46 protein-coding genes (2 of these 46 running past the window's edge) are annotated in these 57,671 nt (G+C 46.5%); 17 read left to right on the forward strand and 29 right to left on the reverse strand.

Going from position 1 to position 57,671, the window contains the following annotated elements; all coding sequences use genetic code 11:
* The 5 genes from nuoK to RIG61_03535 form a co-directional block, all read right to left on the reverse strand.
* On the reverse strand, positions 1–252 hold the 5' portion of the coding sequence (nuoK, locus tag RIG61_03515; protein MEQ9618225.1) for an NADH-quinone oxidoreductase subunit NuoK. Its footprint begins 54 nt before the window's first position; the window shows 252 of its 306 coding nt (coding positions 1–252); it begins with the start codon at positions 250–252; the stop codon falls past the left edge of the window.
* Position 253: 1 nt separating this feature from the next.
* Positions 254–763 carry an NADH-quinone oxidoreductase subunit J gene (locus RIG61_03520; GenBank protein ID MEQ9618226.1) on the reverse strand — a complete coding sequence of 170 codons (510 nt, stop codon included), beginning with the start codon at positions 761–763 and terminating at the stop codon, positions 254–256.
* Between the two features lie 124 nt (positions 764–887).
* The gene (nth, locus tag RIG61_03525) at positions 888–1,544 is read right to left on the reverse strand and encodes an endonuclease III (protein ID MEQ9618227.1); all 657 of its coding nucleotides are present in this window, start codon (positions 1,542–1,544) and stop codon (positions 888–890) included.
* A 181-nt stretch (positions 1,545–1,725) separates the two neighbouring features.
* Entirely contained in the window at positions 1,726–2,958 is a 1,233-nt protein-coding gene (locus RIG61_03530) for an RNA polymerase sigma factor RpoD/SigA (GenBank protein ID MEQ9618228.1), read from the reverse strand.
* Between the two features lie 370 nt (positions 2,959–3,328).
* Positions 3,329–4,084: a hypothetical protein gene (locus tag RIG61_03535; GenBank protein MEQ9618229.1), complete on the reverse strand. Its 756-nt coding sequence runs from the start codon at positions 4,082–4,084 to the stop codon at positions 3,329–3,331.
* A 202-nt stretch (positions 4,085–4,286) separates the two neighbouring features.
* On the opposite strand from RIG61_03535, the gene RIG61_03540 reads away from it, so the two are divergent.
* A complete protein-coding gene (locus RIG61_03540; GenBank protein MEQ9618230.1) occupies positions 4,287–5,003 on the forward strand; it encodes a hypothetical protein in 717 nt (238 codons plus the stop codon).
* A gap of 31 nt (positions 5,004–5,034) precedes the next feature.
* Here the strand turns inward: RIG61_03540 and RIG61_03545 are convergent, their stop codons facing one another.
* From RIG61_03545 to argC, 3 genes are read right to left on the reverse strand one after another with little or no spacing between them, the layout of a single operon-like run.
* Positions 5,035–5,292, reverse strand: coding sequence for a phosphopantetheine-binding protein (locus RIG61_03545; GenBank protein ID MEQ9618231.1), 258 nt, complete (start codon positions 5,290–5,292; stop codon positions 5,035–5,037).
* Between the two features lie 21 nt (positions 5,293–5,313).
* Positions 5,314–6,786 carry a class I adenylate-forming enzyme family protein gene (locus RIG61_03550; protein ID MEQ9618232.1) on the reverse strand — a complete coding sequence of 491 codons (1,473 nt, stop codon included), beginning with the start codon at positions 6,784–6,786 and terminating at the stop codon, positions 5,314–5,316.
* A 16-nt stretch (positions 6,787–6,802) separates the two neighbouring features.
* Positions 6,803–7,840 (reverse strand): N-acetyl-gamma-glutamyl-phosphate reductase, encoded by a 1,038-nt coding sequence (argC, locus tag RIG61_03555; GenBank protein ID MEQ9618233.1) that lies wholly within the window; start codon positions 7,838–7,840, stop codon positions 6,803–6,805.
* A 655-nt stretch (positions 7,841–8,495) separates the two neighbouring features.
* On the opposite strand from argC, the gene RIG61_03560 reads away from it, so the two are divergent.
* Complete coding sequence (locus RIG61_03560) at positions 8,496–9,581, forward strand: transporter (GenBank protein ID MEQ9618234.1); 1,086 nt, start codon at positions 8,496–8,498, stop codon at positions 9,579–9,581.
* Between the two features lie 153 nt (positions 9,582–9,734).
* A complete protein-coding gene (locus tag RIG61_03565) occupies positions 9,735–10,601 on the forward strand; it encodes a hypothetical protein (protein ID MEQ9618235.1) in 867 nt (288 codons plus the stop codon).
* A 61-nt stretch (positions 10,602–10,662) separates the two neighbouring features.
* Here the strand turns inward: RIG61_03565 and polA are convergent, their stop codons facing one another.
* On the reverse strand, positions 10,663–13,365 hold the full coding sequence (gene polA, locus RIG61_03570) for a DNA polymerase I (GenBank protein ID MEQ9618236.1): 2,703 nt from the start codon (positions 13,363–13,365) through the stop codon (positions 10,663–10,665).
* Between the two features lie 450 nt (positions 13,366–13,815).
* Here polA and RIG61_03575 point away from each other — a divergent pair, with 450 nt between their 5' ends.
* Positions 13,816–14,157 (forward strand): phage holin family protein, encoded by a 342-nt coding sequence (locus RIG61_03575; GenBank protein ID MEQ9618237.1) that lies wholly within the window; start codon positions 13,816–13,818, stop codon positions 14,155–14,157.
* Between the two features lie 7 nt (positions 14,158–14,164).
* Here RIG61_03575 and RIG61_03580 read toward each other — a convergent pair whose 3' ends face one another.
* Positions 14,165–15,223, reverse strand: coding sequence for a zinc-dependent dehydrogenase (locus RIG61_03580; protein MEQ9618238.1), 1,059 nt, complete (start codon positions 15,221–15,223; stop codon positions 14,165–14,167).
* A gap of 25 nt (positions 15,224–15,248) precedes the next feature.
* Positions 15,249–16,082 carry a 3-hydroxy-5-phosphonooxypentane-2,4-dione thiolase gene (lsrF, locus tag RIG61_03585; GenBank protein ID MEQ9618239.1) on the reverse strand — a complete coding sequence of 278 codons (834 nt, stop codon included), beginning with the start codon at positions 16,080–16,082 and terminating at the stop codon, positions 15,249–15,251.
* Between the two features lie 357 nt (positions 16,083–16,439).
* On the opposite strand from lsrF, the gene RIG61_03590 reads away from it, so the two are divergent.
* Together RIG61_03590 and RIG61_03595 are read left to right on the forward strand one after the other, a co-directional pair.
* Positions 16,440–16,910, forward strand: a complete 471-nt coding sequence (locus RIG61_03590; protein ID MEQ9618240.1) for a carboxymuconolactone decarboxylase family protein — start codon at positions 16,440–16,442, stop codon at positions 16,908–16,910.
* The gene (locus RIG61_03595) at positions 16,888–17,868 is read left to right on the forward strand and encodes an alpha/beta hydrolase (GenBank protein ID MEQ9618241.1); all 981 of its coding nucleotides are present in this window, start codon (positions 16,888–16,890) and stop codon (positions 17,866–17,868) included. Before RIG61_03590 ends, RIG61_03595 begins: the two co-directional genes overlap by 23 nt.
* On the opposite strand, the gene bioF is transcribed toward RIG61_03595, so the two are convergent.
* The 3 genes from bioF to bioB form a co-directional block, all read right to left on the reverse strand.
* Positions 17,865–19,052, reverse strand: a complete 1,188-nt coding sequence (gene bioF, locus RIG61_03600) for an 8-amino-7-oxononanoate synthase (GenBank protein MEQ9618242.1) — start codon at positions 19,050–19,052, stop codon at positions 17,865–17,867. The two genes, RIG61_03595 and bioF, sit on opposite strands and share 4 nt — an antisense overlap.
* A gap of 56 nt (positions 19,053–19,108) precedes the next feature.
* Positions 19,109–20,467: an adenosylmethionine--8-amino-7-oxononanoate transaminase gene (bioA, locus tag RIG61_03605; protein MEQ9618243.1), complete on the reverse strand. Its 1,359-nt coding sequence runs from the start codon at positions 20,465–20,467 to the stop codon at positions 19,109–19,111.
* Positions 20,468–20,534: 67 nt separating this feature from the next.
* Complete coding sequence (bioB, locus tag RIG61_03610) at positions 20,535–21,503, reverse strand: biotin synthase BioB (GenBank protein MEQ9618244.1); 969 nt, start codon at positions 21,501–21,503, stop codon at positions 20,535–20,537.
* 359 nt (positions 21,504–21,862) lie between these two features.
* Here bioB and RIG61_03615 point away from each other — a divergent pair, with 359 nt between their 5' ends.
* A complete protein-coding gene (locus RIG61_03615; protein ID MEQ9618245.1) occupies positions 21,863–22,420 on the forward strand; it encodes a response regulator in 558 nt (185 codons plus the stop codon).
* A 475-nt stretch (positions 22,421–22,895) separates the two neighbouring features.
* Positions 22,896–24,371 carry an aldehyde dehydrogenase family protein gene (locus RIG61_03620; GenBank protein MEQ9618246.1) on the forward strand — a complete coding sequence of 492 codons (1,476 nt, stop codon included), beginning with the start codon at positions 22,896–22,898 and terminating at the stop codon, positions 24,369–24,371.
* A 57-nt stretch (positions 24,372–24,428) separates the two neighbouring features.
* On the opposite strand, the gene RIG61_03625 is transcribed toward RIG61_03620, so the two are convergent.
* The 5 genes from RIG61_03625 to RIG61_03645 all read right to left on the reverse strand — a co-directional run bounded on the left by RIG61_03625 (position 24,429) and on the right by RIG61_03645 (position 34,541).
* Entirely contained in the window at positions 24,429–25,913 is a 1,485-nt protein-coding gene (locus RIG61_03625) for a glutamate synthase subunit beta (protein MEQ9618247.1), read from the reverse strand.
* 73 nt (positions 25,914–25,986) lie between these two features.
* Positions 25,987–30,591 carry a glutamate synthase large subunit gene (gene gltB, locus RIG61_03630; GenBank protein ID MEQ9618248.1) on the reverse strand — a complete coding sequence of 1,535 codons (4,605 nt, stop codon included), beginning with the start codon at positions 30,589–30,591 and terminating at the stop codon, positions 25,987–25,989.
* Positions 30,592–30,791: 200 nt separating this feature from the next.
* Entirely contained in the window at positions 30,792–32,531 is a 1,740-nt protein-coding gene (locus tag RIG61_03635; protein ID MEQ9618249.1) for an NAD+ synthase, read from the reverse strand.
* A 137-nt stretch (positions 32,532–32,668) separates the two neighbouring features.
* Entirely contained in the window at positions 32,669–33,280 is a 612-nt protein-coding gene (locus RIG61_03640) for a CPBP family intramembrane glutamic endopeptidase (protein MEQ9618250.1), read from the reverse strand.
* A gap of 67 nt (positions 33,281–33,347) precedes the next feature.
* The gene (locus RIG61_03645; GenBank protein MEQ9618251.1) at positions 33,348–34,541 is read right to left on the reverse strand and encodes a hypothetical protein; all 1,194 of its coding nucleotides are present in this window, start codon (positions 34,539–34,541) and stop codon (positions 33,348–33,350) included.
* A 160-nt stretch (positions 34,542–34,701) separates the two neighbouring features.
* On the opposite strand from RIG61_03645, the gene RIG61_03650 reads away from it, so the two are divergent.
* The 4 genes from RIG61_03650 (at position 34,702) to RIG61_03665 (ending at position 39,072) form a co-directional block, all read left to right on the forward strand.
* Positions 34,702–35,805 (forward strand): glycosyltransferase family 39 protein, encoded by a 1,104-nt coding sequence (locus tag RIG61_03650; GenBank protein ID MEQ9618252.1) that lies wholly within the window; start codon positions 34,702–34,704, stop codon positions 35,803–35,805.
* Positions 35,806–35,881: 76 nt separating this feature from the next.
* Positions 35,882–36,574, forward strand: coding sequence for a polyprenol monophosphomannose synthase (locus RIG61_03655; GenBank protein ID MEQ9618253.1), 693 nt, complete (start codon positions 35,882–35,884; stop codon positions 36,572–36,574).
* Positions 36,575–36,587: 13 nt separating this feature from the next.
* Entirely contained in the window at positions 36,588–37,814 is a 1,227-nt protein-coding gene (locus tag RIG61_03660) for a hypothetical protein (protein MEQ9618254.1), read from the forward strand.
* Positions 37,815–37,857: 43 nt separating this feature from the next.
* Positions 37,858–39,072: a hypothetical protein gene (locus tag RIG61_03665; GenBank protein ID MEQ9618255.1), complete on the forward strand. Its 1,215-nt coding sequence runs from the start codon at positions 37,858–37,860 to the stop codon at positions 39,070–39,072.
* Position 39,073: 1 nt separating this feature from the next.
* Here the strand turns inward: RIG61_03665 and RIG61_03670 are convergent, their stop codons facing one another.
* The 6 genes from RIG61_03670 to RIG61_03695 form a co-directional block, all read right to left on the reverse strand.
* A complete protein-coding gene (locus RIG61_03670; GenBank protein MEQ9618256.1) occupies positions 39,074–39,691 on the reverse strand; it encodes a GtrA family protein in 618 nt (205 codons plus the stop codon).
* Positions 39,692–39,773: 82 nt separating this feature from the next.
* Positions 39,774–41,084, reverse strand: a complete 1,311-nt coding sequence (locus RIG61_03675; GenBank protein MEQ9618257.1) for a phospholipid carrier-dependent glycosyltransferase — start codon at positions 41,082–41,084, stop codon at positions 39,774–39,776.
* 15 nt (positions 41,085–41,099) lie between these two features.
* Positions 41,100–42,431, reverse strand: a complete 1,332-nt coding sequence (locus RIG61_03680; protein ID MEQ9618258.1) for a hypothetical protein — start codon at positions 42,429–42,431, stop codon at positions 41,100–41,102.
* Positions 42,412–43,116, reverse strand: a complete 705-nt coding sequence (locus RIG61_03685) for a glycosyltransferase family 2 protein (GenBank protein MEQ9618259.1) — start codon at positions 43,114–43,116, stop codon at positions 42,412–42,414. The genes RIG61_03680 and RIG61_03685 overlap by 20 nt, the downstream gene beginning before the upstream one ends.
* A 47-nt stretch (positions 43,117–43,163) precedes the next feature.
* Entirely contained in the window at positions 43,164–44,717 is a 1,554-nt protein-coding gene (locus tag RIG61_03690; GenBank protein MEQ9618260.1) for a CRTAC1 family protein, read from the reverse strand.
* A 10-nt stretch (positions 44,718–44,727) separates the two neighbouring features.
* The gene (locus RIG61_03695) at positions 44,728–46,287 is read right to left on the reverse strand and encodes a GMC family oxidoreductase (protein ID MEQ9618261.1); all 1,560 of its coding nucleotides are present in this window, start codon (positions 46,285–46,287) and stop codon (positions 44,728–44,730) included.
* Between the two features lie 190 nt (positions 46,288–46,477).
* On the opposite strand from RIG61_03695, the gene RIG61_03700 reads away from it, so the two are divergent.
* A complete protein-coding gene (locus tag RIG61_03700; GenBank protein MEQ9618262.1) occupies positions 46,478–47,335 on the forward strand; it encodes a hypothetical protein in 858 nt (285 codons plus the stop codon).
* Positions 47,336–47,344: 9 nt separating this feature from the next.
* On the forward strand, positions 47,345–47,881 hold the full coding sequence (locus RIG61_03705; GenBank protein ID MEQ9618263.1) for a twin-arginine translocation signal domain-containing protein: 537 nt from the start codon (positions 47,345–47,347) through the stop codon (positions 47,879–47,881).
* Positions 47,882–47,919: 38 nt separating this feature from the next.
* Here RIG61_03705 and thiI read toward each other — a convergent pair whose 3' ends face one another.
* The 4 genes from thiI to RIG61_03725 form a co-directional block, all read right to left on the reverse strand.
* Positions 47,920–49,053, reverse strand: coding sequence for a tRNA uracil 4-sulfurtransferase ThiI (gene thiI, locus RIG61_03710; protein ID MEQ9618264.1), 1,134 nt, complete (start codon positions 49,051–49,053; stop codon positions 47,920–47,922).
* A gap of 265 nt (positions 49,054–49,318) precedes the next feature.
* The gene (locus tag RIG61_03715) at positions 49,319–51,322 is read right to left on the reverse strand and encodes a hypothetical protein (protein MEQ9618265.1); all 2,004 of its coding nucleotides are present in this window, start codon (positions 51,320–51,322) and stop codon (positions 49,319–49,321) included.
* A 57-nt stretch (positions 51,323–51,379) separates the two neighbouring features.
* Positions 51,380–52,342: a hypothetical protein gene (locus tag RIG61_03720; protein MEQ9618266.1), complete on the reverse strand. Its 963-nt coding sequence runs from the start codon at positions 52,340–52,342 to the stop codon at positions 51,380–51,382.
* 428 nt (positions 52,343–52,770) lie between these two features.
* Positions 52,771–53,238, reverse strand: a complete 468-nt coding sequence (locus RIG61_03725; GenBank protein MEQ9618267.1) for a glycine zipper 2TM domain-containing protein — start codon at positions 53,236–53,238, stop codon at positions 52,771–52,773.
* 394 nt (positions 53,239–53,632) lie between these two features.
* Here RIG61_03725 and RIG61_03730 point away from each other — a divergent pair, with 394 nt between their 5' ends.
* The 3 genes in view from RIG61_03730 to truA are tightly spaced (at most 14 nt apart) and all read left to right on the forward strand, a layout consistent with a single transcriptional unit that may run on beyond the window.
* Positions 53,633–56,566 carry an MXAN_5808 family serine peptidase gene (locus tag RIG61_03730; GenBank protein MEQ9618268.1) on the forward strand — a complete coding sequence of 978 codons (2,934 nt, stop codon included), beginning with the start codon at positions 53,633–53,635 and terminating at the stop codon, positions 56,564–56,566.
* A 14-nt stretch (positions 56,567–56,580) separates the two neighbouring features.
* Positions 56,581–57,513, forward strand: a complete 933-nt coding sequence (locus RIG61_03735) for an ABC transporter permease (protein ID MEQ9618269.1) — start codon at positions 56,581–56,583, stop codon at positions 57,511–57,513.
* Positions 57,514–57,671, forward strand: the 5' end (the start) of a protein-coding gene (gene truA / locus RIG61_03740; GenBank protein ID MEQ9618270.1) for a tRNA pseudouridine(38-40) synthase TruA. The gene runs 580 nt beyond the window's last position; only the first 158 of its 738 coding nucleotides appear in the window; it begins with the start codon at positions 57,514–57,516; its stop codon lies beyond the right edge, outside the window. It abuts the gene before it with no gap.

The raw sequence follows: 57,671 nt of genomic DNA on the forward strand, positions 1-57,671 counted from the left end.
AACGGCAACAACGAGAGCAAGACCTACCGCAACTTCAGCGGCCGCGACCGTGATCGACATTATCATAAACACCTGACCGGTCATGTCATCATGAACCCTTGAAAACGCAACAAACGCAAGATTCGCCGCGTTAAGCATAAGCTCTAGAGACATGAGCACTATTATTAAGTTCTTTCTGGCCATCACACCGTAAACGCCGATTACGAAAAGTATTGCGCTAAGTACAAAATAATGCTCGATAGATACGCCCAACTCAGCTTTCCCTCCTCTTGGCAATGGCGACAACGCCGATTATGGCGGCTACGATTAACACCGATGTAAGCTCAAAGGGAAGCAGGTAATCCGTGAACAGCACTTTGCCCACACCTTCGACAGTGCCGAAGCCCTCCGAGACGGATGAGCTCAAATCTTTCTCCGAGAAAACCCTCCGAAACCCCAAACTCGCGAAATAACCGACGAAAACTAGGACCGCCAACAGCAAGCTACCCTTGAAAGCCATGTTCTTTGAATCGAATTTTAACGCCTCCGGGCTAAGGTTCAGAAACATAACGGTAAAGAGGAATAAGACCATTATTGCCCCGGCATAGACCAGTATCTGTATTGCCGCTACGAAATGAGCGAGGAGGAGCACAAAAAGTACCGCTGTAGAGAACAGAGTCAGAACCAGGGAGAGTGCGCTCGAGACGGGATTTCTATGAGTTATTACGAGAAGCGCGCCCGCTACCGAAAGGGCGGCAAATACATAAAATACGATTGTTTCCAACCTGTTGAAAACCTCCTGGATTGGTAGAAAAGTAAGCGTTCGATGAGGTTAGAGAATTATATTTGAGATAGTGAGATAGTCAAACATAAGGAAAGTAAAATAAAGGCAAATCGGCGTTGATAAATTACCGGTTTCTGACTACTCCTACCCTGTCACAATAACTTTCGACAGGACATGAGCTGCATAGGGGAGAGACGGGACGGCAAACATGCTGGCCGAAAGCGACCAGCAAGCTGTTGTAATCTATCCAGTGTTCTCTCGGAAGTTTTTTTCTGAGCGCCATCTCGGTATCAAGCGGCGTTCTGGTTTCAATATATCCGAGTCTGTTCGAGATTCTGTGGACATGGGTATCAACACATATGCCGTATTTATTATAACCCAACGTCAGCACCAGGTTTGCGGTCTTTCTTCCCACGCCCTTGAGCTTGAGAAGCTCATCGAGATTATCCGGCACTTTAGAGTCATAATTCCTGATAAGGTCCGCGCAGATAAGACGGATATTTTTTGCCTTTGTCCTGTAAAACCCCACAGGGTAAATCGCCTTGATAATTTCCTCCTCGCTCAGCTCAAGCATATCGCGGGGATTGTCCGCTAATTTGAATAACCTTCTCGACGCCCCCGCTGTTGTCTCATCCTTTGTCCTGAGACTCAACACCGTAGAAATCAAAACGCGAAAGGGATCCATGGAACTCTCCGCTTCAAGAGTTACAGCCGGCACATTCCACTTCGGAACCTCCTTTTTCAATTTCCCTATTACTTTATTTATGTCATCCGCTTTCATAGCAAATCCGGGCAGATCATAATATACACAATTATCTCCACTGTGTTGCCGGGAGAATTATCGGGCATAAAATAAAAACAGCGCGGAGGGGAGTTACCCCCCCGCGCCTCTTATAAACTGATCTTAAAGACCGGCTTCGATTCAAATAATTAAATCACAAGCGGAATTTTTAATACTGATATCAGTTATATACATCCATGAGACTTTTAAGGACGGGCGCCGACTTCGACCTTCTTATCCTGTCAAGCGCTTTTTTTTCAATCTGCCTTATCCTTTCCCTCGTCAAATGGAATTTTTTCCCGATTTCATCCAGTGTGTAGGCGGACTGGTACCCTATTCCGAATCTCATTTTAACAACTTCCCTCTCCCTTACAGAAAGCATGAGCAGCGCGTCGTTAATGTTTGCCGGAATCGAAATTTCAGCTATCAGGCTATCGACGTCGAGAGAGCTCGAATCTTCTATAAAATCAAGGTACGTCGTCTTCTCGCCATTCCATACCGGGGTGTCAAGCCTGACAACCTTATTGGATGCGGATTCCAGAATCCGCTTAACATTTTCGACACTCATTTGCGCCTTCTCGGCAATCTCTTCGGCGATAGGCTCCCGTTCATTTTCTTTTGTGAGAACCTGTTGGATATGTCTAACCTTACCCGCTTTCTCAAGAAGGTATGCGGGCATCTTTACGGTTCTGGTTTGATTGAATATACCCCTGGTCATTGACTGATTTATCCACCAGCAGGCATATGTTGAAAATCTATAACCCTTTGTATGGTCAAATCTCTCAACCGCTTTTATCAGACCCAGATTTCCTTCCTGAATCAAATCGAGAAAAGGAACCCCTCTCCTGACAAGCCTCTTGGCCATGCTCGCCACGAGCCTGAGGTTTGCCTTGATAAATCTGTTTCTGAGCTGAAAAGCCTTATTAACGTAGGCATCATGGAGCTTTGTTAATAGAGTGATCCTCGCGCCGTTTTCAAAAAACTCAGTTTTCTCCGCGGCTGAAAACTCTCCGATATTTTTTCCCAGATATTTATTCGTTTCCAACCGGATAGATTCATCGCCGGCGGCGATTTTTTTGCCGATTATCTTTTCAATTTTCTTATGAATTTCAGTCGCTTTTTGCTCGCAGCATTTAATTTTAGCCGCCACGTGAGCTTCCTCATGAGGCGCCAGGAGAGGCTCAGTGCTGACCTCCTGGAAATAGGCATTTACGAGCCTTAAATCATGGTTTATCGATTCTCTATCATTATCCGAATTACCGGAACTCACGCGGGAGCCGGATACAGAATGGTCCTCTTCAAGATAGTTTTCGGGCTCTTCCAATTCATCCCCCTCAAAGTCATCTGTAAGTGCTTCCGCTTGATTAGAGCTGTAATCATTGAATACGCTGACATATTCAGGCTTTTTCAACATTTTCTAGCCTCCTTCTAATTAAGATGTACCCAATATGCTATTTGATGCATTTATCTGCTATTGTTCTTATAGCTATTAAACTAATACGAACACAAAATTGTTTCAGATTTGTATTAAAGAGCCCATTTCAGACTAATTTTTTAAGAAAAAAAAAGAAAAAGAGGAACCATCTTCTGATTTTGTCAAAGGGGTTAAGGGGGAGAAGATGGCTTATTTATCAGCTTTAAATCGTGCTCTATTTGAGCATAGGAGCCAAGGGGGAAACCATTCGTTTGATTTTCCCGCTTTATTAATTCGATTTAACAAATTGCTTACGAATTAATTGAAAATAAAGGTTAAAAAGTCAACTAAATTAGGGAATCAACAGTGGTTACTGCAAGGTCGATTTATCGGCATCCCCGGAAGCCTGGTTTCTTATATCTTCCCACTTCCGTACCAGAACCTTCAGGGTGGAGTCGGCTTCCGAGAAACTCCCGCTATTGAGGGATTCAAGGAATTTCCACGTTTCACCTACGGAGCGCTCATTTTCAAGCGTATAGGGGTTTATAACAGAGCAGACCTCGCCGTAATTGAGAACTATAAACCCGCCGGGATCGAAGCCCGAGAGCCATGATTCCAGTTCGGATGTTCCCTGAAGCAAATTCATTGCGATGCGTGCGGAGGTTAACTGTTGAAATTCGGCCTTATCGCTTACTTCCGATATAATCTCTTCGGCTTTTTTAAGTCTCTCCAGCGCGGACTTGATTTTCGTATCATAGTGGAGGGCGTTGAAACCCCAGTGCGTGTAAAGCGTCTGTCTATCCTTTTCGCGGAACGGAATAAACCACTCGAGAGGAATGAAGTTTTCACTGAAAAACAAGTTGGCCTTAGAACTGAACGGGGCTACATAATATTTTCCTTCCTCGTCCTTAGTAAAGAAACAGTGTTCGAGCTCATCCTTGTCTACCTCCAGCCTCGAAGAAAGAGCCGTAAGAAAGGATTCATATTCATTCCCGAACCATACGCCGAAGGGGGAAGTGGGTCCTCCCCAATACTGCTCATAGAACTTAACGTATTCGGTCCAGTAATAGCTTTTATCCGTAATACTCGTAAGCGGTTCATACACCACGAGCGTGCTCTTCGCCATATCAAATTAATAAACTAAATCCTGTTTAAAATCAATCGCCAGGTAAGGATTGCGGGTAGGCTTCCATCGGGTGTTAGTTCAAGGAATCAAAACCGTCGATACGCACGGGCGCTCGAGAAAGAGGGAGCGTACCGCGATTGGGACCGGGAAACATGACAAAAACTGATTGACAAAACCTAAACAACCTGCGTAATATCTTTCTATGTCCGATATTTCCATTGAAGAAATAATAAAAGAAGCCAAAAAAAGAAAAATAGACCTTGGAAGCGATCCCGAAAAAACAATAAAAATGTGCTCCAGACTGGGTCTAATACCCAAACCCAGGAAAAAAAGATCCGCGTCAAGCGGAGTGACCAAGACCAGGCTCTTATTTCCGAAATCCGTTATAGATAAGCTTGCCCATATAAAAGCCCTTAAATCAGAGGGTCTCAGCCTTGAAGAGATCAGGGACAGCTTTGCGCTCGAGTATGTCCAGGGGGCGCTAAAAGACCTGCTGGACAACGCGGATGATGAAAAGGTAAAGGAGCTTGCAAATATTATAAGCAGGGAAAAGGAGCTTGAGTCGATCGTGGAAGCGCCGCTCGTCTATTTGATTGAGGGGATGTCTCCGGAGGAGGCTAAAAAACTCCTCACACTGTTCTGCGGGGTGGGTTATTACGCGCTGCTTGAGGCGCAGAAATCTCTTGAAAAATTCAAGTTTAACGACGCGAGAAGAGCTCTGTTCAAGGCTATATTCTATAACTCAATAGCCGTACTCAGACTGGCGCGCACAACAGGTGACTCCAAGCTTGAAGAAACGGCATTCGAGTTTTATGAGAAGACCGTAATAGAGCCGATCGGAAAAGCGAGCGAGCGGGTGAGAAAAGAATTCATAAATTCTTTTGAAAAATACTTGAAGGACAAAGGGTTAACGAATTAGTAAATTTATATCTATCCCGAAGTCGGTTCTATTATAAATTCATACAATTGTGTATATGTTCCGACATACTTTTCACCGTTTCAAAAAACTCGGGCGTTATTTCACTCTCATCCAGCTTCACACGGAATTCCTCCTCAAGCGCTACTAAAAGCTCCAGCCTGGCTACGGAATCTATACCCACACCGAGTTCGATAAGCGGCTGGTCATCCCTTATTTGCCGGGGGTTTATTTCATCCGGCAGACTTAAAGCCAGAACCTTTTTTACTCTCTCAAAAATATCTTCACGCATCCTACGATCCTTATGCACCGTTCATTTAAGCTTTTCCCTCAGAACCTTGCCCGTAGGGCTTCTGGGAAGCTTTTCGCGAAATTCTATAACCTGCGGAATCTTGTACTCGGCTATCTTGCCCATGCAAAAACCAATGACATCCCCCGATTCAATAATATCATCTGAAACTATAACGGCCTTCACCCGCTCATCCCCGTTTTTATCCTTTATCCCTAACACTGCAGACTCGTTTATTTTCGGATGCGTCGACAGAATATTTTCAACCTCCGCGGGATCGACCTTATGCCCGCCGACATTTATAAAAAATTTCTTTCTTCCGAGAATATAAATAAACCCGTCCCCGTCGATCCTGCCTATATCCCCGGTAAAGTAGTAACCGTCTCTGAAAACCTTTGTCGTCTCATCGGGAAGCCCGTAGTAGCCTGTAGTCATAGACGGACTCTTTACAGCTATCTCCCCTGTTTCTCCCTGACGGACTTCCACGCCATCCTCGTTAAATAGCTTTACCTCCACATTTCTGACAGGCCTTCCTACGGAATCGAATCTGTTCTGTATATCCTGAGCCATATTAATCGAGATAACTCCTGTTTCGGTAGAGCCGTAGAGCTGTCTCGGATATATGGAGAACCTCTCGTGGAATTTATAGAAAATCTGCTTCGGCAGGGGCGCCCCTGCCGAAATAACGAGATTGAGGGAGGAGAGATCCTTGGGCTCGGACAAAAATGTTTTAGCCAGCACATCGAGTATCACAGGTACCGCCGGGAAAACTGTAATTGATTCCCTATCCAGTAGATCAAGCACACTGTGCCGGTTAAATTCAGCCAAAACGACAATCTCCGCCCCTGTTTTGACCGCGCTTATAAAATTTCCGAATCCATAAGTATGGGAGATCGGGATTGTGAATAATATCCTGTCTTTCTCGGTCCACCCTACGGTATCAGTGTGATTGTTCGCCAAAGCCGTGAGATTGTAGTGAGTACGAGCGACCCTTTTCGGCTTGCCGGTCGAACCGGTGGAGTAGAGATAAATGGCCTCGTCTTCGGGACTTATAACCGCGTCCACGGGATAGTCGGGACTCTTTTGTGAGAACTCCCAGTCGACATTATTTCCTTTAACTACCCTAACGGCGGTATCCGTCATAGCGCAGCACTTTGCGGCCAGGGGTTTGAGCCTTTCTTCCGTGACCAGAATCCTTGGGCTTGAGTGCTCTATATAGAATCCGAGCTCTTCCTCTTTAAATACGCTGTTAATCGGAACCGAAACCGCGCCAATCGAGGCGGCGCCGAAAAAAGCGGCTACAAACTCAACTGAATTTGGAAGGAATATTGCCACCCGGTCCCCCTTCTCTATGCCCTTTGATAAAAGGTAGGATGAGAAATTCCTTGCCATTCGGCCCAGGTCCCCGTACGTAACCCTCGTATCGCCCTCGACCGCCGCAGTAAGACCTGTGAATCTATCAACCGACGATTGAAACAGCTCGGATACAGTGCTCATATTCTGCTCATTCTCCTTACGGATAAAGGCTCGTAATATTCAGCGACTCGGTTTCAGGGAAATCGAACATTATGTTCATATTCTGTACGGCCTGGCCCGCTGCTCCTTTTAGAAGGTTGTCCAGGGCGACTATGGAAATAAAAACATCCTCCCGGAACCCCAGGCCTATGCCGCAAAGATTCGAATGGCTTACGTGTTTGAGTTCCGGAAACCTGCCCCTCCCGTATAGCCTGATAAACGGCTCGCCCCGGAAAAAATCGTTATAAAGTCCGTAGATATAGTCCGGATCGGCTTTTCTATTTAACCGCGCATAGATAGTTGTCAGGATGCCACGGTTAACCGGAATTATGTGCGGGAGAAACGTTACCTCATAGTCCGAATCGGAATAACCGGAGAGAACTTCTTCCATCTCAGGCCTTTGATTGGCGGAAGCGGCTGAATTTACACGTGAATTTTCGTTTATTTCGGGGAAATGATGCTCAAGGGTGGGGGCGCGTCCGCCGCCTGAATCACCAGATTTTGCATCGGCAATTAAGGTATTCTGTTTTATTAACCCATTTTTTACAAGGGGCGCCGTTCCCAATATAACTCCGGTTGAATAACACCCGGGGTTCGCGACAATGCGGGCGCCTCTGATCTCCTCTTTGAATAATTCCGGAAGTCCGTACACGGCCTCTTTTAAAATCGCTCTAAATTTATGCCTGGTCTTAAAGAGACCTTCGTATACGTCAATCCGGCTGAATCTGAAATCGGCGCTGAAATCTATTACCCGCGCCCCGGAATCGAGCATCTTTGAAGCAAAGTGCATGGATGTTCCCTGAGGAAGACATGAGAATGCCAAATCAACCTTCTCAAGCTCTTTTAACCTTGCGACACTCCTGCATTCTGTATCCAGGAAATTGCGGAGATGCGGGAAAACCTCCTGAATTTTGCGCCCGGCAAATTTCTCGGATGTAAGCCAGACTACACTTACTCCAGGGTGATTTATCAAAAGCCCCAAGAGCGCAGCGCCCGTATAACCTGTGGCTCCGAGAACACCGACTCTTATCTTCACGCTAACTCACCTGTACCCAAAAGCTTGAAATAGTATGTTTGAAAAGTTAACTTGTTAGTCGCGCACATGCACCAAAATATACGGATTATAATATCATCTCTAATAGTAGCAGCTTTTTCCTTAAACCTCGTTCTTTATACTTCTCAGCGATACGCCCCTCCACGTGCTGATTCCCTCTCATACTCAGTTCTGGATTGTCCTTCACATCAAAATCAACATCATTTATCCATAATCGTACAGTTTCTTACCGGAGAAAACGAGGATGGAGGAGCGGAAAAGCACTGTTTCTGTTACAGCTGCTGCAGTCAAAGGAATTCACTGGCCACTCCGGTTTTGGCATCTGAATTAACACCGGAACACTATACAGTTTATCGAATCATAACAACAGAATTAAATTATACCGAGGATTTCTATACTAAGCTCCCCATCCGCTCGCCCCCAACCGCCTAAGATTTATCCAACAAATATTTAGCTTTCTATATTTGGACAGGAAAAGTTGCGTCCATTTGCTATCGTTTTGCCGAAAGACATTTCGGGACCGGTACTGTTTTCTCCTGCTTAAGCGGTTGAAAACATAATATATCCAGTTCTTTAAGGCCCGCGAATCTGCATCACAGGCAAGTGGAATTCTTCTTAGACCCAATGGAGGAGTTTTATGAAAGTAAAAAATAATAATTTCTTAAGAGCTAAGAATTTATTTACTAATCTCTTTATCTTAATGGCATTATCGGTCTGCTGTTCATATGACGCATACGCCCAAAAGTGGACATCCGCCAGACCGGACGGTCACGCGCCCATAGGGGTAATGGGGGAACATACTCATAGCGCAGGAGAGTTCATGCTTTCCTACAGGTACATGTTCATGAACATGGACGGTATGAGAATCGGAACAAACAGGGTGAGCAATCAGCGCGTGCTGGAGGATTTTATGGTTACGCCGACTGACATGGATATGCAAATGCATATGTTCGGTCTTATGTATGCGCCTACTGATTTTATTACGCTCATGGGAATGATTCCCTATGTTAAAAAATCCATGAATCATTTGACCAGGATGGGGGTACGGTTTAAAACCGAATCCGAGGGGCTGGGAGATATAAAGCTCACCGGCTTGATAAAGATATTTGACGCACACAACCAGAGGGTGCATTTGAATGCCGGAATAAGCTTTCCCACCGGGTCGATCGACAAAAAAGACAACACACCCGCAGGGCCCAACCAGCAGCTTCCCTACCCTATGCAGCTTGGGTCAGGGACCGTGGATCTGCTGCCTGGAATCACTTATCTCGGTCAACACAGTATGGTATCATGGGGAGCGCAGGTGAGCGGGACTATAAGACTGGGCGAGAACGACAGGGATTACAGTCTTGGGAACAGATTTGACGCGACGGCCTGGGGAGCATGGGACTGGTTTAACTGGGTAAGCACGTCCGCCAGAATGGACTGGCAGTCCTGGGGAAATATAGACAGAGCAGACCCCGCTCTAAATCCCGCGATGGTTCCCACAGCGGACCCGGATTTACAGGGAGGGGACAGACTGGACCTGCTCTTCGGACTTAACTTTTATGTGCCAGAAGGCCCGGCGCTGATTAAAGGCCAGAGGCTCGCGGTTGAATTTGGCTTCCCCGTCTATCAGGACCTCAATGGCCCGCAGCTGGAGACTGATTGGGTGCTGTGGCTCGGATGGCAGTACGCATGGTCCTTCAAAAAACATAGTGAAAATGACCGCGGACATCATTAGAGCCCGGAAATTTTAGGGTCACGTTCTCAAAAATTTTTATTTTAAACAGACTCACAAAGTCTATGTAAAATTCCGGTATTTTCGGTTAATATAGACTTTGTGAGTTTATTATTTTTATCTTTCTAGTACTTAGCTAATTATATGGAGGAGAGGATGATGGTTAAACTTCTGAACAAAAATTCGTTCGTTCTTATAGCATTGATCGCCGTTTCTTTCGCTGTTTCAGGTATCTCGGGGTGTGATAACAGTGGGGGAGGAAGCAGCAACAAAACGAGGATAAACGGAATTGTGGAGCAGGTAATAGACGGACCTGTTTCTGACATAAGGGTAAGTATTTTCGAAAACAATAAAAGGCGGGACTCCGACAGAACGAACCAGCTGGGAGAATTCAATCTCAGGTTCAAGCCTAATTTCAACAACGTTCGGATCGAGTTCGAGGGGCCTAATTATACTCTTTCAAGGAATATAGCAGTAACCCCTGACAGCGACGTCGATCTCAGCGTCATAATTCAGATATCCCCGGCTAATATAACATTTACTGACTGGACGGTGTTCCAGGACCGCATCCGTACAAACGGCTTTGACGAATTCCTGTTTAATTCAACCGAAGCGGAGTTCAGAATCGACGGTAACGGAAACAACTGCATAAGGGCTAATGGGGACAGCAGGGTGGAAATCACGGCTCGAAACATTACTTTCATAGACTGTAAAGAAGGCATATCGACGGAAAGCTTCGGTCTCGTGATTCTCGAAGCCGATGAAGACATAAGCCTTATCGCCAACAGAGACGCAATCAGAACGAGGGACAATACCTTTGTAAGAATAGCGATGACCGGAAGCCCGGTAGATAACAACATTTTCATCACGTCCCTGAAGGAAAACGGGATAAGGGCCTCCGGTTCGTCTGAAGTCATTATCGATCCGCAAAACGACTGCGCGATTACCGGTGCGAAGAACGCGATAAATCAGAGCGGGACTTCCACGGTGGATCCCGACGGATGCACACTCGCCGACGGATAAAGAAACGCGTTTGAAATAAAAGGGGAAACAGGCGGTTTAACGAATTGTACCGCCGGACGAGTCAGTGTGCTTCAGCCCAGTTTTTTCCGGTTCCTATATCCGCTTTTATAGGGACGATTAGCTTCCATGCCCCTTCCATCTCTTTTTTCACCAATTCCGCAAGCTGCGCGAGCTCACCCTCGGGAACTTCAAAGAGCAGCTCGTCATGGACCTGGAGTATCATTCTCGACTCATAACCGCGGGTCAGCTTTTCGTGAATCCTGATCATGGCGATATTTATTATGTCGGCCGCCGAGCCCTGTATAGGCGTGTTCATAGCAGCCCTCTCGCCAAAACCCCTCCTGTTCCTGTCGCCGGACTTAAGCTCGGGGATGGGGCGTCTCCTTCCGAGAATGGTCTCCGCGTACCCTTTATTCAGGGCGTCGCTTATTGTTCTTTCTATATATTCCTTGACCCTCTTATAGCGTTTGAAATACTCATCGATATAGCTTTTGGCAATCGATACCGACGTTCCCAATTGCTTCGCAAGGCCGAAGGCGCTTATGCCGTATATTATTCCGAAGTTAATGTTTTTGGAGAGTCTCCTCATCTCAGGGGTTACAAGGTCTTCGGTTACGCCGAATATTTCAGAAGCCGTCCTGTTGTGAATGTCGTTTCCCGTCTGGAAGGCCTCGACCAGGTTCTCGTCCCCGGAGAAATGAGCCAGCAGCCGGAGCTCGATCTGAGAGTAATCGGCGGAAAGAAGCACGAATCCCTCTTCGGGGATAAAAGCTTCCCTGATACGCCTTCCCTGTGCCGTCTTGATCGGGATATTCTGAAGATTGGGGTCGCTTGAGCTCAGTCTGCCCGTTGAAGAACCGACCGGGTTAAAAGATGTGTGAATCCTGCCGGTATTCGGATTTATAAGCTTGGGAAGAGAGTCCACGTAGGTGGATTTCAGCTTTGAAAGGGTCCTGTGCTCAAGCACCTTCTCGGGTACTGAATGAAATTTACCAAGGTCTGTGAGGACCTCGACATCTGTCGAAGGCTCTCCTGTTTTCGTGAGCTTCTTCTGTGGAAGATCGAGAGTATTGAACAAAACATCTCTTAATTGAATAGGTGAGTTCAGATTAAACTCGTATCCGATCTCCGTGTATATCTCCTTTTCGATATCCGCAAGTCCCGATTCGAACTCCTTCGACAATTCCCTGAGTTTTGCCGCGTCAACCTTGACACCGTTCATCTCGATACGAGCCAGAACCTCGATAAACTTGAGTGCAGTATCCCTGAACACATCCGAAACGCCGTTCTCCTCCAATTGAGGAGCAAGCTCTTTACCGAGCAGCATTGCCGCGTCGGCATCTTCACAGGCATAATCCCGCGCGGCCTCAAGCTCTACCTCATCGAATGTTATTTTCGATTTTCCCGTACCCGTCACATCCTTGTATGAAATCATCTGGTGCCCCAGGTATAGCCTGGACAGCTCATCCAGACTGTAGCTGTTTCTGGATGAATCCAGCATGTGGGCAGCAAGCATGGTATCGAACGAAATACCTCCGAGCCTAATCCCGTATCTCTCAAGCACGACAATTTCGTATTTGAGGTTTTGACCTATCTTATGAAGCCCCTCGTTCTCGATCGAGGGTTTTAACCTATCGAGCGTAAACCTCAGCTCAAGCTGAGGGGTTGAAGAATCGGCAAGCGACCTGTGAGCGACAGGGATGTAATAAGCCTCATGGGGAGCGGGACAAAGCGCGATGCCGACAATCTCCGCAATCATGGGATCCCGGGATGTCGTTTCAAGGTCTAACGAGACTTCCCCCGTATCCTCCATTCTTCGGATCACCCTATTCAAATCTTCTTCATTCAAAATAAGGGAATAGTTATCATAGGAAACCGGATCGTCATCATCCGTTTCCCTGTCCGCGCTTTCCGAGTCGCCAAGCTCACGAAGGAGGTTTTTGAACTCCAGCTCCTCGAATATCCCCCTCAGTTTTGCCTTATCGAACCCCTCGAATCTCAATTTCTCAAGATCCATCTCAATTTCCACATCGGTTTTAATCGTAACGAGCTCCTTACTCATAAGAGCATCGCCCTTTTTTTCCTCAATCAGCTTTTTTTGTCTCGCCGTGACTTCGTCAAGATTCTCCAGGAGATTTTCGAGCGAGCCGAAATTTTTGATCAGGCTCACAGCGGTTTTCTCTCCTATGCCCTTCACGCCGGGGATGTTGTCTACAGAGTCCCCGGCCAGAGCGAAAACATCCGTAACCCTCTCGGGAAGTACTCCGTATTTCTCCATTACATCATGAAGCCCGGTTTCTTTGTTCTTCATGGTATCAAGCAGGGTTACCTTATCCGAGACCAGCTGGCAGAAATCCTTGTCGCCGGTTACCACAACGACCTCAATCCCCTCTTTCTCATACCTCCAGGCGATAGTGCCGATGAGGTCATCCGCTTCATAGCCTTCCAACCGAAACTGCGGTATGTTGAACGCATCGACTATTTCATAAATCCTCTCAAACTGGGGGACGAGGTCTTCTGGAGGCGCCTCTCTGTTGGCCTTGTAGAGCGGATATATCTCGTTCCTGAATGTATCTCCCTTGGAATCGAATACGATTCCGAGATAATGGGGTTCATAATCTTTTAAGAACTTGAATAGCATAGAGGCAAAGCCGTACGCCGCATTCGTAGGAAATCCTTTAGATGTGCTGAGATGCCTGATTGCGTAATAGGCCCTGAAAATATAGGAGCTACCGTCGATCAGATACAAAACCTCTTTTTTCATACCCGTACAGTTTAGGTATTAAAGGGAGTGGTGTCAAAGCCGGCTGCGGTCCCGGGAAATGCCCGATGGCCATTGATCCGGTTATTTCTTCAGGAGACGTTTAAAGGAACTCCTAACAATTAGAAATAAACGCGTCAGGCGGGAATATCCCTCCTCGATATGGACATCAAACAGTATCTATTATCGATGCAGACTTTTAAAATTCCGCCTCCGTTCTTCGATTTACATATCATATTATCGGATTAGGAGAGTTACAGTGGCCAAATGTCCCGATGATAAAATATTACGAAACAAATGACCTTGAAGTAGGACCGCAAATTTATAAATTCACGCCCCCGTATATCATGCATCTAAACTTTTAAGGGCACTCTTTATCTTTTAACCCAAATTATGAATACTATCAGCGGTATCGAGACAGACCGACAAGCTCTTGAAATAAAGGGAGGGAGAATGAAAACTCTTTTAATTCAGTGGATCGTAAGCGCCGCAAGCCTGCTCATAGTCGCGCATATAATTCCGGGATTCGTGGTAAAAGGGATCGGAACAGCTCTGATCGCGGCTATAATTATAGGCTTGATAAACGCCACAATCGGACTCTTTCTTAAGATTATTACACTTCCGCTCTCCATATTAACATTCGGCATCTTCCTTCTGATTATAAACGCGCTCATGCTAATGCTGGCCTCTTCTATTGTTTCGGGTTTTCAGGTGGAGGGGTTCTGGACCGCCTTTTTCGGCGCGGTAGTGCTTGCTCTGGTTAGCATGGTCCTGCGCCATCTGTTAGTGGATTAATAACTGCTCAGAGATGAGGCTGGATAATAATTTTAATGGAATCCCGCGCCTCCTCGACCATACGGAAGCCTTTAAGCGTGTCGGAAAGGGGAAGCCTGTGTGTAACCATATCCCTTACGTTTACCCGGCCCGCTCTGATAAGCTCGAGAGCGAGTGCGAGATCCGAAGGGGAAGCCGCGTAGGAACTGACTGTCTTAATTCCCGACCACCAGAATTCGTTAAAAGGTATGGAAATAGAGGCACCCGGCCCTGAAGGCGCAAAGAAAAGAATAGTTCCGCCGGGCTCCACAAGACCGAAAGACTCCTCGATTGCTGATTTCGCGCCTGTGCAGACAATAACAAAGTCCGCAAGGCGGCCGTCATTAACCTCCCTTGTGAATGAAGCTACATCTTCCCCTGCCTTAACCGCGTAATCAGCGCCGAAGCGCGCGGCCGCGCTTAATCTATAATCGCTGACGTCGGTGGCTATGATCCGTCCCGCCCCCTGCGCGCGAGCGAGCTGTATGTGAAGAAGCCCGGTAATACCGCTACCCATAACGAGCACGCTGTCAGTGATCTGAAATCCCGCAAGACGCTGCCCCCGGAGAACACAACCGAGCGGCTCTACAAAAGAAGCCTCATCGTATGAAACCTCATCCGGAAGCTTAAGCACTCCCCGATCGACATTGATTGCGGGTATACGAATATATTCCGAAAAGCCTCCCGGATCGAAATGCGTAGTTCTTAAGGTACCACAAGAGGAATGATTCCCTCTCAGGCAATGGTGGCAGGTATTGCATGGGACATGATGCGTCGCCATGACCCGGTCACCGGGCTTGAATTCTAGAACCCCCTCTCCCACCTCCACCACTTCACCCGCGATCTCGTGCCCAAGAACCAGAGGCGCCTTGGGAAGCCGGTACCATTCCATCAGATCGCTTCCGCAGATACCGCTCGCTTGCACCCGTATGAGTATCTCACCGGGCCCTATTACGGGAACGGGAATCTCCTCAAGCCGCACGTCCCTGTTGTTGTAGTACATGGCTACACGCATATTGGAACTCCGCGCTTTGGAAACTTCAGGCATGGTAAGTATGACTCCGCCTCGGCGCTCAGGCGCTGGCCACCTTTTTGGATTCTTCTTCTTTTATAGAAAGAAAAAGCTCATGAGCCTGCTTTGGTTTATTATTTTCATGAACTATAGACCGTATAGCCCTGATAATTGCCACAGGGTAATCGTTCTGCCAGATATTCCTACCCATATCGACGCCGACCGCGCCCTGCTGTATGGCGTTGTAGGTTATCTCCAGAACATCCATTTCGGTCTCGAGCTTCGGCCCCCCGGCAATTACAATCGGAGCCGGGCAGCTCGTTGTAACCTTCTCGAAATCTTCGCAGTAGTAGGTTTTCACGATGTGCGTTCCGAGCTCGGCGCAGATGCGGCAGCAAAGGGACAGATAACGCGCATCCCTTTTCTCAAGCTCTTTTCCCACGGCGGTTATACCAAGCACCGGAATGCCGTATTCTTCTCCCTTATCGACAAGCTCGGCAAGATTGAGAAGCGTCTGACGCTCATGCTCGCTTCCTACGAAAACCGATATACCCACGCCGGCTACATTCAACCTTATTGCGTCTTTAAATGATGTGGTAAACCCCTCGTCGCTAAGATCAGGACCCACAATGCTGGATCCGCCCGAGACTCTGAGCACGACATTTGCGCAGGATTCAGGATCAACCGACGTCCTAAGCACTCCTCTCGTCAGCATTATCGTATCTGCATACGGCAATAACGGCGTGATCGTGTCCCGGGGGACTTCAAGCCTGTGTGTCGGGCCAAGGAAATATCCGTGGTCGAACGCAAGCATAACGGCTCTCCCGGTTTGGGGGTTAATAATTCTGGCCATACGGTTTTTCATGCCCCAGTCCATATCAATTACACCTCTCATTTAATGGAATTTATTCCAAAAACTTTAAAGGAACGGGCAATAGTTGTCAATTAAACACATGGATCTCAGAAAAACAGTAAAACAGGTCTAATCTTTTACCTGATCAGGGTCCTTCATGCTGTCTTAATATTAGCAAGCTGTAATATCATGCAGCCAATCCGGGGGAACCCGGAAACCCCGCCCGAAGAGACAAGCAAATGCGTTAAATAGAGAGAACAACTTGTTAGCAATTGCACATAAATATCTGTGTACACTAAATTTATTTATGTAATATCAGGGTATTACCTGTTTACAGTTTATTCGCATTTGCAAAAATACTGCTTGACTCCGGGCGGTTTAGCCTTACATTATATACATATGGATAAAGCCGTGAACAGATATGAAAAGGGTATTGAAAAGTTCAAGGAAATCAAGGGAGACGGCGCCGAGGGTTCAATAGAAAGGTTAAAATCTCTCAATCCCGACCTTGAGAAATTAATCATGGAATTCGCTTTCTGCGATGTGTACAAGAGGCCTTCTCTGGACTTAAGATCCAGAGAGATAGCCACAATCGCCTCCCTCGCTACATTGGGGAACGCGCCACAGCAGCTTAAGGTGCATGTGCAGGCGGCCCTGAACGTAGGGGTCAAGAAAGAAGAAATCGTAGAGGTGATTCTTCAAATGGCCATATATGCGGGGTTTCCGGCGGCCATTAACGCCATGCAGGCGGCATGCGAGGTTTTTGACGAAATAGATAATAAAAACAAAACAATTTCAAACGGCAAAAGCAAAAAAATCGAGTTGAACAAAAAAAGTTGGCATCGATATGATAAAACACAATTACGGTAAAGCCAAAGTTAACGGAATTGATATTTACTATGAAATTCACGGCACGGGCGAGCCGCTCTTACTTGTAGAGGGGCTCGGCTACTCCGCATGGATGTGGTACAAGCAGATACCGGAGCTTTCAGAACGCTACCAGTTAATAGTATTTGATAACAGGGGCGCCGGCAATACGGACAAGCCCGATTCAGAATATACAATCGAGATCATGGCGGACGACGCGGCCGGGCTTTTGAGGACGCTCGGGGTTGAATCCGCCCACGTGCTGGGTATATCTCTTGGAGGATTCATAGCCCAGGAGCTTGCGCTGAGACATCCGGATCTGGTCAAGAGCCTTGTACTGGTTTCGACAAACTCCGGTTCCCGGCGAAATACGATCACAAAGTATTCTCAGCTCTGGAACGGCTATTTGAAGCTCTGGGGGTTTCTACCGGGAATAATGGAGACGAGCGGAAAGGCAAGTATACCCGGAAAAATTGAGCCCTATTACGGCCTGCCGAAGGAAGAGAAAATCCGTTACGGGCTCATGTCGGCTTTCACGCCTGAATACTACAGGAATAACCCGGATGAGATCGACCGGATAGTTGAGTGGAGATTGAGCAATCCTCAGCCCACATACGCATGGAAGCGTCAATTCAGGGCCGGCGTGCAATTTGATTCGAGCGAGAGAGCATCTCTGATTAAGCAGCCGACACTCGTGATTAACGGTTCAGAAGATAAGATAGTCACACCTGAAAGCGCAAAAGCCCTTTCAGATACAATACCGGCCTCGAGATTTGTACTGTTTGAAGAGTCGGGACATCTTCTGTTTATAGAGCAGTCGGATAAATTCAACTCTACAGTGCTCGGGTTCCTGGACGAGGTAAGCGAAAAATCCCCGGATGATGAATCCGAATGGTGGAAGAAAATAAAATCGTTTTTTAAAGACAAGAAAAGAGACGGGGACAGGACTAAGCTGAACTAGCCATTGGAAGCATTAATAGAATCATAAGCGGCGCGGAAAGCACGGAGCGCACGCTCAATATGTTCTTCCGTGTGTTTTGCCATCAATGTGGCTCTTATTCTGCACATTCCGACCGGGACGGAGGGAGGCCTTACAGCGGGCGTGTAAACACCGTGCTCCCTTAAAGCACCCGCAAACTTGAGCGAGGGCTCCGCGTCACCTATTAAAACCGGTATGATAGCCGAGTCGGTTGGAAGTATTTCAAGCCCGATTTCCTCTATCCCCGACCTGAATTTATTTATCAGAGACCAGAGATACTCTCTTCTCTCCGGCTCGTTCTCGATAATTTCTATCGCCGCCAAAGAAGCGGCGAGCGAAGGAGCCGGCAGGGAAGTATCGAATATATAGCTACGCACCCGGTTTCTTATAAAATCTATCAATTCCCGACTTCCCGCTATGTACCCTCCGAGAGAACCTATGGCCTTCGAGAGAGTTCCCATAACGATTGGCACGCTGTCCTCAACGCCGTAATGTTCTGTTGCCCCGCTTCCCCTCTTGCCGAGAACACCGGTTGCGTGCGCCTCATCTATCATTAGCATGCAGCCGTACCTCTCGGACAGTTGAACCAGCTCGGGCAGTGGAGCGAGGTCCCCGTCCATACTGAACACCGTATCGGTTACTATCAGCTTCTTACATCTACGACCCTGATCCGCTGAAACGAGGGAATTCAGATGATCGAGATCCAGATGCCTGTATATATTAACTTTAGAGCGCGACAGCCTGCATCCGTCAATGATGGACGCGTGGTTGAGCTCGTCGCTGTATATTATGTCCTTCTCTCCCATAAGCGAGGAGATTGTGCCTATATTTGCGAGGTAACCTGAACTGAAAAGAATGGCGGCCTGGGTATTTTTAAACCCGGCGATACGATCTTCAAGCTCCCTGTGGAGATCCGAGCTTCCGCTCACGAGACGCGAGCCGCCGGAGCCTGTGCCGTATTTCTGAAGGGCTAGTGTTGCGGCCTCAATAACCTTTGGATCCACCGACAGGCCCAGATAGCTGTTCGAGCCGAAGAGTATATAGCTCTTGCCGCCTATAATAATTTCAGGAGACTGCCCCGTCTCAATTTCGGTGAGTATACGGAAGAGACTTTTATCTCTTATAGTTTTTAAATCTTCTTCTATCCATCGAAGAGGATCATGCATATATCAGGCGGAGTAAAACTTTTTATTTTGACTCTAAGAAATTCTCGTTCGTAGGATCACTGTCCTTCTGTAGCTTCTTTGATTGAATTATACGTTACGCGGACAAGTTTTTTCAAATCCTCCATCGGTATCCCTATAGGAGGCATCAGAACCACAACATTGCCGAGGGGCCGAATCAGCACTTCATTCTCCATAGCCAGCTCAGCTACCTTCCAGCCCATTTTCATTTCAGCAGGGAAGGGAGCTTTTTTCTCTTTGTCCCGCACAAGCTCTATTCCCGCCATAAATCCCTTGTTTCTCACATTGCCCACGTGCTTAAGACCGTTAAATTCTCGGAGCTCGTTTTCCAGATACTCGATTTTTTCTTGAAGGTTATGGAGGGAGTCGTAATTTTCAAAAGCCTTCAGGTTTCCCCTTGCAGCAGCGCAGGAGAGTGGATTTCCGGCGTAGCTGTGACCGTGAAAAAATGTTTTAAACTCCTCGTAATCCCCCAAAAACGCATCGTAAACATCCTGAGTCGTTATTGTGGCTGAAAGAGGCAGATATCCTCCGGTCATGCCCTTTCCGAGAACCAGAATGTCGGGCGTCACGCTTTCATGTTCGCACGCGAACATCTTGCCTGTTCTGCCGAAACCGGTCGCGACTTCATCTAGTATCATAAGGACGCCGTACTTATCACAATACTCACGCACCTTTTTCAGATAACCGGGGGGAGAGACGATCATGCCGCCCGCGGCCTGCACATAGGGCTCGAATATTATTCCCGCGACCTCCTCGTGGTGTTCTTTTAATATTTTTTCAATCTCATCGGCGCAGGCGATACCGCATGAAGGGTAGGTTTTACCGAGGGGACACCTGTAACAGTAATATGACGGCGCCTGAAAAGTCTCGAACAGAAGAGGCTTGAACGCGGCGTGGAAAAGATCTATTCCGCCCACCGAGACCGCACCAAGTGTATCGCCGTGATAACCGTTCTCAAGACAGATAAACTTCGACTTGCCTGTCTTTCCCTTGTGCCGCCAATATTGATAGCTCATTTTAAGCGCGACTTCGACCGCGCTCGCGCCGTCGCCCGAGTAAAAAACCTTCTTTAATCCGGGAGGACAAATCTCTATAATCTCTTTTGCAAGCTCCGCCGCCGGTGGGTTCGTAACGCCCAATAACGTGCTATGGCTTAGTCTGTCGACCTGCTCTTTAATCGCATTATCTATCTCGGGAACTTTATGGCCGTGGATGTTGACCCACAGTGAGGACACTCCGTCTATATACCTTTTGCCCTCAGAATCAATCAGATACGCCCCATCCCCCCCTTCGATAACTAAAGGATCCTTTTTTTCGTATTCCCTCATCTGGGTGAAGGGATGCCATACGAACTCTTTATCATACGCTCCTAATTTTTTCGTTCTATCGGACATTATTAAATCTATACAGGGTGTTTTTGAAATCAGGGCGGCGGTCTGAAAGTTCCGACTCTGGTCCGGATCAATTGACGTCTGTTCTGACAGGCATTTCCAGGTCATCGAGCATTCTGAGGTCCTCTTCGGGCGATCTGCCGGTCGTTGTGAGATAATTTCCCAGGATCATGGCGTTCGCTCCGGCAAGAAGCCCCATAGCCTGCAAGTCGCGAAGAGTTACTTCCCTTCCTCCGGCAGTCATTAGTATTTTATCGGGCAGAATGAGCCTGAAAATCGAGATGGTTTTTACGGCCTCAAACGGCGGCACGGTGGATAATTTTTCAAAAGGAGTCCCGGGTCGAGGATTTATGAAGTTGATCGGGACCCAGCTTGGACCCAGCTCCCTCAACTCGAAGGCCAGCTCGAGCCTTTGCCTGACGGACTCTCCCAAGCCCAGTATACCCCCGCAGCAAAGGTTCATACCCGCTCTTTTTACGAGCTCTGCTGTCTTGACCCTGTCATCGTAAGTGTGAGTAGTGCAGATATTGGGGAAGTAGCTTCTACATGTCTCGAGATTATGGTTATAACGCCATACTCCGTGTTCCTTCAGTTCGTATGCCTGTTCTTCTTTAAGGTCGCCAAGGGAGCATCCGATCTTCAGACTTGTTTCCTCGCGCAGCAGGTCAACAGCTTCAAGCACCTTTTTAAAAATCCTTGGGGTAGGCCCCTTTGCGCTGATTACTATACAAAAATCCATCGCCCCCATCTTTTCCGCCTGCTTTGCCGCCAACAGTATTTTCTCGGCGGCCATCAGCGGGTGGGCGTTAACCTCCGTATCAAAATGCGTCGACTGAGAACAAAAAGAACAGTCCTCGGGACAGTTCCCCGTCTGAGCGCTGATTATCGAACGAAGGAATACCCCGTCGCCCTTATACTTCAACGTGACTTTTCTCGCCAGCGATAGCAAGTCCGGAACCTGTGACTTGGGAATTTCTGTTAAACTCAACGCTTCATTAAAAGTAATAGGTTCCCGATTGACCAAAAGCTTATCCGACACCGAATCCAGTATTGAGATGAGATTTCTCCTTTTCTCTTTTCAGAAAGTTTTAGATTACTGGAAGAGGACTTATTGTCAATAATGTTAATATTGTCCGTATTAATCTTCCCGCTGCCCATGAAACCGCCGCCGGTAAATTTCCTCTTGCTTATGATTCTTTGCAGACTTTTTCTCATAAGTAGTATAAACTGTATATAAATTTTCCATGATCGGCTAGCAAAATTCATATTTATGAAGTCATCTGTGTGTAGATCCAAATTTTCGGCGATATGATAAACATTGATAAATTATATTAATTCTTTGTATAATAGTCTTAGCAAATAGTTTATTTATCAAAAACGTAGTAGGGGGTAAATCAAATGGAGCAAGTATTGACGCTTGAAGAGGCTGCGCAATATCTTAAAGTTGCAAAGCCTACTCTGTACAGATTACTTGAAGACGGCAAAATTCCCGCGTTCAAGGTCGGAAATCAATGGAGATTCACCAGAGAATTGATCGACAAGTGGCTCTGGAATCAATTACCGAAGAAAAAAAGCGTGTTGGTCGTAGATGATGAGAAGTTAATATCGATGGACCTTAAAAAGATTATAACTTCTCAGGGTCACGATGTACTAACGATTCATAGTGGACTCGAAGCATCAAGAATAATCGAAGATATGAGCTTCGATCTTGTATTTCTTGACCTGATGTTACCGGATATAAACGGACTCGAAGTTCTGAAGGATATTAAGAAGTTGAGAAGTGATCTGCCTGTAGTAATTATTACAGGTTACCCGGACAGCGAGGTAATGAACCAGGCCCTTGAACTTGGGCCGATCTCAGCCCTGAAGAAACCGTTCAACAGGCAGCAGATTCGAGATTTGCTAAAAATATTACTCGCTCCTTCAGCCCGAACGATGAGGGAAAAAGCCGGATAATAAATAATATTCAGTTAAGGTACGTCAATAAGGCGTAAATATTATTGAGTGTAAATATGATCCGGTTCATATTGGACCGAATAATACATTTTCCAGCATTCATTTGTGAACAAATGAATGGAATATTTGCTGCCGAATTTGTACGAAGCTCGATCGGGAATCGACAGTATCGAAGCTTAAGGACATACTCTCTGTTCGGATAAGGGACCTGTTATTTAGCTTACCGCCGCCAGCCTGCCATAGGATCGGCAGAAAAAGACCTATTGGCTGCGCTTTGAAACCACCCGCCGCGGAGAACTCAGAGAGTCTCTTCGACATAGCGTTAAAAAGCACCCTTTTGAATACTGGATACATTGTCCAGCCCAAACCAGGCGATAGAAACCGATAAAATACGATGCTGCAATACTACTCAATAGCCTATGCCTTAAAAATTTGATAGAATTTTCTAAAAATCCGAGTATGGGGGTACGAAATTTTGAGCACTAAACTTAGAAAATACGGATTATTCATAAATGGGAAGGAAACAGACTCAGTATCGGGAAAAACCTATATAAGAGAAAATCCCGCAACGGAAGAACCTTTTGCGGAAATTGCAGAAGCGCAAAAAGAGGACATTGATAAGGCGGTTAAAGCCGCACAGAGCGCATTTGATAAATGGTCAAAGAAACCTGTTTCCGAAAGGGTCCGACTAGTTCATAAAATTGCCGGGCTTCTTGAAAAACACGGGGAGGAAATCGCTCTGACCAATACGCTTGAAACGGGAAAACCTATACGTGAAAGCCGCCTCGTAGAGGTGGGGGGCTCGATAAGAACACTCGAATATTATGCCGGGGCAAGCGCCGGGTTGAACGGGGAAAGTATATCGATTTCCGAGAACCAGCTGACGGTTACGCTCAGGGAGCCTATCGGAGTCGCGGCACAGATTATTCCCTGGAATTTTCCACTTCTTCTGTCATTCTGGAAAATAGCCCCTGCTCTTGTGGCGGGCTGCACTATAGTTCTGAAACCGGCCGAATACACACCGTGCGGGATAATTGAGGCTGCGAGAATATTCACGGAAGCAGGACTGCCCGACGGCGTGTTTAACGTTGTACCCGGTGAAGGGGAAGTCGCGGGGCAGGCTTTGGTAGAGCATCCGGGTGTGGGGAAAATTGCGTTCACAGGCTCGACGGAAGTAGGAAAGATAGTAATGAATACCGCTTCCCAAACAATAAAGAGGGTGTCTCTCGAGCTTGGAGGCAAGGCGCCCTGTATAGTATTCGATGACGCGGATATAGAAAACACGATAGAGGCTACTCTCAGGGGAGGTTTTTTTAACCAAGGAGAGAACTGTACCGCTGTGACAAGACTGCTCCTGCACGAGGATATTTACGACAAATTTCTTCCGCCTTTTATAGATAGAGTAAAAAAGATACGGATCGGCGACCCCACAAAGGACGACACGGAGCTCGGGTCCGTCATTTCGAGGGAGCATTTTGACAGAGTCAAGTCTTATTTCCGAAAAGGCGTAAAAGAAGGGGGCCAGGTGCTAAACGGCGGGGGTCGTCCCGAAGAACTCAAGAAGGGTTATTTTTTCGAGCCCACGGTGCTGGCGGATGTAGAGCGCGATTCAACTATTGCATGCGAGGAAATTTTCGGCCCCATAGTAGCGGTTATTCCCTTCAGAACCGAGGAGGAGGCCGTCAGTATAGCGAACGACACCATTTACGGCCTTGCGGGGGGAATCTGGACTCAGGACATAAAAAGGGCCCTCAGGGTCGCAAAAGCCGTAAAAGCAGGCTACCTCTGGGTAAATACTTACGGAGGCATAGTCCCCGAGACCCCGTACGGGGGTTTCAAACAGAGCGGAGTAGGCAAGGAGCTTGGCTCCGCGGGACTTGACATGTATCTCGAAACAAAGGCGGTCAATATATTTATCGGGGATAAGATACCGGCATGGTACAAGGGTTAGACAAGATCCACAAAGCGCTTACTGCACCAATATATAGGAGAAATTTTGAAAATGCAGTTAGGGTAAATTAGTCGAGCCCATCAGATAGCGGTCGCATTCCCTTGCGGCCTCACGCCCTTCGTTTATAGCCCATACAATGAGACTCTGGCCGCGCCGCGCGTCACCCGCTGCAAATACGCCTTCTATATTTGTCGTATATTTTCCGTATTCAGCCTTCGCATTGGAGCGTTCGTCACTCTCGACATTCATCTGCTCCAGAAGATAAGCTTCAGGACCGAGAAACCCGAGCGCAAGCAATACAAGCTGCGCCGGCCATACCTTTTCGGTCCCCGGCACCTCCCTGAAAGAGGGGCGTCCGTTATCCCCTTTTTGCCACTCTATCTCTATTGTATGTAACTCCTTAACGTTTCCATGGCTATCGCCGACGAATTTTTTTGTCAGCACCTGATACCTTCTCGGGTCTTCCCCGAAAACGGACATGGCTTCTTCCTGTCCGTAACTGAGCGTATAGACCCTCGGCCACTGCGGCCAGGGATTATCGAGCGCCCGTTCGAGCGGCGGCCTCGGCAGGATTTCGAATTGAAGCAAGCTCCTGCAAACGTGACGCATTGCGGTGGCGACACAGTCGGTACCCGTATCACCGCCGCCGAGCACAATCACGTCTTTGTCTTTAGCGGATATGTAGTTTCCGTCTTCAAGATTGCTGTCAAGCAAACTTTTCGTATTTGCTTTGAGATATTCCATGGCGAAGTGAATTCCGCCCAGCTCCCTGCCCTCCACCGGAAGGTCGCGCGGTTTTGTAGCGCCGGTGCAAATCACCACGGCGTCATACTCGTTCGTTAGCTTGTCCGCCGGGTAATCCCTGCCTATCTCCGTTTCGGTGACAAACTTTACTCCTTCCTCGGCCAGAAGATCCACCCTGCGCTGGACGATCGCCTTGTCAAGATGAGGATTGGGGATACCGTACATCAGAAGTCCGCCTATTCTATCGTCCCTCTCATAAACCGTAACTGAGTGCCCAGCCTTATTCAGCTGTGCGGCGCAGGAAAGACCGGCGGGCCCCGAACCTACAATAGCAACCTTTTTCCCGGTCCTCGTCTCGGGAATCTCGGGACGGACCCACCCTTCTTCAAATCCCTTGTCTATTATAGCGCACTCTATTGTTTTGATAGTAACGGCGGGCTCGTTAATGCCCAGCACACATGACCCCTCACATGGCGCGGGACAGACCCTGCCCGTAAATTCGGGGAAATTATTGGTTTTATGAAGACGCTCCAGCGCTTCTTTCCATAAGCCCCTGTATACGAGATCGTTCCATTCGGGAATAAGATTATAAACGGGACAGCCGGACGTCGAACCGTTCAGCATAGTCCCGGTCTGACAAAACGGAATACCGCAATCCATGCACCTTGATCCCTGAACTTTCAACTTTACTTCCGGCAGGTGTTTATGAAACTCCTTCCAGTCCTTTATACGCACGGAAGGTGAACGATCAGGCTCAAGCTCTCTATCATGTTCCATAAAACCAGTGGGGTCACCCATTAAACTTCCTCCAGTTAATTGTTCGATCCGATTTTGTGGAGATCAAATAATCATTAGTATGGTTAAGGGAGAATTAATTGCCGCTGACTCGGGCCAGGTCTCTTTTATTTTCTTCAAATGCAGCCATAAGAGCCTCATCCCCGCTAAGACCGGTTTCCTGCACCTTCTTGATGGCTTCAAGCATTCTCTTATAGTCCTTGGGCATTACTTTTACAAATTGACTGGATATCTGCACCCAGCGTGCAAGAATCTCTCTACCTCTTTCACTGTGTGTATATTCAACATGCCTTTTTATCATATCCTTGATTTCTTCTGTATCTTCCTGGTCGGGGGTATCGAGGTCCACCATCTCATGATTGCACAGTATCGGGAAATTACCCTTTTCATCCAGAACGTAAGCTATTCCACCCGACATGCCCGCCGCAAAATTCCTGCCTGCCGGGCCGAGCACAACTACACGCCCCCCGGTCATATATTCACAGGCGTGATCGCCTACTCCCTCAACGACAGCCCTCACTCCGCTGTTGCGCACACAGAACCGCTCTCCGGCCTTGCCCTTGATATACGCCTCGCCGCCTGTGGCGCCGTAAAACGCTACGTTTCCTATGATAATATTTTCTTCGGCTTTAAATGTGGATCCTTTCGGCGGATATACGATTATCTTTCCGCCGGAAAGCCCCTTGCCAATATAATCGTTGGAATCCCCTTCCAGTATCATTGTCATAGGTTTGGGTACGAAAGCCCCGAAACTCTGACCAGCGGACCCGTTGAAGTGGAGGCGTACCGTGTCCTCGGGCAGACCTTCTGAACCGTACCTTCTCGTGAGCTCGCTCCCCAGTATAGTTCCAACGGTCCTGTTAACATTTTTTATCGGTATTATGGCCTCTATAGGTTCTCCCTTCTCGATCGCCGGTTTGCAGATTTCTAGCAGGACCTTGTTATCGAGCGCTTCAGTGAGCCCATGGTCCTGCTCCATTTGAGAGTACCTGCCCCAATCCGAAGGCACATCGGGCTGATACAGGATATCGGATAAATCGAGTCCCTTCGCTTTCCAGTGATCTACTACCTTCCTCATCTCGAGCTTGTCGGTTCTTCCGATCATTTCATTTATTGTTCTGAATCCGAGCTGAGCCATAATTTCTCTCACCTCTTCCGCAATAAACCGCATGAAATTGACCACATGGCCCGGGTCGCCCGTGAACTTTTTACGCAGCTCCGGGTTTTGAGTCGCCACTCCCACGGGACAGGTATCGAGGTGGCACACGCGCATCATAATGCACCCGAGGACGATCAGCGGAGCTGTGGAGAATCCGAATTCTTCTGCGCCGAAGAGCGCCGCAATTACAACGTCTCGCCCGGTTTTCATCTGACCGTCGGTTTCGAGAACAACCCTGCTCCTCAGATTGTTCACAAGCAGGGTCTGATGAGTTTCCGCGAGCCCGAGTTCCCAGGGAAGACCGGCGTGCTGAATGCTGGTTTGAGGTGACGCTCCGGTGCCCCCGTCGTAACCGCTTATAAGAATTACATCCGCATGCCCCTTTGCCACGCCAGCCGCTATAGTGCCCACACCGACCTCAGACACGAGCTTGACGTTTATTCGCGCCTTATGATTCGCGTTTTTAAGGTCATGAATAAGCTCGGCCAGATCCTCGATTGAGTAAATATCGTGATGAGGCGGCGGCGAAATCAATCCGACTCCCGGAGTTGAAAGCCTGACTTTAGCTATCCAGGGGTATACCTTCTTACCCGGAAGCTGCCCGCCCTCACCCGGTTTCGCACCCTGGGCAATCTTGATTTGAATCTCCTCCGAGTTGACAAGATACTCGCTTGTTACTCCGAACCTTCCGGATGCCACCTGCTTGATCGCGCTCTTTCTGGAATCCCCGTTTGAATCCATTGAATACCGCGCCGGGTCTTCTCCACCCTCCCCCGTATTACTCTTTCCGCCGATTCTGTTCATGGCGATGGCAAGGCCCTCGTGGGCTTCCTTGCTTATCGCGCCATACGACATAGCGCCTGTTTTAAAACGCTTGCAGATAGATTCAACGGACTCGACTTCATCAAGCGGAATAGGGGTCGGTTCGAATTTAAGATCCAGCAGGCCTCTTAAAGTGCATAGCTGTTTGGATTCGTCGTTTACAAGACTTGAAAATTTCTTAAAGCTTTCATAACTATCGGAACGGCACGCGTTCTGGAGCATATGAACGCTTCTGGGATTAAATGCATGATGCTCTCCCCCGGGACGCCACTGATAAATTCCTCCAACATCGAGAGTATCCGTTTCTACATCGCGCTCGGGGAAAGCCACTTCGTGCCTCATCCGTATCTCTTCGGTAATTATCTCAATCCCGGCGCCTTTAATTCTCGTAGGGGTCCACGTGAAATATTTGTCCACAAACTCGTGGTTAAGACCTATAGCCTCGAATATTTGAGCGCCGTGATAGCTCTGCACGGCTGAAATGCCGATTTTGGACATCGTTTTTACAACGCCCTTTACAATGCTCTTTATATAGTTCTTTACGGCTGTTTTTTTATCTATATCCTCTAACATCCCCTCGTCTATCATATCGCCGAGCGTCTCGTACGCAAGGTAGGGATTTATCGCGCTTACTCCGTACCCTATAAGGAGAGCGAAGTGATGCACCTCTCGAGGCTCGCCCGACTCAAGGATCAAGGCTACTTTAAGCCTGTTTCCGTTTCTTATAAGGTGATGATGCAGGCCCGAAGAAGCCAGAAGCGCGGGAATGGGAGCCCTGTTTTTATCAAAACCCCTGTCGGAAAGGATTATCAAATTCGCTCCTTCGGAAATTGCCCTATCAGCCTCTTCAAATAAATTCTCAAGCGCATTTTCAAGCCCTTCGCTGCCGCCGGACGGATCAAATAGAATCGGCAGGGTAACGGACTTAAAGTCTTCGTTATCAAGTGCCCTTATTCGTTCCAGCTGTTTATTGGTCAGTATCGGGCTGTCTAGCTCGATCATGCGGCAGTTCTCAGGCTGCGGGTCGAGTATGTTACGCTCGAGGCCTATCGTAACGGCTGTTGCCGTGATGAGTTCCTCTCTAATAGCGTCGATTGCGGGGTTAGTGACCTGAGCGAACAACTGCTTGAAATACTCATAGAGGAGTCTGGGCTTGCTTGACAGAACCGCAACCGGGGTGTCTTTTCCCATCGATCCCAGAGGCTCAACGGCGTTACTTGCCATGGGCCCCATAATTATTCTCAGGTCCTCAAACGTATAGCCGAAAGTTCTTTGTCTTTTCAGTATCTGTTCATGACTGAATTCCCTGATTTCCACTTCTTCATCAGGGTCGGGTATATCGGCAAGGTTTACCAGATTATCGTTCAGCCACTTCCTGTAGGGTTTTTCCCCGGCAAGCTTGTTCTTAAGCTCCTCATCCTCGACTATCCGCCCTTCCTCGGTGTCGATTAAAAACATCCTGCCCGGCTGAAGTCTGCCCTTTTGCAGTATCATATCGGCCGGAACCTCCAGCACTCCGACCTCAGAGCCCATAATTACGAGGTCGTCCTTGGTCACATAATAACGGGAGGGACGTAGTCCGTTCCTGTCCAGAACCGCGCCTACTTTGGTGCCGTCTGTGAAAGCGATCGAGGCAGGTCCGTCCCACGGTTCCATGAGACAGCTGTGATATTCGTAAAAAGCCTTCTTCTCATCGCTCATAGTCTCATGGTTAGACCACGGCTCGGGGATCATCATCATTACAGCGTGCTCAATGGGGCGTCCGGCAAGAGTCAGGAACTCAACGCAGTTGTCGAAATTAGCCGAGTCGCTGCCGTCGGGCTGAATAATCGGAAATGTTTTTTCCAGCTCATCTCCGAATAAATCCGAGGAAAGAACGGCTTCACGCGCGTGCATCCAGTTAATATTGCCTCTTAATGTATTTATCTCGCCGTTGTGGATTATATATCGGTAGGGGTGTGAGCGGTCCCAGCTCGGAAATGTGTTGGTACTGAAACGCGAGTGGACGAGCGCTATGGCCGATTCCATATCCTCGTCATTTAATTCAGGGTAGTATTCTTCGAGCTGCCATGTAGTCAGCATTCCCTTATAAACAACCGTTTTGTTCGAAAGACTCGTAATATAGAAATACTCGCCTCCATTAATGCCGGAAAACCGTATTTCATTCTCGGCGCGTTTTCTTATTATATAAAGCTTACGCTCAAAATCCATATCATCCGCAAGCTCGGGCCTCCGGTATATAAAAATCTGCTTTATATACGGCTCGCAGCTTTTAGCAGTATGACCCAGAGACGAATTATCGGTAGGAACATCCCGCCAGCCTATTACGGACAATCCTTCTTCCTTTATAATCTTCTCAAAAGTATTTATGCAATCTTTTCTGTCGGCGGCATTCGGCGAGAGAAAAATTATGCCGGTTCCATATTCTTCCGAAGATGGTAGCGAGATTCCCGCCTCTTCAGCAACCTTTTTAAAGAATTTATGGGGCTTTTGCATCAGAATTCCGGCTCCGTCGCCGGTGTTTTCCTCGCACCCGCATGCACCCCGGTGCTGGAGATTTTTGAGCACAGTAATAGCGTTTTTTACTATATCGTACGACTTTTTACCTTTAATATTGACAACAAACCCTATACCACACGAATCGTGCTCAAACTGTGGGTCGTAAAGACCCTGTTTTGTCGGATATCCAACGGGCTTCATAACAACACCTTCCTACCGCTCTAGTATATAAGAATTAAATAAGTTTAATTAAAAGGACTGGCCCTAAATCAGGGCCTAATAGCCCCCTCAATTATGTTAGATGAAAAAAACCGCAAGTCAACACGGGATAATTTACTCACCGACCCCTGCAGCGCAGTATACCATAAAAACTAATAAGGCGCATTATAGAGCCGTACCGGTTACTCTCTGTACAAATTGGTGATTGGAAAGCGGCGGTCTTTGCCAAATGCCCTGGGGGTTATCTTGATGCCCGGAGGAGCTTGTCTTCTTTTATATTCGTTGCTATCGACCATTCTTATAACCTTCTTTACAACGGCTTCCTTAAATCCGAGTGAAACAATCTCCCCGACGCTGAGGTCATCTTCAACGTATGCCTTCAATATGGGATCCAGAACTTCATACGGAGGCAGCGAATCCGTATCCAGCTGATCGGGCCTGAGTTCGGCCGAGGGGGGCTTGTGTAAAATCGATACCGGTATCATTTCCTTATTCTTCGATGAATTGTAGTACTCGGAAAGTTTGTAAACCATAGTTTTCGGCACGTCCTTAATTACCGCAAACCCGCCTGCCATATCACCGTATAGCGTACAGTACCCAACGCTCATCTCGCTCTTGTTGCCAGTGGTGAGAACAAGCCAGCCGAATTTGTTGGATAGCGCCATGAGAATATTGCCTCTAATTCGAGCCTGGAGGTTTTCTTCCGTACTGTCCTGTTTCGTTCCCGAAAACACTTCGTCAAGCATATCGGCAAAGGCGCCGAATGCTTTCTCTATCGGTATCCTGATAACCTCTATCCCAAGATTTTTCGATAATTTCCGGGAGTCTTTTATACTGCCTTCCGAGCTGTATCTGGAAGGCATCATTACACCTATAACGTTATCTTTTCCGAGGGCTTCCCTGGCCACCGCGGAGACGAGCGCCGAATCGATTCCGCCGCTCAATCCGATCACAGCCTTTTTAAAACCGTTTTTAGTTACATAGTCCCGTGTTCCTAAAACAAGCGCATTGAAAATCTCCTCCTCTACTGTGAAAAAATCCTCGGTCTTGGGCTTTATTCCGGATTTACGGGCTTTTTTATTTTTCTTTACCTCGATATTTATTACTTCCGCTTTCTCCTCGTGAACTTTGAGAACAAGCTGCTCCTTTCTCCTTCTGGGATCGTGGATTCGGGATCTGAAAACCCTGTTGATGTTAATATCGGAAACAATCATATCTTCCTCAAACCCTTTCGCCCTTGCGAGTATTTCACCGCGTTCACTCACAACGACGCTGTGGCCGTCAAACAAAAGCTCATCCTGCCCCCCGACGAGGTTACAAAAAGCGACAATTACGGAATAGTCCTTAGCCCTTGTTATTAGCATCTGCTCTCTTGCCCTTACCTTGGAAGAGTAATAGGGGGAGGAGGAAATATTTATTATTAACTGGGCGCCGCCGTTAAGCGACTGGCTTCTGGCCGGATCCCCGGGATACCAAATATCCTCGCAAACGTTCACGCCGAATATCAATTTGCCCATCTTATAGACAGGCGCTCTCACACCTGACTGAAAATACCTGTTTTCATCAAACACACCATAGTTGGGGAGATAATGCTTTCGATAAATATCTACTATTCTCCCGTTGTGCAACACTGCGGCCGCGTTATAGATATCTTCTCCCCTGTCGGCAAAACCCACCACAACCACAAGCCCTTCTGAAGACTTTCTTACTTCCTCAAGCGCATTCAGGTTATCGCTTAAGAATTTCGGCTTGAGAAGAAGATCCTCGGGGGGGTAACCGGTTATCGCGAGCTCCGGAAAGCACAGGATGTCCACATCCGACTCTTTGGCAGATTTTATGTGCCCGAGGATCTTATCGAGATTACCCCAGATATCCCCTACACTTACATTTATTTGCGCAAGACCGATCCTGAACGTATCCATATCGCTCCCTTAACAGAAATTATAATACTCAAAGAAGTAAAATAATTACAGTAAATTAACCAATGCCTGTGAGAACGTATAATTCCCGCGCTCTGTAAAACCGCTCTTGAGCCGCGGCAGACGAAACTACATTTTCACTACGACAGGCCGACCGAGATATGAACGAGATTGGCAAGGAAATGAAACAGTATGCTTGCCCAAAGGGTGCCTGTAACGTAATACAGGTATCCCATTACGAGCGAGGGAAAGAAGGTGAGCACAGCTTGGGAACACACGGCCAGGCCGTGTCCTCCGCCCAGGCAGAGCGTGACAAAATGCCCGAGGGCGAAGAGGAGACTCACAATTATTATGCCTTTTATGCTGTTCCCGATTTTTTGCTGAAGGTAACCCCTGAAGAACACCTCTTCGGGCAAAGCGACGAGAAAGAGCTGCAGGAGAATGAATGAAAAAGAAAGATTATTTAAAGTGAGCGTTTTTCCGTAAAAAAAACCGTATGCGGCTAATACAGCGAGATAAATAAGTAAAATAACCGCCGACACCGCGACTCCGAGTAGCACCCCCCTCAAATCCCACCCGAGATCGTTCATATCAGCTTTGAGAACTAGGGGAATTGAGAGCATCAAAAGCGCTGAAACGGAAATTACGTATTGCCAGGGTAAAAATAGATTCAGAGTGAAGACAATTGAAATCAGCAGGGCGTAGAAGAATAAAGGAACCAGGTACTTACTTGTCTTGTAATCTGTTTTCATTTAGAGGGTGCTGAAATGAGCGATTTGAATATTTACAGCGTAAAAATACATAACCGGCTCATTCCGGTCAATAAAGCCTGTACCACCCAAATATGTTTATAAATAATACTCCCCAGATATTGACCAGGATGCCGAGAATTATCAAAAGTCTGTGATACCATTTTAGTTTATCTCCGATATCTATTACAGTAAGCAGAAGAAGAAACGGGTAGAAGTCCATTGCGTACCGGTACCCGAATTGCGTCCATCCCGTCCCGCTTTTAATAAAGATAAGAAAGGCGATCGGTATGATAGCCGACCAGCACGCTATAGTCAGCCTGTTTCTCCACCCGGCAAAAAAAGCGAATATGAAAGCAGGCGTAGTAATAAAAACCGAAAGGCCTGCTTTTGAAGGAATTACATAAGGCCAGCTGTCGATAAAAACGGGGGGGTGAAGCAGAAAAACATATAGATGGTGCCGAATATACGAAAGACTGAATAAACCCTTGTTAAACCAGGGCGAGACTTTTTCCTTGGCAGGAGTTATCGTATGAAGTGCATATGCTACATCAAACGGAGATCCGAACCTCAAATAGTTATAGAGAAAATTTAGCAGAATGAAAATGCCCAAGCCCGCGCAAAGGAGCAGAATCGGTCTTATTCTAATCTTTTTAAGGACAGAAAACTCCTTTTTATCGGGAAAAGACAAATTTGAAATCATGATAATAAAAAAAGGCAGGCTCAGTACAGTAGTTAACCTGGACCAGTATGAAGCGCCCAGAAGAAGGCCTATCAATAAAGAGCTTCGTCCGCTGAGCGTCGAGTGCACGGCAAGAAGCAAAAAGAACATGGAGGTTATCTGGGCGAAATACCATACGGAGCCCACTGTCGCCGTATACCAGTGAATAGAGCCGAACCCGAACAAGAGAGTGATCCAGAACTGAAGCTCCCTGTTCCCCGTTAATCTCCTCGTTATCAGATAAACCAGTGAAATATTGACACCGCCCAACACGAGCGACGCGAGAGCCTGATTGAAGGAAGTTCCCCAAACGGCTACAAAGGGCATGATTAGCACAGCCGGCATGGGAGGATATATCACGTATGATTTTCCGTCCCTTATAACAAGCTCCTCGAAATAGAAAGGTGTGTCCGTTACGTACAACCTTCCGTGCAGAAAAGCATCGGCAAGATAGGTGAAATAGTTAAAAGGGTTCTCGGTTCCGGGCTGCGTCAGAAAATAGACCAGAAATCCCGTCACGCAAAAAAGAAGGGCAAGCAACAAAGGGGAATATTTATTATCCCGTGGAGCGTATAGATTCATAGACAATATTGAAATAATTATTCAATAATCGAGAAAGTTAGATTAACATAATATACGAATATTGAATTCGAGTAAAAAACTCTGTATTAGTTTTCGGTCAGAGAATAATTAGCCCAATACGATGAAACTCAATAGTCCGCTGAGAGAATTATCCGTAATAATAATCGTCACGATAATCGGAACCTTTTTTCTTGCCTATGCGGCTTTTGTTCTACTTGAAGACACGTTCCCCGACTCTGTTATATCAATATGGAACACATGGGACACTCAGCATTATCTGGATATAGCGCAGTACGGTTATACAAACTCAGCAATCGACGAAAAAAAATTGCAAATAGTATTCTTCCCTCTTTACCCCTTCATTATTAAAATCTTTTCGTTTGCATTTAAAGATTATCTGTTCTCGGCGCTTCTGGTCTCTAATATCGCATATGCCGGGGCGGTCGTTTACCTCTTTAAACTGGTCAGGATTGATTACGATGACGACGATGCCTTAAGAGCGGGAATATATATCTCCATATTCCCAACCGCATATTTCTTTCACGCGCCTTATACGGAGAGTCTTTTTTTAGTGTTTACCGTAGCGAGCCTTTACTACGCGAGAAGAAGTAAATGGGCCCTTTCGGGAACCGCGGGAATGCTGGCTGCGGCGACCAGAATAACCGGCATTATCCTCCTGCCCGTCCTGGTAATCGAGTATCTGTATCAAAATGAATACAAGATAAAAAACACAAGAAAAGAAATTCTGTGGCTGGGAGCAGTGGGCTTGGGTCTGTTATTCTATCTGGTTATCAATTACGTGACCTTCGGCGATCCGTTCAAATTCCTGGAATTTCAAAAAGGGCATTGGTCAAAAGAACTCGCCTTGCCCATTAAGGGGTTTTTCTCCGCCTGGAGCGGTATTTTCTGGCGTAAACCTGCAGATGCGCTTCTCGGAGGCTGGGCGGAAATCATATTCGCTGCTCTGGGGCTAATTTTAATTATTTATTCCTTTTTCCGTCTGCGTCTGTCTTACGGAGTATATGCCCTTCTGACATGGCTCACGGTTACTTCTACTTCATTCTGGCTGAGCATACCCAGATATACCCTTTCGATTTTCCCTATATTTATAGCGTTATCCATCCTGGGCAGGCGGAAGGAGGTTAACTATCTAATCATATTTTTATCGCTTGTTTTCTACGCGCTTTTCCTCTCTCTCTTTATCAGATTCAGATGGGCCTTTTGAGATAATATTCAAAGAGATAATTGTTGAATTATACAAATGAGGGTAACTTAGCGATTTAACGCCCGGCATCAAAAAAATGGACATAACCTTAATCGTACCGACATATAACGAAGCAGAAAACATACCCCTTCTGGTCGAGTTAATATTCAGAAACTTCGAAGAGGCAAACCTCGAAGGGAGCGTAGTTATTGTAGATGACAACTCCCCGGATGAAACCTGGAAGAAAGCAGAGGAGCTCAAAAAGAGCCACACCAGGCTGGCAGTAATGCGGAGGCTTAATGAAAGGGGGCTTTCCTCCGCGGTATTGGAGGGCTTCCGAGCCTCCCGCAGCAAAATATTAGGGGTCATGGACGCGGATTTAAGCCATCCGCCCGAGAAAATACCTGAACTGGTCAATCCCATTATAGAAGGGGAAGCGGACATTGTAATCGGGAGCAGATATATAAACAGGGGGGAAATCGAGGAATGGTCTTTGAGCAGAAAAATATCTTCCAGACTGGCTACATTGGCGGCTTGCGGGCTTACCAGTATCAAGGACCCGATGTCGGGATTTTTTTTTCTGAAGCGCGATGTGATTGACAACGTCGAGTTAAATCCGAAAGGGTTTAAAATAGGGCTTGAGATACTTGTAAGGGGAAACTACGAGAGGGTAATCGAGGTCCCTATAACGTTTCGGGACCGTATGTACGGGGAAACCAAATTAAACAGCAATGTAATTCTCGACTACCTGATCCAGGTAGCCGGACTATACATATATAAAATCTTTTAACACCGGACAGATGATGAATCTTACCCGAATCATTCAAAAGCGGACCTATTTATTAACGGCACTTATCTTTTTTTCAGTAACATTTTTAGTTTATTTCCTGACGGGAGAAGGGGAAAAAACACCGTACCACTACTTTGTACCCCTTGCCGATGCATTTCTGCACGGAAGGACTTATCTCTTAGAAAATATAACGTGGCTTAACGAACTAATAAATATTGACGGGAGATACTATGTAATTTATCCACCCATGCCGGCCTTCTTTCTCCTGCCCCAGGCCGCCATATCCGGTATGGAAGCCAACCAGACACTGGCCTCCGTTTTTTGGGGGAGTCTAAACGTGGCACTCGTATTTTTTCTGATGAGGCGGGTAACGAATAATCTGCGACTTCAGATCTGGATGACGATCCTGTTCGGATTCGGGACTATACACTGGTATCTGGCGAGCATAGGCAATGCATGGTTCTTCGCTCACGTGGCATCGTTCTTCTTCCTTACCGCCGCAATTATCGAAACGCTGGGTAAAAAACGCGCTTTATTAATCGGCCTATTACTGGGAGCGTCATACTGGTGCCGATTGCCGGTTATTCTGTCGGTTCCTTTCTTTCTGATAATGCTCTCCGGTTTATGGGTCAAGAGTGTAAATACCTCCAACCCCCTGAAAAGGGTTGATTTTATCCCCCTGCTTAAATTCGGCCTCGGAGTCGGTATATTTATAATTCTGAACTTCGCTTATAACTACCTGAGGTTCAACACCATATTCGACATCGCATACGATATTCAAGCGGCAAGAGAGCCCTGGTTCTATGATAAAGGGTTATTCCACATATCCTATATTCCGGATCACCTGTGGACTTTTCTTCTTAAACCCCCCGTATTTAGCTCGGCGGCGCCGTACGTCAAACCCGATTACATGGGCATGTCTATTTTGATAACCACACCCGCGTTCATTTATTCCCTTTTCGCCGGAATCAGAAATAAATTCTCTTTAGCATGCTGGTCGGCAATAATACCCATCGCTGCCGTATTGTTTATACACGGCGGGGTGGGATGGAAACAGTTCGGTTATCGATTCGCCGTTGACTTCTACCCCTTTCTCTTAATATTGACGGCTCTCGGAATAAAGAAGAACCTTACAGACATATCAGATTTGACATGGGACCAGAAAGCACTTATTTGTATAAGCGTTCTGGTTAACATGTGGGGAGTTGTCTGGATAAACAAATTCGGTTGGGTGCTATAATTCTTCATAAACAATAATAACAAGCCCAACCTTTTTTCTGAAGATGGAAAATCAAAACCCAAGCGGTGATACTCATAAAATCGCCGTAGCCGCTCTTTTAATATTTTCCGTTACATTCGTTGTTTATTTTTTAACACGGGTGGAACTCCCGACTCCGTATAATAACTTCGTGCGTCTGGCAGACGCCTTTTTAAACGGGCGCCTTCACCTTAACGAAAATTTAAACTGGCTCGAGCTCGCCCCCTACGAAGGTAGATATTATATTATACCGCCGCCTCTTCCGGCAATATTGATTCTACCGGTGGTCGCCCTATTCGGCCTGTCCACAGATCAGACATTAATATCTATTTTCTTCGGGAGCATCAACGTGGCCCTGGCTTTCCTGGCCGCAAGAGCGCTCACAAAACAAACAAGCGTTCAGATCTGGTCAACCGCAATGTTCGGCTTCGGTACCCTGCACTGGTGGGTAGCGACAGCAGGCGGTGTCTGGACGTTCTCACAGACGGTGTCAACGACATTCTTGCTAATCGCCATCCTGTGCGCCTTAAAAAACCGCCATCCTATTCTCGCAGGAGCAGCCCTGGGAGCCTCATACTGGTCGCGCCTCCCTACGATACTCTCGTTTCCATTCTTCCTGGCGATGTACTCGGGGGAGTGGCTCCATAGCGAACGGACAAAAAGTATTATCGGAAGAATCAATTTACGACCCCTTGTCTGGTTCGGAGTGGGAGCCGGCATTTTTGTAATGTTTAATTTTGCTTATAACTATATGAGATTTGATACACCACTGGATATTTCCTACTACCTGATACCCGGAGTACTCGAAGAACCCTGGTATCAGAAAGGCATATTCGATGTCACATACATACCGAGACACCTGAAAGTGATATTTCTCGGTTTCCCCAGGATAATTGATGAATTCCCGTACATAGTCCCCGGATGGCACGGAATGGCAATCTGGATTACGACGCCTGCATTCATTTATGCCTTCTTTGCAGGCATAAGAAACAAAATTGCAGCCGGGTGCTGGCTCTCAATTATTCTTATCGCGTTTGTAGATTTCTGCCACGGCACCTGGGGATTCGCTCAGTTCGGATACAGATTTGCACTGGACTTCTATCCGTTTCTCTTCTTGCTTACGGTAAAAGGAATGGGTAACGATGTGAAATGGCATCACAAAGTACTGATAATAATCGGCGTTCTCGTGAACCTGTGGGGGGTACTTTGGATAAACAAATTCGGCTGGGTAGTATATTGAGCTATTTCTTAAAAACCAGATATTTATAACCCAGGAAATCCCAGATTATTACAAAGACAATTGACGCGAATGCCCCGATATTTGCCCATATAATCGGCGATATATTACCCATGGGCCCTATCACATTGACTATGAAAGACGCGACAGTCACATTAATGACAAAACCGATAAAGGATACGATTATGAATTTAAAAAACTGCTTTCCCATGCCTCTCGTTTCTCTGCTTTCAAATGTCCAGAACTTATTCCACGCGTAGCTGTTTGTCGCCGCGCATAGAAACGAGACGCTTTTAAAAATAGTATACAGAATTCCCTTCTCTTCACCCGAAATGAAAATCAAAAAATTCAACACACCGAAATCGATAGCAGTATTGGACACTCCGATAGGAATAAATTTGCCGAACTGAAAAAGAATATTCCGTCTGGTTTCGAGGTGAGAGGCCAAATAGACCCATAGAACGACGAAGACAGGAGGAATTATCAGCAGGGGCGGCCAAATAAAATTAAAGGAAATATTCCCTATATATATTTCGCTTCTCAGCGTTCGCAAAATCGCAATGAAAAATATGGAAATTATAAAACCGATGATAAGCGAGCTGAAAAAATCCGTTCTCTTCATATAATCATCCGAAAGACCGATAAACGGTCCCGTAGAAAATCAACAGGCCGGGGATAAGGATTCCGGTGAAAACTCTCAATACCTATCTCCAGGTTTTCAGCCACATAAAACGGGTGAGCTCCGCATCCTTTACCGGAACCGCGGCCACTACCGGATAGAAATAGATAAAAACTCCCGCCGCCAAGAAAAAATATATTATCACCAGCAACTTACCTTTCTTTGACCTAGACCACAAGCTGTTTAAAAAATAAGAACTGATCAAAAGAATAAAAAGGAATGAAGGCATAAAATGATAAAGGAAAACTATTTTTCTTGGCGAAAATGCCCAGGGGAGCCAGTAGGCGAGAACGCTTACAACGGCAAACACAAGCGACGGCATCTCTTTTCTTATAACCTGAACAACGCCGAGGATAAAAAACAGAAGCCCGGTCCACCATATAAACGGGTTGCCCAGCATATATATATTAGAACGCAGGCCGTTACTCAGGTCCTCAAAGTGCAGATATACGGGTCTTATTAATAAAGGCCATTGCCACCAGGCCGACTGGTATGGATGAGTATCCGTCACACCGCCGTGATAATTGTACATATTAGCTTGAAGTGAAATGAAATCACCAAGCGAATTGCCGTAATAGAAAAAGGGTATGTATGTCGCAATATAAACTATTAAGGGAATCACTCCGAAAGCCAGAATCATTCTAGGAATTATCTTCAAAATAGAGGCAACAAATGACTTTCCCCGAGACTCGGATGTGTAGACCTCAAAGTAATATATCAACAAGAAAGCCACCCCGGCCAGAAATTCCGTTATATACACTCCGCTCCACTTTATAGACATCGCCGCGCCGCAAAAGAATCCGGTCAGTACCAGGAATAAATTCTTTCTAGTCCTTGCGTACTTAACAATAAACAGAGAGGCAAGGAGCAGAAAATCGGCCATAAATATATCGACCATGGTAATACGGCTTAACACGAAAAGAAAAGAATCAAAGCTGTAAAGAAGCGCTGCTATCAAACCGGCTCCTTTGCTCTGAAACAAATTTTTCCCGAGCAGATAAATAAACAGAGCCCCGAGTCCGCCGAAGAGAGCCTGGAAGAATCTCCAGCCAAAGGTATTGTTGCCGAATATCAAAATTCCCAGCGCGCTTATTTCCTTTCCGAGAGGCGGGTGGGTCCATTCATATGCCAGGTCCTCAGGCGCCTCGTGGTAGCTCTCCCACGCTGCTCTGTTTCCCTTGGCCATTTCCTGAGCGGTAAAAGCATAGTACACTTCGTCAAAGTAGTAACTCTTCGGAATTTCCAGACGATACAATCTGACGCCGATACTAAAAATTAGTATCAGAAGAAGAAACAGCTCATATTTATACTTAATTATTGAAGATTGTAGTGACACTTTTCTCCGTGAATATCAATTGCGAGGGATAACCGAATTTACAGGATTCTTATACTTAACCGTAATTATTATAAAGTGAATCAGCACTATGATAAAAGCGCTAAGATAGAGAGAAAACATTGCGGCCCTCATAACCAGATCTACATTTTCCGGGACTCCGCTGTATTTAGTCGTAAGCTGTATATAGGAATAAATCATGTTGATTACGTAAACACACGACACAATAGCATACATGTACCAGAATATCCAAGTACGAAAGGTAATTAACGTAAAAAAGACTATCGCAGGTAGAAGGTGGCGCTCATGCGCCCGCGTTACAAAAAGAAAAAGTGAAAAGAGAACAAGGGCGATTGTTTCAAATATCAAATAAGTGAATTCTTTACCTTCCCTGTGACGCCGGAGTAATGTTGACCTGAGCAACAATCCCATTAGCAGAGCGTAAATTGATCCGAATATTAAAGTTCCCCATGTCTTGTACGACAAGCCCAGAAATAAAATCTCATCATTAACCCACATCGCAAAAGAGCCCCAGAAGTTAAACGCATTTAGTGAAGTGAACTCATACTGCTTGTACGCTGTTTCAAATCTTTCCCTTATCAAATCGACAGGACCCGTAATGAGGTAGCCGAGAGAATCAAGATCGTCCCAGATGAAAGGAAGCGTTATTATAATCAATGAAAATATTATTGCCATCACGAATTTAACAGCGGGGATATAATGTCTGAACCCGATTTTTGGGAGCGAATCCAGAACGGGCTTAATCGCAATAAATCCTATTACCGGGAAAATTACTATGCTCTGCGGCTTAATCATAAATGCCGTAGCGGCAAAAAGACCCGAAAGGACAAAATGTTTCCTCAATCCTAAAAACACGGAAAACAATATAGGCAGAGTATGGAAAGAATCCACCTGCCCCCAGAAAGTGGAGTTGGAGAGAGAAGCAGGATTAAACAAATAGACCGCGGCTGCGATCATCGCGTTCCTGACACTGGTAATGTCTCTAAGGGCAAAGAATATCAGCGCTGATATGCCGACATCGGAAAGATTAGCCGGAAGCTTGAATAGGATTTCCGGAGATAGGGCGGGGAATGTCCTATGAATATTGTCAAGCAGCCAAAGCACGTAGAGATAGCCCGGCATATAATCACACCAGTATCTGTCGTAAAAACCGCCGAAGCCCGCGATCGCGATCTGACGACCCCAGCCTCTCCAGACATCGAAATCAGGCTCATAGGTCAGAAACATGGAAAGAAACAATCTGAGGATAAAGCCACCAAGGAGTATCACGGATAAAAGAACATAGGGATTCCTCAGATAGTTCAGTTGTTTATCCGTCTCTGAGTTCATTTCTAAGTTTCCATGATTCCCTGAACATTTTAAGAATTACATGAATATCGGCTCCGGACTGGTCCCCGAATTTGCGGGGAAAATGACGTACGGGAACTTCTATCAGATTGTATCCTTTTTTCTTCAGTTTTATAAGGAATTCTGCGCTGAATAGCGCTCCATCAGCCTTTATGGGTTTTACAGATTGATAAGCCTTTTTAGGAAAAATTTTAAACGCGCAATCCATATCCTTTACCCCGAGTCCGAAAATTAATCTGATATACATACTGTAGAGCCAGGCGTTTAAAGAACGTATCATGGAATCCGCTCTATTCTCCCTGTAACCTATAACGATCTCTTTTTCACCCGCGTGCCGAAGCAGCCGGTCTAGGTCCAGAATATCGAACTGTCCGTCACTATCCATAAAAAATATATATTCCAGCGTAGCAGCGTCAAAACCGCTTCTGAGCGCTGATCCGTATCCCCTGTTTACATCATGATTAACCAGAATAATTTTAGAATTAGCCAAGGAGAGTTCATTCACAATAGCCCGGGTCCTATCAACAGAGCCATCATTTACGACTATAACTTCATATCCCCCGGCCATATTTTCAAGATAAAGAACACAATTGTCCACAGTTCCTTTTATATTTTCTTCCTCATTATATGCGGGGAGAATAACGCTAATGGAAAAATTTTTGCTCATATTTCAAATTTAGAGACTTGATCCACAACCCGCAATCGGGTTCCCGATCAATTTGATGCGATTATCTCACAGTTAATTTCACGGATTGTAAACCATTTGCGCTTTTCGACGGGTACTTTTTCAAATGAACAATTTTTCCCGCTGGGCCATTTTACGTTGATATCTACTTCAGTATGCTTCCCCGCGCCGAAATAAACCGGAAGCATATCCTGCTCGCAGCAGCCCCTGCCTCCGGATACCTCCCTTATCTGCAAGCCGTCGGGGGTGGATACTTCCACACGCGCCCCGATAGCCAGACTGTTGCTGAGAAGACCGTCCCCCACAAGTTCAAGCGTTACAGAGCTATTAGAATTACCGCTATTTCTCATAAGGGCAGTTCCAATATGGCCGTTTAAATAAACATCCATAAATCCGTCACGGTCGTAATCTCCCCACGTCGCCGCGAAAACATCAATTGGCGAATCCACCCCGGCCTCGGGCGCGACATCCGAGAAAGTTCCATTTCCGAGATTTCTGTAAAGTTTTGTCGGCTTTACATGATTGGTCGTAAAAAGATCGATTTTCCCGTCAGCGTCGAAATCAACCCACGCGCATGTTCTACCGTCACCTGCATCGCCCGTATTAGTTTCCCATGTAACATCCTCAAACGTGCCGTCCCCGTTATTTCTGTACAGAGCGTTGCTTTTCGCTTTACCTATATTCGTTACGTAAATATCCAAAAAGCCGTCCCCGTTATAATCCCCTGTGCAGGCCGCAGCGGTCTTCCAATAAAACTCCCCGCCAAGCCCGGATTTAGTGGTAACGTCTGAGAGTGTGCCGTCGCCGTTATTAACGTAAAGCTTATTCAATCCGCTGTTTGCGAGGAAAATGTCGGGATAACCGTCATTATTATAATCGAACCAGACGGCGGAACTAGTATTTATTCCCTCGGCCAGACTCATAGAATCTGAAACGTCCTCAAAACTCCCGTCTCCCTTGTTTCTATAGAGGACAGACTCGCCCCTGCCGGCCTGAAACAAATCGACCATACCGTCTCTGTCGAAGTCCGCCCACAAAACATGACTGACCGAAGATTTCGGATTTTTTAACCCGGATGCTTCAGTAACATCAGCAAAAAATATTCCGTCTTTGTTTTCAAAAAGAAGTGGAGGACTTTCGGTGCTTATGGTGGAAATAGCGAGGTCCGGGAAGCCGTCATTATTATAATCGGCCCAGGAAGCGGCGCTTGAATTAACATCGGGAAGTTCGGAAATAGAACTTATCTCATCGAATCCGCCGTCGCTCCGTCCGGCAAATAGAAACATGCTTTTATTTCCAGTGTCGAGATTTAATGCTCCGCGGGCTCGAAAACGGCTTCTCCTTCCGTCTGATCTGCGTGAGCCCCTGTTAATATTGGTTATTAAAATATCCAGCCAGCCGTCAGCGTTGTAATCGCCCCATACAGCGCTCTGGCCCAGCCTGACGGGCGGATTTAATCCCGCCTGATATTTGAGGTCCTTGAACTCGGGTATGCCTTCTTCATCAGATGACTCATTTTGAGCAGTTGACTGGATAGAGTAAGCGAAAACCACGAAAATAAGAATTGTAAATGCGATACGCATCGAAAAAAGATTAACCTTTTTTAAGATCTTTTAACAGAAGATCAGCCGCGCGTAAACTGAGTGCTTCGATTGTCAATGAAGGTGCTTCTCCTCCACCGGAGGTGGGAAATACGCTTGCGTCCGTAACGAGCAAATTTGATATGTTGTGTACCCTGAGTGACGAATCAACAACAGATGTTTCGGGATTATCACCCATACGGCAGGTTCCGTAAACGTGCGTAGCCGAAAAGTAATCGTAAGAAGATACCTCTTCAACAATTTCTTCAGCGCCGCTCGCATTTAATATTTCCTTTGATTTCTTTTGCATGAATTCAATGCTCTTAAGCTCGGGTTCCCCAAGAAAAGACTGTATTTTTGCGACAGGCACACCGTACTCGTCCTTTACCTTTGAATCTACAGTCACAAAGGTATCGTCATTAGGGAAGAATTCCGCAATCCCCCCGACCGCTATTGCATGTCCGAACCACTTATCCATTTCGCTGACAAACTCCTTACCCCAGCCCTCGAAGTAACGCATAGCGTAATTTACCGGTCCCATGGCGCTCCCCACCATAGGGAACAGTCTCAGCCCCCCCGGGAATCCACGCTTCGGATCAGGATTATTCCACTTCCATACGACGCTATCGATCGGTATTCCCCTGTAGGAATCTGTCCTCTCGGGATGAAAAGCGACTGTTTCATAAAAAGTGGTCTCCATGAAGTTTTTTCCGACGATGCCGCCTTCATTGATTTCAGAGTTCAAGAGAAGCCTCGGAGTCTCGACAGCTCCGCAAGCAACTGCGACATAATCGCCTTCTACAAAATGCTCCTTGCCGCTTTTGTCGTAATATACAACTCCCTTGACTTCGCTTTTTTCCTTTTTCTTCTCCACTTCAATACGTGTTACATAGACATTTTCGAGTATTTCACAATTTCCGGTATCCTCGATAAGAGGAATAAAAGTAACGTCAACGCTTCCCTTATCTTTTCGCGGACAACCCCAGATACATCCATTGCAGTAATTACAGGGAGGCGCGTCTCTATAAAGACTTGAAAGAATAGCGACAGAATTCGGTAGAAGATCAATTCCCTGTTTTTTACATCCCTTTTCAACTATTTGGCTCGCGTAGCTCAGCTGGTGCGGCTTTAGAGGATAGGGCTTGTTTTTCGGACGATATGGAATCTTGGCGGGGCCGGCTACGCCGATTATCTTTTCAGCTTCGGTGTAATAGGGCTCAAGGTCTTTGTAGTCAATGGGCCAATCCACAGCCACACCGAATTCGCTCTTCATTTTGAACGCGTTCTCATTCAGTCTATGGGCCTCGCCCTGATAATGAAGGGTAGTGCCCCCAATGCCCGATACCTGCTGATATTTATGATATCTTCTTTCTTTTCCGTGATTAAGCTTTCCTGAAGCTTTGTTCCAGGATCTGAGATTTTCATATTTAGTGTCAAGAGTCTGCTTTTCGCCGAACGTGTAGCGGATTTTCCTCTTGTAAGGAAATCCCTTTAATTCCCAATCCGTCTCATCAAGTGCGTAGTCTTTGTAGGGATCGTAACGAGGTCCCGCCTCGAGCAGTAGCACGCTCATCCCACTTGAAGCAAGTTTCCACGCAAAAGGAGCCCCACCGGGGCCCGATCCTATAACAAGACAGTCATATTTTTTTTTCTTTGAGGGCATGGCAATAAGCGGTTGATACTATAATGAAACTATTGCTTTATGTCAATTTATAAGTTATACATTTTGCTTTAACTTGCCAGCTTTTAACAAGGAGATATTTATGAAAAGGATTATACCGCTTCTGCTACTAACGGTCATGTTCTCATTTGCATGCAGCCAGCCGGAGGAAAGCGAAAACAGTACAACCACGAATTCTGAAAATACGGTTGAAGTGCAACAGAAAGATTCCGCAGAAAAACAGCAAACGGATGCTCAAACCGAGAATCAAATAAAAAGGGTAAAACCGGAGAAAAAAGGCAAAGTAGTAGCGCGAGTCAACGGTGTGCCGATTTATGAGGACGAGATAAACGGTAAGAGTCTCAATTCAGCTATAACCGATGAAATCCTTTATCAGGAAGGCCTGAAACGCGGCCTCGACGAGAAATATGAAGATAGAGTCATGGAATACCAAATGTCCCTAGTTGTAAGGGATATGAAAAGCCGCATTTTAGGGGATTTACCTCCAACTAAAGAGGTATCAAACGAGGAAATAGAAGAGTATTATGAAGCCAATAAAGATAAATATATGAATATAAAAATGGAGGAAATAAATTTTTCTGACAAGGAAAAGTCAGAGGAGATAAAAAAAATGGTCGGGGACGGTAAAGATTTTAAGGAAATAGAAAGTCAATACCCGGAATCCGATGTAAAATTTAATGATTTAGGCTATAACAAAAAGCTAATGAGATATTTCGATACCAAAGAAGTCGGAGCCGTTACCGAGGTAATTGAAAAAGGCGACGGAACCTATAGCGTGTTGAAAATTGTGGAAATTAAGGAAATACCCACACATCAAGTCAGAAACTCTATCAAGCATAGTCTTGAAGCCCGCGCGAAGGCACAGGCATACAATGACTTTGCAGAGAAGATTAAGGAAGAGAGCAGCGTGAACATCGAAATTATCAATGAATCCAATTAAAAATTAGATATGGAAAATTCAAGAAGAAAATTCCTCAAAACACTGGCCGCGGGCGCAATAGGCGGGGAAATAATGACAGCTCTGCCTGGTAATGTATTGGCAAAGAAGGAACCCTCCGGCGGTGGATTCGAGATTCAAAAGGGATTCAGGGTATTTAACGAGGTTACCCAAAAGAACATGCTAAAACTGGCAGAGGCTTTTGTGCCTGGATCCGAAGATATAGGGATCAAGGAAAAAGTAATGAACCTGGTGAGGAATGACAAGGGAGCAGCGGGCTTTCTGGATGCGGGCTTCTGGAATATCGATGCCCTTTCACGTGCAAAATTCGATAAGCCCTTTTACGCCCTTGAAAATAAAGAAGATATAGACCGCATAATTAAACACGTTAGTGTGAGGAACAGAACTTTTTTCCTTCAATTCAAAGGTATCGTTATGAAATTTTACTATTCCGACCCGAGTGTCTGGAAGAAACTGTCTTACCAGGGTCCGCCTCAGCCCAGGGGTTTTATGGATTATACGGAAGCTCCTAAAAAGCAGGGAGGTTAATATCCAGTAATAGAGCCGATGACAGGTTCTTATCGGTTCTAATAAATTTCCCGCACCGATAGCAGGTTCAGCGTATTCTCAACCACACCCTCAATATTTATAGACTTTTCAAGTTCTACAATTCTGCAGGCATTCGCTTTTGTTCTCGGGTTCGAGCTGATTATCGAACAGCAATCCTTGTATGACTCTATCGACATATCATACGTGCCGATATATTTAGCGAGATCGACAATCTCCTGCTTATCGTAAGTCAGTAAAGGTTGAAAAACCGGAATCGACACCGCACTTTTTAAAAGAGTAATATTCTCTATGGTTTGCGAGGCAACCTGACCCAGGCTGTCTCCGGTCACGAGCGCACCGCATCCCGTATCTGTTGCAACTTTTTCGGCTACTCTGGCCATGAATCTTCTGAATATTATTAATTCATACCCTCTGGAATTTGAATTCGAGAGAAGGGCAGTTTCAAAGGGGTAATAAGGCGCCAAATGTATTCGAACGGGGCGCCGGTACGCCGTAAAGTACCTGAGCAATTTGCTTATCTTGGTACTTTCAATTTTTGCATTATCAGTAAATACATGGAAGTGGATAAAATCAACCTCACACCCCCGCTTCATCATCAGAAAAGATGAAACAGGCGAATCTATACCGCCTGAGAGAAGGGAGAGCACCCTGCCGCTCACGCCCACGGGGAAGCCGCGTAAGCCCTCTTTTCTGTCGAAGTAAAAATAAGCCTCGTCGGCGACCTCAATGAATATACTCAAATCCGGATTTACGAGATCGACTTTCATGCCATATTTTTCAGATATTTCACGGCCGATTCTATCGGCTATTTGCATAGATGTATAAGGAAATTCCTTGTCAGACCTCTTAACATATACGCCGAAGCTGGAATTGTTTCTCAATCGGGTTTTTATACATTTCAAGACCTCCTTTTTTATAGACTCAATGTCTTTCATTACCCTGAAGGCCTCAGCGTACCAGGCGACGCCGAATACCCTGCTGAGAGCGTCTCTCTGACCGCCTTCGAGAACAAAACGGCCCCTGAACCTCTTTACCGTCCCCCCTGCCGCTTTTTCAATATTCTGCTTAAGCTCTATTTCAAACAGACTTCTGTTTCTGCCTTTAAGAGACAATTCGCCATAATGGATTAAGGTAACCAGGTCTGCATTCATATTTTTAGATTCCAAAGAAGTATAAATTACCAGAGACCCCGCCGGTTAATAATACATGTTTAAATAGCCGGAGAAAAAAGATAACTCCGTCACTCCGTTATACTCGCAAAGCAGAGTTCTCGGCTCTTCATAAAAAAAACCGGAAGAGCCTGTTATGGCTCTTCCGGTTTAACTTTTAATGTTTATTCTCTTCGTTTTAAATCAGAAAGAAATATTCGGGTGGCAGAACCACTTCCGCCACCCGTGATTGATTATTCAAATTCTTTTATTTCTTTCTTCTTCTTACAGCTCTGACACCGAATGCAAAGGCTACAGGAATTAAAGGTATAAGAACGTTAGCCATTGCTGTACCAAGCTGTATCGGGTTTCCGGCAATTGCGCAACTGCTGCTTCCGCCACCGCCAGTAGGAGTAGGCGTCGGGGTAACAGGAGGAATAGTCGGTCCGATTGTCGGAGGCGGTCCAGTCGTAGGCGTAAGAGTCGGCGCTACGAAATCTTCGCTAATTACTACACTAGCGTCCACTCCGAGCCTTGTGAAACAGACTCTAGCGTCTCCGCAGCTTGTGAACTCTTCAAATTCGTCCCAAATACCGACCTGGGCGTCTATGAATGCAGCCAGAGGCCTGTACCTCGGGAAGTACTCATCCGCGAAGTTGATGTGAACAACGTCAGCACCTGCTGCGCCGTTCTGCACGTTGAACTGGCCGGCAAACTCATCCGGCACCTGGTCGTTCAGGAATGAGTTGAACCCGTTCAGGATATTCAGACCATCACCTTCAAAGGCGCAAAATCCGCCAGCCTCTTCGAGAAGGGTGAAGTTGTCAACAACCGCGCCGTTCGTGGGACGGTTGACTATGTCAGAGTTCTCGAAACAGCTTCCAAACGCACCACTTTCTACCTCCTGACCGGTTATAACCTGCAGGACATAAGTCTGTCCTCCGGCAACAGACAGACTATCCGAATCAATAGGAGTTTTACCTCCCTGGAATTCTACAGGCGAGCCTGCGAGGGAGTACTGCTGACCATCGTCACCGAGCGCAGCACAGCCGAATGTGCCATCGACCAATCCTGCTCCGGTGCCGTTATAACAATTACAATCCGCGAAAAACCAATTGAGCGGATCGGGGTCTGTTATGTTTATAGCGCAAACCACCGTATAGTTGTCACATGCGACAAGCAGAGGATCATTCGGATTGAATACCTGAAAGTCGTAAGAAACAGAACTACTCAAGGTAGGCGTGAATGAAGCGCTCTGAAAAACAGATACATTGGTTTCAGTTGACTGTCCAATCAGCGATGTAGTGGCCAAATTAGTAGCTATACCCCCGCCATATGTACCGGACGGGGAATTATCATCGTCGGAATATACGAGAGCCTGGAATAAATCAGCGTCCGAATCGGCACAATCAGGATTGTCCGGGTCGTCGCAAGGAGGAACGGGGACAGGCGGGTTAAAATCACCCTCGGTGACTATATCCGTGTTACCCTGCGTTGCACCCCAATCGGCAGATCCATTCTGGAAGCTTCCATTGGCGATAATGTTATCGAAGAATATATCGTCGAAACATACGCCGACTCTGGTGTATGTATTTATACCATATAGATAGTCAGCTGAATCGAGCATATACATAGTGCCGGCCAGGAAATTATAATCTATAGCCTGGTCGGGCGAAGGACACTCGTCAACGGCAGTAATTGTTACGAACCCTTCTTTGCCCTGAAGAATGGTGTCGTCGGGGGTATCGCCCTCGTTATCTACAAGGTTGCCAAAGTCATAAACGTGTGTGTCCTCTACTGTATAAACATCACAGAAGTCTCTGATTTCAACACAATTTTCGTCCAGGATACGGACATGAACATTCACAAAAGGCACGCCGAAAATATCAGTTTCGGGCCCTTCATCATAATTGGTAACCTGAATGTATGTGTTTCTGCCGTTTTTCTGGCTCCACCACGTTATGAGCTGAGCGCCCACTTCGTTGGTAGGCCTCAGGTGAAAAACATCAGTGAAATCAACATGCTGCCAATCAAGCCCAGCCACGTTAGCGCCACCGAAACCTTCGACCGTCCCTATAAGGGCAGCCGAAAAATCAGGCGGTGCGGTTGAAACCGGGTCAATTTGGGTATCTAACCAACCGTTAGTTACCGGCACACCCGGGCAGAACTGCAAATCAGTGCCGGGCTGTCCTTTAGCCTGGTCTTGAAGACCGAAGCCGAAAAGGACAAGCATTAATACAGCAATCAATGAAAACCTTAACTTGCTTATCATTAATTTATCCTCCTTTTTTAAATTTATTTCGTGTTTGAAATTCATTGTTGTTTATCCTTAGAGCAGCTCGAAGCTAACTCCCCACCAGGAATCCATGGAGCCCGTGCCGTTTCCGTTGTTGAGCCCGAGATAGCCGACGAAGAAAACGTCGAAGAAAAACTCACCAGTGGTTGTGTCACAAACAGTAGGGTCAGTGCAAACATGGGTTATAAACGGTAGAAGTAGCCAACCCGCGTTATTCCCTTCGTTCAAGATGCTCGCGTTACAAATTCTCGGATATCCCTGGCTGTTCGGAATAGAATTATCTATACCTTTGTTCAGGCTGGTAGGGCCTCCTTCAACACAGGCAAATATCGCCGGGCTGCAGGATATAGGAAACTCATTCGCATCGAATATAAAGTTCTGAAAAGATATAGACTCGCCGAACTGGGTACCCAGATTCGGGGAAGCGAAGGTCTGAATGCTGTCTATAGATGCGTAAGTAAGACCGACAACATCCGACAGGTTGTTTCCGTTTACGTCGTTGAAGTTGAGGACATAATCCGCAAAGTCGTCAAAATCAAAAAATTCCGTGTCCGCGGCGTTAGTCCTGTATTCATAACCCGAATCGTCTATTACCCTGAACATTCCGATTATCGATCCGGATGGGCCGGAAAAAGCCGATACCGTAACGAATCCCGTAGTCCCTGAAAGACTAGGGTTACCGGGCAGATTTTCGACATCATAAATGTTGGTATCACCAGGCGTCAATAAATCAAAAAAGTCCACCTCGTTACAGTTCTCGCTGGCATTCCATACCTGAACGTGAATGTCAACAAAGTCATCCGACGTGTTCGTCACCTGTATAAATGTCGATCTGCCGATAGTGTCGTAGAAATTAACCAGTCTGTCCACACCGGTGTCGGTTTGATCAATCGGCTCAAAAAATGCCGAACTTCCGGCAAATGCCTGCATTGGCACAACCAGCATCAAAGCAAGCACCAGTGAATACTTAATCTTGGATATAATATCCTGTAGCATTGAACCTCTCCTCCTTGTTTTGATATTGTTTATTGTATTTCCTTTTTGCATAAAAGAATCCTCCTTCAAAGTTTTACTCTAAACAGCAATGAAAATCGCTCTGGATTTGTTCTTTCAGGCAACCTCCATCTCCTCAAACAAACAATTAAATACAAATACTCAAAAGATAGTCATACAAATTCACAACTGCACAGAATTACAACACAGAAAAAGGTTAATGTCAAGTCCTTTTCTCAGGCGTAAGGAGAGAAAAATGTGGACCAGTGACATCACGTTCCTTCCTCCTTTAAAATTAAAGCAATTACATCATAAATAATACACCTTGTCAAGACTTTCCGGCAACAGAAGAAATTTAAGGCCGGCGCCCGCCAGGCCGCTTGAAAAACAGGCGCACAACGCCGGTCCAAACAACGGGTCTTCATACAATATCACTCATAATAGTAACGAGGCTCGGTCCTTTCGGACTCGCATACTTCCCTTACCTCGTCTTTTACGAGCCTGCCCTCCTGCCATACGCGTTCCCGAACCTTATTGCACCTGGTTTCTTCGTCGTACCCGACCGGAGAAGCCTCGACCCTCTGAAAACCGTCATTACTCTGATAAACGACCGGCCTTCCCTCGGCCGCGGCTTCACGGGAAGCCCTCTGCGATATTTCAGTTACCGTGCCCCCGAGCACTCCTCCGAGAAGACCTCCGATTAACGCGCCGCGCCATCTATTGTCGTTATCTATAAGAAGACCGGCCACGGAACCCACCGCGGCCCCAGCGGCCGCGCCCTGTGTGGTTGCGGGGGAAGGCCCCGTACCCGCCGCGCATGACGAAAGCACGAGCGGCGCCGAGGCGAGTGAAAATAACATGGTAAAACCCATTAAAGCGGATAAATATTTTTCTTTCATTCGTAACCCCTTCCTTCTTTTCCTAAAAACCTAGCACACGGTTATCGTATTTTCTATAACTTTTTTACCCCTGGAATCCTAAGCCGGAAAAAACCTTTTGTCATATTTCACTTAAAAACAGCTATCAGCCAGGACTTTGTAGTATATATAAAATAGATTATATATATTCAGTCCCTCAGTTTAACTCGACACAAAAGAACATTTGGAGGAAAAATCTGTTAGAATTATTACATTATCATAAAAGCCCCGGAGCAATAACCCGGAAATCGTGAAATGAATTTGAAAACGCACCGCCGGAATTACCATACATACCGGGTTATTATTTGATTGCCCGCGTGTATGGTGTGATAATATTTAGAAAAACCGATCTATAGAAACTGAAGGAGAGCAAATTTTGAAAAGATTTTCCAATTCGCTAAAACAACTTTTCGTCGTATCAGCGTTACTCGTATCCATAACGTACATACTCCTTTTCTCGCCGAGCCTCGGGAATTTCGGACAAAAGGCCGAAGCCGATAATCTCAATATTACGAATGTCGTGATGCAGTATGTGAAAAGGTATTACGTCGATAAATCCGTAATCGATCCCAAACATATGCTCATAGAGGGACTCGGAAGACTGGAGCAGATAGTGGATCAGGTGCTGGTTGATTTCCCTGGCGGGGAAGACGGCGGAGAATTCGAAGTTCAGGTAGTCGACGAAAAAGCGGTATTCGATATGAGCGGAGTAAGGGATCTGGATGACGTGACCAAAACAATGGAGCAGGTATTCACATTCATAAGCCCCCATATGTCGCCCAATGATCCGGAGATAAGCGAAATAGAATATTCAGTCCTCGACAAAATGCTAAGCTCTCTCGACCAGCACTCGAGCATAATAACCCCTCAGGTATATAAGGAATTCATGATAGAGACCGAAGGGAGCTTCGGAGGGCTCGGAATAGTAATAGGCGTGAGGGACGGGGAGCTGACAGTAATTTCACCAATAGAAGGAACCCCGGCATACCGCATTGGAATAAAACCTAACGACAAGATAGTCCAGATCGAAAATGAATCGACCATAAATATGTCTCTCATAGAGGCTGTAAGTAAACTAAGGGGCCGTAAAGGCACGGAGGTATCCATCCACGTAATGAGGGACAGTTTTAACTCCCCCCGGGAATTTAAAATAGTGCGCGATACCATTGTAATAGAGAGCGTTGAGACTTTTGAGCTTGACGGCGGCATCAAATACGTGAGGATCAGGGACTTCCAAAAAAATACGCTCGACAGCATTATTCAAAATATCAAAGACGACACAGACAATGCCAGGGGCATGATTCTTGACCTGAGGGGCAACCCGGGCGGTTTGCTCGACCAGGCGGAGAGAATCTCCGATCTGTTCCTGACCAGCGGCGTTATAGTTACAACGAAAATAGGCAATTCCGCGAAAAGATACCACGCAAACGATAAGGACCATCAGTTCGGCGGAAATATCGTCGTGCTCGTCGATTCCGGAAGCGCAAGCGCTTCGGAGATCGTGGCGGGAGCGTTAAAGAACAACGAAAGAGCCATCGTAATAGGGGAAAGAACTTTCGGCAAGGGGTCCGTACAGCAAATATTCGATCTGAACGACGGATCGGCGCTTAAACTTACAATTGCTCAGTACCTCACTCCGGGCGACATATCAATACAGGATGTAGGGGTTACGCCGGATATCATTCTCCACCCGGCGATAATCAACGACGAATTGATAACATTTCACCCCAACCCCGATAACCGTCTGAACAAACCGGACAAAAAAGGGAAAAAAGAGAGCATAAACCTGGATAAGCCTACATATTCCATTACTTATCTTGATAACAGGGTAATCGACAATGAAGGGGAACCGACCCCTGAAGAGGCCCTAAGCAAAGAGGAAAGAAGACAAAAGCTGGAAGAAGACTTCTACGTCTCCCTCGCAAGAGAAATCATCCAGTCCTCAAGCGAACCTTCCAGGAATCAGTCCCTGGGAGAAATTCAGGTCGGCATTACGGAGATTTCCAAGAAAGAGGAAAACAAGATAGTGGACAAATGGCGGCTTATGGGAGTGGACTGGTCATACGAAAAAGTTAAGCCGTCCAAACCCTCCATTTCAGTTTCTGTTACCCCTGAGAAGCCGCAGGGAAAAGCCGGGGGCGAGATCGAGGCTACAGTCGAGGTTGAAAACACGGGCACAGAACCGCTTTACAGATTATTAGCTACGACCAAATCCGAAAACCCGGTTTTCGAAGGAAAGGATCTAATATTCGGCAAACTCAACCCGGGCGAAAAGAAATCTTGGAGCACGAAATTCGAGATACCCAAGTGGAGTCTTACCAGGGACGATCTCGTCACGCTTGAATTCGAGGACGCAAACAAATCATCGATACCGGATTTCAGCTTCAATCTGGATACGTCCGGGCTCGACAGACCCCTTTACGCGTTTAATTACGAGATAGTCGACGACGGCAGGTACGGCTCATCGGGCAACGGTAACAGCATTCCGGAAACGGGCGAGAAAATCGCCCTTCATGTACGGGTGAAAAATATCGGCCCGGGGGCATCGGAAAAAACGATCATAAGCCTTAAGAATAATTCCGGGGACAACGTTTTTCTTGAGAAGGGGAGAGCGGAAATTGAGAACCTTGCGCCCGGAGGAATCAAGGACGCAAGCTTTATATTTTCTGTAAACGGTCCCGACTCATTGATAGAAGTCGAACTTCAAATTATGGATGACATTTTCAAGGAAGGGCTGTTCAGCAATTTATTGATCCCTGAGAACAAACCCGGCGCCGATTTCTCAAAAGAAAAACTGCGCGTTACAGTTCCCGGGGGTAATGTATTTATCAGGGGGGGTAGTTTTAAGGAAGCCCCTATTATAGCGATGTCTGAGACGGGCGCAGCATTCAGCAGCATTGGACAGAACGGGAAATGGATAAAGATTAACCTCGATGAGAACAGAGCCGGCTGGATAAGAAGCGACAAGGTCCGGATTTCAAAGCCGCTTAGCTCGCAAGGGGAATCAGACAGCGCCCTCTACCAGGAAATTTTCGAGGCCCCGCCAATAATCAGCGTCACAGGTCCGCCCATCTCCACAAATTCTCATATCATCACACTAACCGGTGACGTAAACGACAAGGACGGTATAGAGCTTGTCTCAGTATTCCTGGGAGAAGACAAGGTCGCGCTCCTGCCTTCGACAAAAACCGAAGTGCCTGTGTCTCTTGAGCTTAAACTTGAGAACGAGATAAATCTTATAACGATAATTGCCAAAGATTCCAAGGGACTTCTGTCAAAGCAAAGCTTCGTAGTTAGAAAAGAAGGTTAAAAGGATAGCCGGGCTTGATTGGCAAATTTATTCTAAGCCGCGCCCTGACCGGAATCTTCGTTGTGCTGGCGGTAGCGACTATAACGTTTTTTCTCCTGAGAACACTGCCGGGAGGCCCTTTCGACACCGAAAAAAAGCTTCCGCCACTGATCAAAAAAAACATTGAGGCCAAGTACAGTCTCAATAAGCCCCTCGTAGAACAGTACCTTACTTATCTGGCAAACGTGACACGCGGCGACTTCGGCCCATCCTACAAATACATAGACAGGTCTGTAAACGATATAATCAGGGAAACCCTCCCTGTATCCGTTCAGCTTGGACTGATAAGCCTGTTTTTTGCTATAGCGCTCGGAACCATGATAGGGGTATTATCCGCAACAAGACCCGGGGGGATTTTTGATTTCTTTTCCGTCTCAATCGCAACGGCTCTGGTATCGGTTCCGAATTTTGTCGTAGGAGCTTTATTAATCTACCTGTTTTCGGTCAAGCTCAGGTGGCTTCCCGCCGCGCTCTGGGGAGGGCCGTCGCACATTCTTCTGCCCGCGCTCACCCTCGCCGCAGGCCCTGCGGCCTACCTCGCACGCCTTATAAGAGCGAGCATGCTCGATACCTCACAAGCCCTCTTCATAAGAACGGCCCGGGCAAAGGGACTCAGCAGTTTTCAAGTAACAACAAAACACATACTTAGAAACGCGTTGATACCCGTAGTTACGGTACTGGGTCCGATAACCGCGTTTCTCGTTACCGGATCTTTCGTCGTGGAATATATATTCGCCATACCGGGAATCGGGAGATTTTTTGTCCTCGCAGTATCTAACCGCGACTACCCGCTGGTGATGGGAATTACTATCGTATATACCATAATGCTGGTACTGGCCAATCTTGTTGTTGACATATTCTACGTAATACTCGACCCGCGCATAGAATTCGACAAGGGCGGAATCTAGTTGACAAGAAACATTAAGCTCGTCATAGAGTACGAAGGAACAAACTATCTCGGATGGCAGAGACAGCCGCACGGTTTAACTATACAGGAAGTAATAGAAACTTCCCTTGAGCGCATTACCGAGGAGAACATAAAGGTTATAGGCTCGGGGAGGACGGA

The organism is Deltaproteobacteria bacterium, from assembly GCA_040223695.1.
Classification (GTDB): domain Bacteria; phylum Desulfobacterota_D; class UBA1144; order Nemesobacterales; family UBA2774; genus JAVKFU01.

Excerpts from the sequence above, each read along its gene's own strand:
- RIG61_03695 (MEQ9618261.1), bottom strand. The coding sequence starts at position 46,287 with ATGAGCGTGCTACTGCTCGAGGCGGGACCTCGTTACGATCCCTACAAA.
- nth (MEQ9618227.1), bottom strand. The coding sequence starts at position 1,544 with ATGAAAGCGGATGACATAAATAAAGTAATAGGGAAATTGAAAAAGGAG.
- RIG61_03530 (MEQ9618228.1), bottom strand. The coding sequence starts at position 2,958 with ATGTTGAAAAAGCCTGAATATGTCAGCGTATTCAATGATTACAGCTCT.
- RIG61_03685 (MEQ9618259.1), bottom strand. The coding sequence starts at position 43,116 with ATGAGCAAAAATTTTTCCATTAGCGTTATTCTCCCCGCATATAATGAG.
- RIG61_03700 (MEQ9618262.1), top strand. The coding sequence starts at position 46,478 with ATGAAAAGGATTATACCGCTTCTGCTACTAACGGTCATGTTCTCATTT.
- bioA (MEQ9618243.1), bottom strand. The coding sequence starts at position 20,467 with ATGTCCGATAGAACGAAAAAATTAGGAGCGTATGATAAAGAGTTCGTA.
- RIG61_03540 (MEQ9618230.1), top strand. The coding sequence starts at position 4,287 with ATGTCCGATATTTCCATTGAAGAAATAATAAAAGAAGCCAAAAAAAGA.
- thiI (MEQ9618264.1), bottom strand. The coding sequence starts at position 49,053 with ATGAATGCAGACCTGGTTACCTTAATCCATTATGGCGAATTGTCTCTT.
- RIG61_03560 (MEQ9618234.1), top strand. The coding sequence starts at position 8,496 with ATGAAAGTAAAAAATAATAATTTCTTAAGAGCTAAGAATTTATTTACT.
- RIG61_03655 (MEQ9618253.1), top strand. The coding sequence starts at position 35,882 with ATGGACATAACCTTAATCGTACCGACATATAACGAAGCAGAAAACATA.
- polA (MEQ9618236.1), bottom strand. The coding sequence starts at position 13,365 with ATGAAAAAAGAGGTTTTGTATCTGATCGACGGTAGCTCCTATATTTTC.
- RIG61_03715 (MEQ9618265.1), bottom strand. The coding sequence starts at position 51,322 with ATGATAAGCAAGTTAAGGTTTTCATTGATTGCTGTATTAATGCTTGTC.
- RIG61_03595 (MEQ9618241.1), top strand. The coding sequence starts at position 16,888 with ATGATAAAACACAATTACGGTAAAGCCAAAGTTAACGGAATTGATATT.
- RIG61_03580 (MEQ9618238.1), bottom strand. The coding sequence starts at position 15,223 with ATGCCTGAAGTTTCCAAAGCGCGGAGTTCCAATATGCGTGTAGCCATG.
- RIG61_03665 (MEQ9618255.1), top strand. The coding sequence starts at position 37,858 with ATGGAAAATCAAAACCCAAGCGGTGATACTCATAAAATCGCCGTAGCC.
- RIG61_03550 (MEQ9618232.1), bottom strand. The coding sequence starts at position 6,786 with ATGAGCACTGTATCCGAGCTGTTTCAATCGTCGGTTGATAGATTCACA.
- RIG61_03625 (MEQ9618247.1), bottom strand. The coding sequence starts at position 25,913 with ATGGGTGACCCCACTGGTTTTATGGAACATGATAGAGAGCTTGAGCCT.
- lsrF (MEQ9618239.1), bottom strand. The coding sequence starts at position 16,082 with ATGAGAGGTGTAATTGATATGGACTGGGGCATGAAAAACCGTATGGCC.
- RIG61_03535 (MEQ9618229.1), bottom strand. The coding sequence starts at position 4,084 with ATGGCGAAGAGCACGCTCGTGGTGTATGAACCGCTTACGAGTATTACG.
- gltB (MEQ9618248.1), bottom strand. The coding sequence starts at position 30,591 with ATGAAGCCCGTTGGATATCCGACAAAACAGGGTCTTTACGACCCACAG.
- RIG61_03575 (MEQ9618237.1), top strand. The coding sequence starts at position 13,816 with ATGAAAACTCTTTTAATTCAGTGGATCGTAAGCGCCGCAAGCCTGCTC.
- RIG61_03635 (MEQ9618249.1), bottom strand. The coding sequence starts at position 32,531 with ATGGATACGTTCAGGATCGGTCTTGCGCAAATAAATGTAAGTGTAGGG.
- RIG61_03725 (MEQ9618267.1), bottom strand. The coding sequence starts at position 53,238 with ATGAAAGAAAAATATTTATCCGCTTTAATGGGTTTTACCATGTTATTT.
- RIG61_03680 (MEQ9618258.1), bottom strand. The coding sequence starts at position 42,431 with ATGAACTCAGAGACGGATAAACAACTGAACTATCTGAGGAATCCCTAT.
- RIG61_03705 (MEQ9618263.1), top strand. The coding sequence starts at position 47,345 with ATGGAAAATTCAAGAAGAAAATTCCTCAAAACACTGGCCGCGGGCGCA.
- RIG61_03565 (MEQ9618235.1), top strand. The coding sequence starts at position 9,735 with ATGATGGTTAAACTTCTGAACAAAAATTCGTTCGTTCTTATAGCATTG.
- RIG61_03640 (MEQ9618250.1), bottom strand. The coding sequence starts at position 33,280 with ATGAAAACAGATTACAAGACAAGTAAGTACCTGGTTCCTTTATTCTTC.
- RIG61_03615 (MEQ9618245.1), top strand. The coding sequence starts at position 21,863 with ATGGAGCAAGTATTGACGCTTGAAGAGGCTGCGCAATATCTTAAAGTT.
- RIG61_03660 (MEQ9618254.1), top strand. The coding sequence starts at position 36,588 with ATGAATCTTACCCGAATCATTCAAAAGCGGACCTATTTATTAACGGCA.
- RIG61_03690 (MEQ9618260.1), bottom strand. The coding sequence starts at position 44,717 with ATGCGTATCGCATTTACAATTCTTATTTTCGTGGTTTTCGCTTACTCT.
- RIG61_03720 (MEQ9618266.1), bottom strand. The coding sequence starts at position 52,342 with ATGCTACAGGATATTATATCCAAGATTAAGTATTCACTGGTGCTTGCT.
- RIG61_03650 (MEQ9618252.1), top strand. The coding sequence starts at position 34,702 with ATGAAACTCAATAGTCCGCTGAGAGAATTATCCGTAATAATAATCGTC.
- RIG61_03545 (MEQ9618231.1), bottom strand. The coding sequence starts at position 5,292 with ATGCGTGAAGATATTTTTGAGAGAGTAAAAAAGGTTCTGGCTTTAAGT.
- bioF (MEQ9618242.1), bottom strand. The coding sequence starts at position 19,052 with ATGCATGATCCTCTTCGATGGATAGAAGAAGATTTAAAAACTATAAGA.
- RIG61_03590 (MEQ9618240.1), top strand. The coding sequence starts at position 16,440 with ATGGATAAAGCCGTGAACAGATATGAAAAGGGTATTGAAAAGTTCAAG.
- RIG61_03670 (MEQ9618256.1), bottom strand. The coding sequence starts at position 39,691 with ATGAAGAGAACGGATTTTTTCAGCTCGCTTATCATCGGTTTTATAATT.